At 62.7% G+C, this 47527-nt stretch carries 37 protein-coding genes and 1 pseudogene; 11 read left to right on the top strand and 27 right to left on the bottom strand.

Annotation, left to right across the window (positions count from 1 at the left end; all coding sequences use genetic code 11):
- The 7 genes and pseudogenes from MOV80_RS22235 to MOV80_RS22205 all read right to left on the bottom strand — a co-directional run.
- Positions 1–297, bottom strand: a pseudogene (locus MOV80_RS22235) (hypothetical protein); the annotation flags it as partial.
- Between the two features lie 97 nt (positions 298–394).
- On the bottom strand, positions 395–2968 hold the full coding sequence (locus MOV80_RS22230) for a TonB-dependent receptor (RefSeq protein WP_232060541.1): 2574 nt from the start codon (positions 2966–2968) through the stop codon (positions 395–397).
- A 547-nt stretch (positions 2969–3515) separates the two neighbouring features.
- Positions 3516–6107, bottom strand: coding sequence for a TonB-dependent receptor (locus MOV80_RS22225; RefSeq protein ID WP_052052256.1), 2592 nt, complete (start codon positions 6105–6107; stop codon positions 3516–3518).
- Between the two features lie 389 nt (positions 6108–6496).
- Positions 6497–8764: a glycoside hydrolase gene (locus MOV80_RS22220; RefSeq protein WP_249605500.1), complete on the bottom strand. Its 2268-nt coding sequence runs from the start codon at positions 8762–8764 to the stop codon at positions 6497–6499.
- 83 nt (positions 8765–8847) lie between these two features.
- Positions 8848–9624, bottom strand: coding sequence for a DUF2861 family protein (locus MOV80_RS22215; RefSeq protein ID WP_118267104.1), 777 nt, complete (start codon positions 9622–9624; stop codon positions 8848–8850).
- Positions 9624–10268 (bottom strand): response regulator transcription factor, encoded by a 645-nt coding sequence (locus MOV80_RS22210; protein WP_081576363.1) that lies wholly within the window; start codon positions 10266–10268, stop codon positions 9624–9626. Before MOV80_RS22210 ends, MOV80_RS22215 begins: the two co-directional genes overlap by 1 nt.
- Complete coding sequence (locus MOV80_RS22205; protein WP_249605499.1) at positions 10265–11647, bottom strand: DUF3404 domain-containing protein; 1383 nt, start codon at positions 11645–11647, stop codon at positions 10265–10267. The genes MOV80_RS22210 and MOV80_RS22205 overlap by 4 nt, the downstream gene beginning before the upstream one ends.
- A gap of 99 nt (positions 11648–11746) precedes the next feature.
- Between MOV80_RS22205 and MOV80_RS22200 the strand changes: the two genes are divergently transcribed.
- Positions 11747–13054 carry an MFS transporter gene (locus tag MOV80_RS22200; RefSeq protein ID WP_048416027.1) on the top strand — a complete coding sequence of 436 codons (1308 nt, stop codon included), beginning with the start codon at positions 11747–11749 and terminating at the stop codon, positions 13052–13054.
- Between the two features lie 120 nt (positions 13055–13174).
- Here MOV80_RS22200 and MOV80_RS22195 read toward each other — a convergent pair whose 3' ends face one another.
- From MOV80_RS22195 to MOV80_RS22160, 8 genes are all read right to left on the bottom strand, one after another.
- Positions 13175–13720 (bottom strand): hypothetical protein, encoded by a 546-nt coding sequence (locus MOV80_RS22195; protein ID WP_118267100.1) that lies wholly within the window; start codon positions 13718–13720, stop codon positions 13175–13177.
- Positions 13721–13722: 2 nt separating this feature from the next.
- The gene (locus tag MOV80_RS22190; RefSeq protein ID WP_118267098.1) at positions 13723–16206 is read right to left on the bottom strand and encodes a fimbria/pilus outer membrane usher protein; all 2484 of its coding nucleotides are present in this window, start codon (positions 16204–16206) and stop codon (positions 13723–13725) included.
- 35 nt (positions 16207–16241) lie between these two features.
- Positions 16242–16919: a DUF1120 domain-containing protein gene (locus tag MOV80_RS22185; protein WP_118267096.1), complete on the bottom strand. Its 678-nt coding sequence runs from the start codon at positions 16917–16919 to the stop codon at positions 16242–16244.
- Between the two features lie 16 nt (positions 16920–16935).
- Positions 16936–17664 carry a fimbria/pilus chaperone family protein gene (locus MOV80_RS22180; protein WP_249605498.1) on the bottom strand — a complete coding sequence of 243 codons (729 nt, stop codon included), beginning with the start codon at positions 17662–17664 and terminating at the stop codon, positions 16936–16938.
- 158 nt (positions 17665–17822) lie between these two features.
- On the bottom strand, positions 17823–18554 hold the full coding sequence (locus MOV80_RS22175; RefSeq protein ID WP_156188015.1) for a DUF1120 domain-containing protein: 732 nt from the start codon (positions 18552–18554) through the stop codon (positions 17823–17825).
- Positions 18555–18881: 327 nt separating this feature from the next.
- A complete protein-coding gene (locus tag MOV80_RS22170) occupies positions 18882–19613 on the bottom strand; it encodes a DUF1120 domain-containing protein (RefSeq protein ID WP_118267094.1) in 732 nt (243 codons plus the stop codon).
- A 524-nt stretch (positions 19614–20137) separates the two neighbouring features.
- Positions 20138–21532 (bottom strand): dihydrolipoyl dehydrogenase, encoded by a 1395-nt coding sequence (locus MOV80_RS22165; protein WP_249605497.1) that lies wholly within the window; start codon positions 21530–21532, stop codon positions 20138–20140.
- A 148-nt stretch (positions 21533–21680) separates the two neighbouring features.
- The gene (locus tag MOV80_RS22160) at positions 21681–22412 is read right to left on the bottom strand and encodes a glutathione peroxidase (protein WP_249605496.1); all 732 of its coding nucleotides are present in this window, start codon (positions 22410–22412) and stop codon (positions 21681–21683) included.
- A gap of 183 nt (positions 22413–22595) precedes the next feature.
- Here MOV80_RS22160 and trkA point away from each other — a divergent pair, with 183 nt between their 5' ends.
- The 7 genes from trkA to MOV80_RS22125 all read left to right on the top strand — a co-directional run bounded on the left by trkA (position 22596) and on the right by MOV80_RS22125 (position 31174).
- Positions 22596–23969, top strand: coding sequence for a Trk system potassium transporter TrkA (trkA, locus tag MOV80_RS22155; RefSeq protein WP_039755462.1), 1374 nt, complete (start codon positions 22596–22598; stop codon positions 23967–23969).
- A 2-nt stretch (positions 23970–23971) separates the two neighbouring features.
- Positions 23972–24364, top strand: a complete 393-nt coding sequence (locus MOV80_RS22150) for a VOC family protein (RefSeq protein ID WP_118267088.1) — start codon at positions 23972–23974, stop codon at positions 24362–24364.
- Between the two features lie 3 nt (positions 24365–24367).
- Positions 24368–25822 carry a potassium transporter TrkG gene (locus MOV80_RS22145; protein WP_249605495.1) on the top strand — a complete coding sequence of 485 codons (1455 nt, stop codon included), beginning with the start codon at positions 24368–24370 and terminating at the stop codon, positions 25820–25822.
- Between the two features lie 80 nt (positions 25823–25902).
- Positions 25903–27798 carry a lytic transglycosylase domain-containing protein gene (locus MOV80_RS22140; protein ID WP_249605494.1) on the top strand — a complete coding sequence of 632 codons (1896 nt, stop codon included), beginning with the start codon at positions 25903–25905 and terminating at the stop codon, positions 27796–27798.
- A gap of 71 nt (positions 27799–27869) precedes the next feature.
- Positions 27870–28817, top strand: a complete 948-nt coding sequence (locus MOV80_RS22135) for a complex I NDUFA9 subunit family protein (RefSeq protein ID WP_249605493.1) — start codon at positions 27870–27872, stop codon at positions 28815–28817.
- A gap of 13 nt (positions 28818–28830) precedes the next feature.
- Complete coding sequence (locus MOV80_RS22130) at positions 28831–30054, top strand: multifunctional CCA addition/repair protein (protein ID WP_118267082.1); 1224 nt, start codon at positions 28831–28833, stop codon at positions 30052–30054.
- A 1-nt stretch (position 30055) separates the two neighbouring features.
- Positions 30056–31174, top strand: coding sequence for a PrpF domain-containing protein (locus MOV80_RS22125; protein WP_249605492.1), 1119 nt, complete (start codon positions 30056–30058; stop codon positions 31172–31174).
- Positions 31175–31186: 12 nt separating this feature from the next.
- On the opposite strand, the gene MOV80_RS22120 is transcribed toward MOV80_RS22125, so the two are convergent.
- The 12 genes from MOV80_RS22120 to tssK form a co-directional block, all read right to left on the bottom strand.
- Positions 31187–31891: a rhomboid family intramembrane serine protease gene (locus MOV80_RS22120; RefSeq protein WP_249605491.1), complete on the bottom strand. Its 705-nt coding sequence runs from the start codon at positions 31889–31891 to the stop codon at positions 31187–31189.
- Positions 31892–32118: 227 nt separating this feature from the next.
- Positions 32119–32679, bottom strand: a complete 561-nt coding sequence (locus MOV80_RS22115; RefSeq protein WP_107732044.1) for a DUF2867 domain-containing protein — start codon at positions 32677–32679, stop codon at positions 32119–32121.
- Positions 32680–32715: 36 nt separating this feature from the next.
- Positions 32716–33516, bottom strand: coding sequence for an RNA methyltransferase (locus MOV80_RS22110; RefSeq protein WP_019102404.1), 801 nt, complete (start codon positions 33514–33516; stop codon positions 32716–32718).
- A gap of 5 nt (positions 33517–33521) precedes the next feature.
- Positions 33522–34847, bottom strand: coding sequence for an HDOD domain-containing protein (locus tag MOV80_RS22105; RefSeq protein ID WP_019102403.1), 1326 nt, complete (start codon positions 34845–34847; stop codon positions 33522–33524).
- Positions 34834–35577, bottom strand: coding sequence for a class I SAM-dependent methyltransferase (locus tag MOV80_RS22100; RefSeq protein WP_249605490.1), 744 nt, complete (start codon positions 35575–35577; stop codon positions 34834–34836). Before MOV80_RS22100 ends, MOV80_RS22105 begins: the two co-directional genes overlap by 14 nt.
- 19 nt (positions 35578–35596) lie before the next feature.
- Positions 35597–36526: a flagellar motor protein MotB gene (gene motB, locus MOV80_RS22095; RefSeq protein ID WP_043593929.1), complete on the bottom strand. Its 930-nt coding sequence runs from the start codon at positions 36524–36526 to the stop codon at positions 35597–35599.
- Positions 36527–36541: 15 nt separating this feature from the next.
- Positions 36542–37399, bottom strand: coding sequence for a flagellar motor stator protein MotA (gene motA, locus MOV80_RS22090; protein WP_039755446.1), 858 nt, complete (start codon positions 37397–37399; stop codon positions 36542–36544).
- Between the two features lie 188 nt (positions 37400–37587).
- Positions 37588–40209 carry a type VI secretion system ATPase TssH gene (gene tssH / locus MOV80_RS22085; RefSeq protein ID WP_191186554.1) on the bottom strand — a complete coding sequence of 874 codons (2622 nt, stop codon included), beginning with the start codon at positions 40207–40209 and terminating at the stop codon, positions 37588–37590.
- A gap of 163 nt (positions 40210–40372) precedes the next feature.
- The gene (locus tag MOV80_RS22080) at positions 40373–40858 is read right to left on the bottom strand and encodes an Hcp family type VI secretion system effector (RefSeq protein WP_039755445.1); all 486 of its coding nucleotides are present in this window, start codon (positions 40856–40858) and stop codon (positions 40373–40375) included.
- 126 nt (positions 40859–40984) lie between these two features.
- Positions 40985–42628 (bottom strand): OmpA family protein, encoded by a 1644-nt coding sequence (locus MOV80_RS22075; RefSeq protein WP_249605489.1) that lies wholly within the window; start codon positions 42626–42628, stop codon positions 40985–40987.
- Between the two features lie 11 nt (positions 42629–42639).
- The gene (locus tag MOV80_RS22070; protein ID WP_249605488.1) at positions 42640–43302 is read right to left on the bottom strand and encodes a DotU/TssL family secretion system protein; all 663 of its coding nucleotides are present in this window, start codon (positions 43300–43302) and stop codon (positions 42640–42642) included.
- Complete coding sequence (gene tssK, locus MOV80_RS22065) at positions 43299–44642, bottom strand: type VI secretion system baseplate subunit TssK (protein ID WP_051002688.1); 1344 nt, start codon at positions 44640–44642, stop codon at positions 43299–43301. Before tssK ends, MOV80_RS22070 begins: the two co-directional genes overlap by 4 nt.
- A gap of 518 nt (positions 44643–45160) precedes the next feature.
- Between tssK and tssB the strand changes: the two genes are divergently transcribed.
- From tssB to MOV80_RS22050, 3 genes are all read left to right on the top strand, one after another.
- Complete coding sequence (tssB, locus tag MOV80_RS22060; protein WP_019102394.1) at positions 45161–45667, top strand: type VI secretion system contractile sheath small subunit; 507 nt, start codon at positions 45161–45163, stop codon at positions 45665–45667.
- 15 nt (positions 45668–45682) lie between these two features.
- A complete protein-coding gene (gene tssC / locus MOV80_RS22055; RefSeq protein ID WP_118267067.1) occupies positions 45683–47215 on the top strand; it encodes a type VI secretion system contractile sheath large subunit in 1533 nt (510 codons plus the stop codon).
- Positions 47216–47275: 60 nt separating this feature from the next.
- Positions 47276–47527, top strand: a 252-nt coding sequence (locus MOV80_RS22050; RefSeq protein ID WP_249605487.1) for a hypothetical protein, incomplete at its 3' end; no start/stop codon positions are given.

Here is a 47527-nt window from a genome sequence, read left to right as displayed (position 1 = left end):
GGCCGTGGAGGTGACCGGCGGCGGATTGACCACCGGCGGCACATAGGCCTGCGGCTTGGGCGCGGCGGTGGGCTGCACCACTTTCTCGATCTTGGGCGGAGGGGGCGGCGGAGGCGGCGGCGGTTCGCTGATGACCGCCACTTCCACTTTTTGCTGGATCACTTTGACCACGCCCTGGGCCAGGCCCGACACCAGCGCGTAGATCAACAGTGCATGGAAGACGATCACGCCGACCAAGCCCGCGATGCGGCGCTTGGGCGGGGGACCGCCGATTCCTCTGGCTGTGATGCTCGTCATGTTTATATCCACTGTCTTCTGATTCGCCCGGCGGCGGCGCGCCGCCGAGCCCGAGAACAGGGCGGATCCGATCCGCCCCGTCCAGTGTCCCGCCGCCTTAGAGCTTGTAATTAGCCTTGAGGAAGAAGGAACGGCCCATCGGATCGGTAAAGCGCGGATCGTAGCTACGCGGCGTGGTATCGCTCTGGTTGGAGTACGGCGGCTCTTGATCGAACAGGTTCTTGATGCCGGCGGTCACCGTCAGCTGCTTGTTCCAGGCGTAGGACCCAGACAGATTCCAGGTGGAGTAAGGCCGCACAGTATTGTTCTGACCTTTCTTCGAGTTGCTGTCGGTGTAGCCGGAACGATAGTTCTGCGCCAGCACCCCGCTCCACGCGCCCAGCGACCAGTTCATCGACAAAGTGTGCTGCCAGCGGAAAGCCGGACCGTTCGCATCGATGTAAGATCCAAGGTTGCTGAAGTACGGGCCCTCTTTCTCTTTCTGGTAGGAGTACTTGGACAGATAGGTGCCATCCAGGGACGCATTGAAAGTGCCAATCGCGGTCCTGGGCAACAGCCAGTTCATCTTGATGTCCACCCCGGCCGCGCTCAAATTACCCAGGTTGGAATAGTCATCGACGATATAAGACAGATTGCCGTTGCTATCGCGAATGAAGCGATCCGAATATTTGGACGGATTAGCGAAGATAGTATCTTCCGGGATCACATTGATCTGATTCTTGATCATGGTCCACCAGAAGTCGGCACTGGCGGTAAAGCTCTTCACCGGCTCGATCACGATGCCAAAGGACAAGGAGGACGACTTTTCCGGCTCCAGGTTCTTGTTGCCGCCGTAACGGATATCCCGCTGAATACTCTGGCACGCTAAGGCGTTCGCGCCCGGCACCGGGGTTTTGCCATTAGGGCAAGCACCGTAATCCACATAGGCACGGCCTGTCAGCTGCAACTGGTTAGGCTTGTGCATATTGTACAGAGACGGTGCACGGAAACCGGTACTGGCGGAGGAGCGGAACATCAGCTGCGGCAGCGGCTGGTACTTCACCGCCACCTTGGGATTGAAAGAGCTGCCGGAGTCGCTGTAGTGGTCGTAACGCGCGGCCAACTGCGCGTCCAGGTTCTTCAGAACTGGAATATCCGCCTCGCCGTACAACGAATAGGAGTTGCGGCTGCCAGCGGCGTCTTCGGTCTTGTTCTGACCAGTGCTCAGCGCATCGCGGGTTACCGCTTTGTTGTAGATCGTGCTCAAAGACTCGCGGCGTACCTCCGCGCCAAAGGCGATGGCCATCATCCCGGCCGGTAGTTGCAGCACTTCGCGGCTAGCCTTGATGTCGGCCATGTCTATGGTGGACTTGGCTTCCTTGGTCTGGCCGGTTATGCCCACCGAACGCCAGGCCGCCAGATTATTGCCGGACAAGTCAAACGGATCCAAAGCCCCGCTGTCGACCGCGGACTGCATCTTGCTCTTGCTAACGTAGCCGGAGTTCAGATTTTCCTTGACCAGGTTTTCCGAACGGCCGATGCCGGCGCGATAATCCCAACCGGCGATCAGGCCTTCCATATTCAGCATCAGGCGCTGCGTGACCGAATTGGCTTCAGTCACGCGATTACCTAGCGGGACGGTACGCACATACAACTGGTCGCGCTTGCTCGGGTCCACCGCGTTGGCGCGGGTGATATCTCCCCCAGTCGGCAACGGCGCGTTTTGGGAGGTGGTGGTGGTTTCGGTGCGGGTGTATTGCAACGACAATTCGTGATTGTCGCCAATGCGTTTAGTGGCCTTGATCACACCGGAAATCTGCTCTACCTCCGGAATAATGCTGGGGTACAGCGAGTAATATTCCTGGCAGTTTTCGCCATTGAACGTGGAGAACGGTGGCCGGCAATTCGGTGCGGACGGAGTCATTAAGTCCCCGGTAACCCCATCAACATAATTGCCAGGCCAGGCATTGGGACTGGAACCGGTATCTTTATTGATCAGCGAAGCAAAGCCGCGCTGAGATGCCATCACTGGGTCTTTTTTCTGGTAATCGATGGCGCCGTAAATATTGAAACCGTCGTTACCCAAATCCCCGTAGCCATAGGAAACATTGATGTTTTTATCATCGCCGCCGCCGTGCTGCGGATTGGAAAAACTGCCTCCAATGCTGAAGCCCTTCAAGCTCTTCTTGGTGATGAAGTTCATCACGCCGCCGATGGCGTCGGTGCCGTAAATGGCGGAGGCGCCGTCCAGCAACACTTCCACTCGATCAATCACGGAAAGAGGGATGGCGTTCAGGTCGGCGGAAGTACCGTCAATCGCCTGATTGGCCATGCGACGACCGTCCAGCAACACAAGGGTGTATTGATTGCCCAGACCACGCAAGCTTGCAAACGCGGCACCGCCCGTAGAGGCGCCCACTGCAGCTGCCGCACCTTGCGACGACTGGTTGGCGGCGATGCTGTTGACCACCTGCTCCACCGTGGTCAGGCCTTGCTTGGCCAGGTCTTCGGTTTTGAGAATAGTGACGGGCAGCGCTTTTTCCTGCTTGATGCTGCGCTTGATGTTGGAACCGGTGACCTCTACCCGATCCAGCTGACCGGAGTTCGCCTCAGCGGCGAATGCGAACGGCGCATGACTCGCCATGCCGGCCATGGCCAGGGCAAGCACTAGCTGCTTCTTTTGACTTCTCAACTTGATTTCTCCTTAACTGCACACGGAAACCAGCAACGCTTCTGGCGAACGTTTGCTGGATACTGCAGGTCGTCGACAATCGAACGTCATGACCGTGTTTCGAGTGTGTTAAGGATTGTTGCTTCCCGTCAATATTTGTTGAGGGATGATCCGCGCTGTCCGGCGGCCCGCGCCAATGTGCCGTTTGACGGAGAAATGCGTAAAAATCATGTTAGCGCTTGAAAATCAATAGACTATGCCCCTGATTTTTGCCAGCAGCTTTTACAATCCCCAGCTAATTCCATGTCATTTTTTATAGCGAACACAACTTGCCATTGTTGCTTTTTTGCATTTTTACGACAAATTTGTACAAGAATTTAAGATTAGACTAATTTTGCAAAAACTTATGCATTCGTTTTTTTAATGGCAGGCATGCAAAAAATCATGAATCGCCAATATCGTGCGTTCCGATTTAGCCCTTTCCACACAAGAAAAATCATTCCAAAAACATAAAACCCCGCCGCGCCAAACGACGCGACGGGGCTTGGTCAATCCAACTTGCCGAGGCTTAAAGCTTGTAGCTGGCTTTCAGGAAGTAGGCGCGCCCCACTGGATCCGCCACCACCGGATCAAAACCGTACTGGAAGGTCTTGGTCTGATTGCTGAACGGCGGCTCCTGATCGAACAGGTTGCGAATGCCCGCGGTAATGGTCAGCCTCTTGTCCCAGACATAGCTGCCGGACAGGTTCCAGTTGGAATATGGGCGCACATTGTGGCCTTCATCGTTGGGGTTCAGATCGGTATAGCCCGACGAATAGTTCTGCACCAGCACCCCGCTCCACGGCCCTTGCGCCCAGTTGAACGCCAGGCTGTGCTTCCAGCGCAAGGTCGGTTGCAGAATATCCTTGTACCAACCGCCCAGCGAGCTCAAATAGGGCCCCTTCGGCTCCAACTGTTGCTGGTACTTGGAAGTGTAGGTGCCATCCAGGTTGACGCTGAAATTGCCCCAAGCATTCTTGGGCAAGCGGAAGGCTAGGCTGATGTCCACGCCGGCCGCGCTCAAGGTACCCAGGTTCTGGGTGGTGGTGATCACATGGTTGAGCGAGCCATCCGCGTTGCGCACGAACTTGTCGGCGTACTTGCCCGGATCGGCGAAAATCACGCCCGGATCCAGCGCGCCTATGGTGTCCTTCACCGTGGTCCACCAGAAGTCAGCACTGGCGGTGATTTCCTTGATCGGCTCGATCACGATGCCGAAGGTCAGCGAGCTGGCCTTCTCCGGCGACAAGTTGTTGTTGCCCCCCTGTAGCGCTTCAAACTGGGTGTTGCAATCGTCCACCTTGTTGCCGCCGTTGGCCGGCGTGCCGCCTGGGCAGCGCAAGGGGTCGTTGAACTTGTTGGCGGTGTAGGTCTTGCTATTGGGCGTGAACACGTCGTACAGCGTCGGCGCGCGGAAACCCTTGCTGGCCGAGGAGCGGAACAAGACCTGCGGGATAGGCTGGTACTTGACGGCGACCTTAGGGTTGAAGGAGCTGCCGAAGTCGGTATAGCGGTCGTAACGCGCCGCCAGCTGGGCGTCGAAATTCTTGAAGATGGGGATATCCGCTTCGACATAGGCCGCGGTCACCCCGCGGCTGCCGCTGGTGGATTTGGAATCGGCGATGCCGGAACCCAGCGCGTACTGGGCGATGTCCTGGATCTGGCTGTCCAGCTTCTCGCGCCGGGTTTCCACGCCGAAAGCCGTCGCCATCATGCCGGCCGGCAACTGCAACACTTCCTTGCTAACCTTGAAGTCCGCCATCACCGTCTGGTATTTGGCGACCCAGCCGTCGCCCTTCAGTTCAGTGCTCTGCCAGGCGCCTGGCGCAGAGTCGCCAAAGGGGTTGATGGTGCCGTCCTGGAAGGCGGCGGCGATCTTGTCGCCGTGCACATAGCCGGACTTGTAGTTGATGGTGGTCTTGTTCTCGGAGTAGGCCACCCCGCCGCGGTAATCCCAGCCCGCCAGCAAGCCTTCGGCATTGAAAGCCAGCCGCTGCGTGGTGGACAGGCTCTCAGTCACGCGCGGGCCCAGCGGCACGGAGCGCGAGTTGATCACCACGTCGCTACCGTCGGTGGGAGTGCCGTCCGGCAAATGTGTCGGATAATACTTGTCACCGGCCTTCAACGTGGCGATCTTGGCCAGCGGCGCCGGCGAGATATGCGTGGTGCTGACGTTGCGCGCGCCCATGTACTGCAGCGACAGGGTATGGTCCCCAATCTGCTTGGTACCCTTGACGAAGGCGGTCAGTTGTTCCACCTCCGGCGTCAGGTCCATGTAGAGGTTGGCGTTTTCGCCACAGGAGTTGGCATCTATCGGCTTGGCGTACGGCGGTTTGCAATTCGGCGCCGCCGGGTTGTAGGCGTTGCCCTTGTAAGTAAAGTTGGACGGAAAGACCCGGCCGCTCAGATTGTCCGCAGTCAGGTATTTGTTGGCGAAGGAGCGGTTCAGCGTGGTGATGGCGTCCAGCTTCTGATAGCTCAAGGAGCCGTAAACATTGTAGCCGTCCTTGCTCAAGTCGCCGATGCCTGCGGTGATGCTGGCGCTGCCGGTATTGCCGCCCTTGTGATCGGTGGACACCAGTTCGCCCGCCACCGTCACGCCTTGGTAACTCTTCTTGGTGATGAAGTTGATCACGCCGCCGATGGCGTCGGTGCCGTAGATGGCTGAGGCGCCGTCGCGCAGCACTTCGATGCGCTCAATCGCCGACAAGGGAATGGCGTTCAAATCCGTGGCGTAACCGCCAATCGCCTGGCTGGCGACACGACGGCCGTCCAGCAACACCAGCGTGTACTGCGACCCCAGACCGCGCAGGCTGGCGTAAGAGGCACCGCCCGACACCGTCTGCACCGACGAAGCGCCCACCATGCTGGATTGGTTGCTAGCCAGCGAATTCACCACTTGTTCCACCGTGGTGAAACCCTGCTTGCTCATTTCCTCGGTGCGCACCACTGTCACCGGCAGCGCCTTTTCTTGCTTGATGCTGCGTTTGATGTTGGAACCGGTGATTTCCACCCGATCCAGGGTGCCGCTGCTGGACTCCGCCGCCCAAACACTGCCGGCTTGGCCGCCCAGGCCTGCCAGGGCCAAGGCCAGTACCAACTTCTTCTTGCTAGTTCTCATGATTTCTCCAGTCATGTGTCTAACCTGCTTAGCGCGCTTCTCTAGACACGCTTTCAGCAGATCATCCAGCCACAGACTATTTGTCATATGGCCTGACACGATGCTTGAAGCATTTATTACAGACGGTCAATTCACATCATAATTCGTCACATACCATTTTCCCGACTGCGGCCTCGCGCTAGCCGGGGCCCGTCACGCCGGCGCCCGGCACAAAGGCCGCCGGTAAAGGCTTGCAGCCGGCTGCGGCGCGCCGGCCTCCCCTGTAGCGGCCGCCAACACTCGTTGCCTTTTTGCCAATGCGCTGCGCGGCGCGATATTTTCATGACATGTGTAAAAATCAGAAAGACGATTAAATCAATGCATTTAACTCATGTCTGTCGGACATCGGCTCATAAGGCCGGACTCGGTTCGCAGTCCTTTAAGGAAACCGTGCGCTCCGGCTGCCCGGCCAACTGCGCCCGCATCGTCTGACCGGCCAACTCGTGCCCATCAAGCAAGCGCGGCTCCGCGCTGAAATTGACTGTCAGCCGGCTGCCATCGGCGAAACGGGTCTGTTGAGATAAGCGATCCGGCGTCAACCAGGCAAAGCCGGTCATGGCCTGAGTCGCAAGTTGCCGGTGCAGGGGCCGAAACACCTGATCCGCGCAACGCATCAGCGGCAGCCGCCGTGTCAGGCTCTCCGCGCTCACATGCCAGAGCGGCGGCGTGTTGTACAACCATTGCGTCAGCAGATTGTCGGCATAGGCGTTGCTGAACTTCAGGTTGTCGTACAGCCAGTGATTAGTGGTGACAATGGAGTCGTGGAACACCGCCTGGTAGAGCGGCAGCCGGTAGCGCGGCTGGTAGTAAATGTTCAGATAGGGTTGCTTTAAGGGGACCGAGCGGAAAAACACCTCGGGCTGATCCGCCGGAAACCAGCGGCCCAGGAAGTACGGCGACTTGGGGTTTTTCTGCAAATCGGGATCGCCCCAGCCCAGCACCGGCACCTGCATGCCGTGCGCGAAGGCGATTCCTCGCGAGGTGGCCGCGTTGCCGTTCTCCGACCCCACCGGCACGCCGAAACGATCCCTCACCCAGGCCATGCTGCGTTCGTTGCCGGCCGCCACGTCGGCCTGGCTCATGCGCCGGCCCGGCGTGTAATCGTCAAACACCATACCGGTGGCGTAGGCGTCCAGAAACCAGCTGTTGAAACCCAAAGCCAGATGCAGCGCCTGGCTGCGCTGACGCAACACAGGCCGCACGCACTCCGGATTGGTGTAATAGCCGGACTGCTGGAAACCGCTCTTGCGCCGGCCGCTGGCCAAGGTGATGCCGCAGTTTCGATACGCGGTGGCGCCCTGCTGCGCCGTCAGCCAGTCTTCGCGCTTCCCTGGCGGCAAGGCGGTTTCGTAGGAGTCGTAGGACGCCATCAGGTAGCCGGCACGCACGCCCTCCGCCATCGCTTGCGGCTGCCACAAGCCCCCTTCCCAATTGTCCACCCCCAGCCATAGCCGCTCCAATCCGGCCGCGCTCAAAACCCGGAGCGTGCGGCGCGATAAGCCGCCGCCCCAATCGTCCGGCTCGGCCAAGGCCGCGCCGAACACTGCTCTCACCTCGCGCCGCAAGCGGCGGTAAGGCGCGGCCAGCTTGCTCCACTCCGGCGCGGCGCTCAGCCAACCGGCGCGCGCCTCCGCCGTGGCCGCCTGGTTGAAAGCCGTCAACAAGACCCGGCGCTGGTAGGCGTCCGGCCGGGCCGAAGCCGCCCGCAACGCCGCGGCGGCTTCCGCGTCGAAGCGCCCTCTCAAGCGCCGCGCCAGCTCGCTGTCGCCGCGCAACAGGCTCACCCAGCGCCCCCAGTCGAGCACATCGGCCGCACCCAGCAAATCGTTGCCCCATAGATAGACATGGCTGGCGCCCACCAGCTTGGCGGTTTCCGGCTGCGCGCGCATCTTGTCCGCCAGGCTTTCGAAACGCCCGGTCCCGATCAACCATTGCCGATAACGTTTGGCTCCGGCCAAGGGGTCGCCGTCTGCCAGATGCAGTAGCAGCGTCATCGGCTCCTGTCGGTTCAAGACGTTGAAATCATGACTCAGCGCCAGCCCCAGACCGGTGCCGTCCCGGCTGACCTTCAAACGATTGTTGAAGGGATTCAGCAGCAGCCAATGCAAGCTGCTTGCGCCGTAATCCATGCCCCACAGAGGCAGGCTCAGGTTTTCCGAGGTGTTCAGCCCATCGCCGGCGAAGCGCGGCAGGAAATCCAACCACAGCGGATCTCCGGCCGGCGCATAACTGCCCTCCGCCAAGGGCAGCAACAAGCCGCGCCCCATCGCCGCCGTCGGCTGCCGCAGCAGCTGCACGGTTTCCGCGGCGCCGGCCCCGGCTTGAACCGTCAACGTCAGATCCGGGCCGTCCAGGCGCGCGCTCAAGCGATAACGATCTCGCCCCCAGGACCAGGCGGCGCCGGCCGCGTCCGCGCTCAGGTTCGCCACTTTCCGCGCGGGGCCGCCCGTCGACACCTCCAGCGGCGGTTGTCCGGTCGGCGTCGCGGTCACCGCCAGGGTGGCCGGGTCCAGCGCCACCCGCCACTGGGCGTTTTCCAAGCGGATCTGCGCCCAGGCGCTTAAGGGCAGGCTCACCGCCGCCAGCGCAAAAACAAGGGAACGGGGGGATATCGACATCGCGGGCACTCTCCATATTCGAATCAAGATGAAGAGATTAGAAAGGCAAAGGCCGTCGCGATTGTCAGGCCAATGTCAGGATTTCAGCGCGGCCCAACCTGGCGGTGCGCCACCCTCAGCACCAATTGACCGCGCGCCTCGACGCGAACCAGGGCCACGCTCTGCCATAACTCGCCCCGGCCGGGCGGCCAGCGCAACGCCTCGCCCAGTTCGCGCCGTCGCCACCAGACAAAACCGTAATCGCTGCGCCGCAGCAGCGATTGCTCCAGCCAAGGCTGCGCGCAGGCCGCGCGCGGCGGCGGCAAACGCGATACCGCCAGCGGGCTGCGTGACAGCCAGTCCAGGTTGGCTACTTCCGGCAAGGCCAGCTCCGCCTGCCATTGCCGGCCGGCGGCGCTGAGCTGCAAGCGATAAGCGCCCGCCGCCAGCGGCCGGCTCAGGTCCGCGCTTTCCAGGCGGAAGCCCTGGCCGTCTTCCCGCTCCAGCAAGCCGCCGCGCAACAGGTCATGCCCCTGCGCGTCCAATAGCCTGGCGTCCTCCAGCGCGCCGCGGCCGCTCAACACCACCCGGTAGGCGCGCGCCAGCGGCATGTCGCGCTGCGCCAGTTCCAGCGTCAGCCGCGGCAACCAGGCCGGCAGCGTCAACGGCGCGTCCTTGCCGCAATGCTCGGCGCTCAGCGCCGCCAGCGCCTGCGTCCAGGCCTGCCGCTGCGCCTGGCTGCGCAAGGCCGGCCAGCTCTCGGACAACGCGCGCCAAGCGGCCGCGTCGTCCGCCCCCAGCAAGGCTCGGTTCAAGGCCGCCAAGGGGTCGGCGACGGCCGGCGCGGCCAGCGCCAGGCACAGGCACAAAGCGCGCCGCATCAGGCCTGCTCCAGGCGGTAGCCGACGCCGCGCACGGTTTCGATGACGAGGCCGGGCAGCTTCTGCCGCAGTTGCAGGATATGGGTGTCCACGGTGCGCGTGGACGGGAAATGTTGATAGCCCCAGACCTGGTTCAGCAGTTCGTCGCGGCTCATCACCCGCCCGGCCATGCGCGCCAGCAAGGCCAGCAATTCGAACTCGGTGCGCGTCAAGGCCACCTCCCGTCCCTGCCAGTTCGCCGACTGCCTGGCCGGCTGCAGGCTCAGGGCCCCCAGACTCAGGCTGCCGTCGCCCAGGGGCCGCAGCTGAGCGCGAATCCGCGCCAGCAACTCGGCGTGGGCGAAGGGTTTGCTCAGGTAATCGCGCGCGCCCGCCTCCAAGCCGGCCACCCGGTCGCCCACCTCCACCCGAGCCGTCAGCACGATGACCGGCAAGGCTTTGAGCGCCAGCCAGCCGGGCAGATGCCGCAGACTGTCGCCGTCCGGCAAGCTGCGGTCCAGGATGACCAGGTCGGCGCGCAGCCACTGCGCTGCCGCCTCTTCCGCCCGCCGCAGCCACAGGCAGCGATAGCCCGCGTCCTCTAGAAAGCGGCTCAGGCCCTCGCCCAGCGTCTCGTCGTCTTCAATCAGCAGCAAGGTGTTCATGCAAGATGATCCTGTCGCGGCGCCCGCTTGACGGGCAGTTGCAAGCTAAAACTCGTGGGCGGGCCGGACAGGCGCAGCCGCCCGCCCAGCCTCGCCAGCACCCGCAGGACAATGGCCAGGCCCAAGCCCATGCCTTCGCCGCCGCTGCCGCGCCGCGTCAGTCGGCGCAGCCGGTAATCCGACAGACGGCCGCCGTCGCACACCGTCAGCGTCAGTCTGCGGCCGTCCCAGTCCGCCAGCACCCGCCACGGCGGCCGGCCGTGCCGGCGCGCGTTGGCCAGCAGATTGTCCAGGCACAGACCCAGCCAATAGGCCGGCAACAGCAGCGTCGCGTCCTCGTTCAGGCAAAAAGCGGCCTGGTGCCGCTCCGCGACCGCGTCCAGCCACTCCGCCAACCGCACCGCTTGCCGCCCCTCGTCCAGCCGGTCGGCGGACAAGTAATGGCGGCTGGCTTCGGCCAACTGGCGCAGGCGGCTGACGCCGCCGGCCAAATGACCAAAATGATCTTGAGCGGAATCCGGCAGGCGGTCGAAGTCGCGGCGCAGCCCCTCCACCACGCCGGCCAGGCCGGCGATGGGAGTGCGCAACTCATGGGTCAGCATCTGCAAGGCGAAGCGCCGCTCCCGCTCCAGACGCCGCCGCTGCCAGGCCAGCCAGCCGCCGCCGGCCAACGCCAGCCCGGCCAGGCCCGCCAGCACCACCCGCCACGGCCAGGCCGGCGCCGGCGTAGGGTTCAAACACAGCCCGTCCATACGCTCCGCGCAAGCACTCGTCCCGGCCGCCGACACACTCACCCCGCCCGCTTCCGCCCGCTCCCGCCAGGCGGCGGCCGGGTAAAGCCGCCAATGGCCGTCGCGCAGCCGCCACAAGGCGCCGTCCTGCCACAGCCAGCGCGCGCCGGCCAGCAAGGCATCCAGATTGTCGTCGGACAAAGCGCCCAACAACCCCAGGTCGTCGGCGCGCTCGCGCACGTGCAGCCAGTCCGCCGCCTCCCCCAGCGGCCGGCCCTGCCGCCAATGCGCGGCGCTGCTGCCGCCCAACGGATGGACCGGATGCAGGCGCAGCCAATCCGCCGGCAAGCGCCCGTCCGCGCAGCGCCGGCCTTCGAAATCCCGCCACAGCGGCGGCACGGCGGACAGATCCCCCTCGCAGCCGCGCTCGTGCGCCGCCAGCTGCCGCAGGGCGCGCAGGCCGTAGCGAGACCAGGCCGGCTGCAACGACTCCGGCGCGATCAGGCCCTCGTCCAGCGACTGGATCCGCGTCAGCGCCAAAGACTGCGCCGGCCGCGACTCGGCCAGGGCGGCGTCCAGCCGCGACGACAGTTCGCCGGCCCAGGCCGCGTGGCAGATCAACAGGCAACAACACAGACGTAGCATCATGCGCCGCATTATACGGAAAACCCGCCGTCCCTCGGCTGACAGCCCGCCGCGAATCCGCTAGCATGCGTTTCCGGCTCATGACACCAGATCGGCATCCACGTGAAAGCAGGCTTTTCCTTCTTCGCCACCCGGCGCTTCTTCCCGCTGTTCGGCACCCAGTTTCTGGGCGCGTTCAACGACAACCTGCTGAAAACCGCCATCGTGGTGCTGATCAGCTTTCACGGCCTCAGCCTGGCCGGGCTGCCGCCGGAGCAACTGGTCAATCTGGCCGCCGGCGTGTTCATCCTGCCCTTCTTCCTGTTTTCCGCCACCGCCGGCAAATTGTCCGAGCGTTACGACAAGGCCGTCATCGCCCGCTGGATCAAGCTGGCCGAGATCGCCATCATGCTGCTGGCCGGCGCCGGCTTCTTCCTGCACTCCGCCGGCCTGCTGCTCTCCGCGCTGTTTCTGATGGGCGCCCACTCCGCCTTTTTCGGCCCGCTCAAATACTCGGTGCTGCCGCAATACCTGAAAGAGCATGAGCTGGTGGGCGGCAACGGCCTGATCGAAATGGGCACCTTTCTCGCCATCCTGGTCGGCCAGATCGGCGGCAGCATGCTGACCACCGGCGGCCCGCTGCTGATCACCGCCACCTTGCTGGCCACCGCCCTATTCGGCTACGGCGCCAGCCGCGCGATGCCGCCGGCCCGGCCCGGCGCGCCGGAGTTGAAGCTGTCCTTCAATTTCCTCAAGGATTCGGTAGTGCTGATGCGCGACGCCTGGCGCATCCGCGACGTGCGCTGCGCCATCCTCGGCATTTCCTGGTTCTGGCTGATGGGCGCGGTCTACACCACCCAGCTGCCCACCTTCACCCGCCTGCATCTGGGCGGGGACGCCGGCGTCTACACCCTGCTGCTGGCGCTGTTCTCCATCGGCATCGGCCTGGGTTCGGTGGTCTGCGCCAAATTGTCGCAAGGCAAGCTGCAACTGGGCATGGTGCTGGTGGGCAGCGTAGGCATGACACTGTTTGGCGGCGACCTGGCGCTGTCCGCGCTGCCGCACTACCGCGGCGAGCTGATCGGTCTGGCCGATTTCCTCGCCCGCGCCGGCAGCTGGCGCAATATGGTCGACGTGGCGTTGCTGGGCTTCTTCGGCGGCTTCTTCACCGTGCCGCTGTACACCTGGCTGCAAACCGCCAGCCCGGACGATTTCCGTTCCCAGGCCGTGGCCGCCAACAATATCGCCAACGGCTTCTACATGGTGGCCGCCGCCATCGGCAGCGCGCTGGCGCTGAAGTTTTACGACAGCATCGCCATCCTGCTGCTGGCCACCGCCGCGCTCAATATTCTGGCCACGCTGCATCTGCTCAGCGCCGCGCCGGTGATCTGGCGGCAACGGCTGGACTGGCTGCGGGCGTTGCGCGGCTAAGAACCTGTTTACGATCTGCTGCGCGTCGGTGATACGGCGTTGAAAACGTCTTCGAAATGCTCATGTACCGTTGAGTACGACAAGGCGGCGCAACGCAGCATCAGGGGTTTGTTAGCCGCTCTAAGCGTCGACAGCCTCCAGTTCGAACACCCCGTCCATCCGCCAGCGCTCCCGCTCCCAGGAGGGCACCGCGCCGGCCGGCAGCGCCGGCCGCACTTCCAGTTCCAGCTGCAATGCTCGGCCCGTTTCGCCGCCATCGGGATACACATACACCCGCTGGCCGGGACGCAGCGGGGCCGAGCGCAGACGTTCGCCACCCGCTTCCCCCTCTAGCCGGAAGTAGGCGGCGCGCCCATCCAACGTCGCCGAGCGCAACACCAGTCGCACCGAGCCCTGGGGACCGAAGCGGAACGAGGCCGCATCCGCCGCCGGGCCGTTGAAACGCAAGGCCAGCGCCTGGGGCTGATCGCAGACGGCTTGCAAGCTCAACACTCGCGCCTCCAGGCCGGCCCCCAACACGCCTCGACCGACATGTTCGCGCAAGGCGGCCAGCGGCACCACGCCATAATCCAGATGGGGCGAGCTCACGGTCAACGCGCACCGCCGCTCCTCGGCCGCGACGCCGGCGCTCAAGGCCGCCAGCACAAGCAAACTCCACTTGCTCATTCTCATCCCTCCGCTCCTCTGTCTTCGTCGCGGCGCTCCGGCGCCTCCGCTTTGAGCTGCGCGCTTGGCGGCCCCTGCACGCAGCTTGCCTTGACGGTTTGGTACAAGGCGGACGCCTCCTCGTCCGGCAACACATAGCTCAGCCGGCAGCGTTGCCCCGGCAGATGCTCGACATACAGTCCGTTCTGCGCCATCGCCTGATCCAGAAACACCTCGCCGCCGCTCCCTGTTATCGTGACAAAGCGCCCTTCCGCGTCAACCACGCTCAAACCCGCCGCCAATGACGTGCCGCCCTCGCCCACAATCTGGATCAACAGGCGCTGGGTTTTGAGCACCGAGAACGCCACCTGGCTGACCGAACCATGCCCGGCGCGCACTACCTTCAAGCCGTTCGCCACATCCGCGTTGCGCGGCAGGCTAGGCGTCTGCAGTTCCACCCGGGTATCGGCATAAGCGTTCAGGCTTGCCAATACCGCGAGCCCCTCGCCATCGCTCCACACCGGGCCGCTGGGCGTGCTGAACTTCACCCCGGACAAGCCCCCCACCGACACCACCCCGATGCTGTCGCGCAGCGGATAGGGCGAGAAAGTCAATCCGCGTTCATGCCACAGCGCGCCACCGCGCAGGCTGGCGTTGTAGGATTGCGCGCCGCTGCGCTGGCTCAAGCCCAGGCCCAGCTGGGCGTAACGCGGAATCCAGTGCAAGTTGCCGTTGAAGCCAGTGCTGTTCCTGTTGGCGTCCCGCTCCGCCGCCACGCTGTAATTCAGGTTGTCGCTGACGATTTCGCGGTAACTGGTCCCCAGGGTTTCGCTCTGACCATAGCGTTGCAGATAAGCGCTCAGGCTGGCGCGCTCCAGCGGCAGATCCACGTTCAAGTAAAACTGATTGCGATGCGCGCCCGCGCTCTGCCCCAAATCGCGGCCCATGTTCAAGGTCACATTGGCGCCGCCCAGACGCCGGCTCCAGCCGCCATTCAACCGCTGAGTGGCATCCGCGCCGTTGCGGGAGCGAGTGACGCCCAGGCTGAACGCGCCCAGCGCGTCATGGCGATAAGACAGAGACAGGCCGTACTGCGTCAACGCCGTCGGCGTCTCCTGCTGCCGAGCCGCGGAATCCGACAGCGTGCGGAAGTGGGCGCTCTGCCGGCTCACACTCAAAGCGCCGGATAAGCGCTCGCCCCAGGCCGCGCTCAAGGACGCGCTGTATTGCATGCCGCTCCGGTTCGCCGCATTGTCGCGGGAGGTCACCGCTCGCGCGCCGACCAAGACCTGAGGACTCAGCAGATAGGACAAGGCCCCGCCGGCGGAATGAAAGCGCTCGGACCACAGGCCGCCCAGGCTGAGATCCAACTCCCGGGCCAGCCGCCAGCTGCGGCTGCCGGAAAACAGCCACGGCGTGTCGCCATCCTGGCCTCCAAACTGGCGCACCCTGCCCGCCGCGATATTGAAACCCTCATCGTCGCCGGCCGGACTAGCGAAAAACGCCGCCGCCGGCACGGTGAAAGCGTGCTGACTGCCATCGCTTTCAGTAACGGTGACATGTAGATCGAAACCCGCCGAGAGGATGGGCACATCGTTCAATTCAAAAGCGCCGGGCGGCACCATCGTGCTGTACACCAACGCGCCGGATTGCCGCACTTCCACCCGGGCTTCGCTCTGGGCGATGCCCTTGACCAGCGGCAAGTTGCCTCGCGGCAACAGCGCTCCTTGCGGCAGCCACTGCGCGCCGGAGAAGTTCACGCCGGCGGACAGGGGGTTGTTCAGCGACAGCTCGCCCAATTGCAGGATGGACTTGCTGTCCAGCAGGGTCTTCTGCGCATAGCTGTACAGGTACTGGAAACGATTGCTCGCCTCGTTGCGCGCAAAGCTTTGCCGGCTGCGCACCATCCAGTCGTTCCAATTGAATCCCAGCTCCGTGAAGCCCTGCAGATACTGCAGGCTTCGCCCGCCGCTGCTGCTGCGCATGGCCAGCAACTCATAGTTGAACAGACCGGCGCCGCCGCCGCTGTCGTAGCCGTCCAGCTGTGCCTGCTCGCGCCGCAAGGCGCTGCTGGGCGCCAGGATGTCCACCCGTGCCAGCTCCGGCCGCAGCTTAACCACCGCCTGCGGATAAAAGTCCGTCAGCTCGCGGCAGCCTGCCTCCGCCGGCTGCCGGTCAGCCGTGGGCAACAAACCGGCGGCGGCCCAGAACCCGTCGTCGACGCACAGGCGACCATTCCCGTCTATCGTCAGCTCGGTGCTGCCGCGGCCGGCGCCATTGACGGATAAGGACACCCGATTCCTACCTGGCACAAAGCGCGCGCCCTGGCTGAAGTACTCCGCCACGCCGGGATCGATGCCGCTTGCCTTCAATACGCCCAAGTCGAACATCGTGCCGTCTTCGGGCACGCCTCGCGCCGCCGCTTCAACGGAAAACACCGGAACCAGCCCGACCAGCCACAGCAATAGCGGAATGGGCCGGAGCAACCATTCAATTGAACACTTCATCTAGCAGGACCAAAGAATTTGGATGAATAGGGAAATCAGGGATAGAAGACCGTGACCGTCGCGTGGCCATCCAGCTGAACGAGCTCGCGCGCGCTGAGCGCTTGCCGCCCCCTGAGCGCGGCGCCGACCCGCAGAGTGAGCACATGGGTGCTGGCAGGCTGCAACGCCTTGTGCGTTCCCAACGCGTAGCCGTAGCGCAGGTCCAACGGCGCGGCGTCGGCTTGCAGCCACCCTTCCTGCCTGACGTCGCTACGCATCAGCGCCGCCGTGCGCTCGTCTGCTCGGGCCTCAACCGGAGTCAACCACCAATAGCCCAGCGCTTGCTTGCGGCCATCCCGGCCCAGACCCAGAGTCTGTTCCGCCTCCGTCGGCAGCAAGGACGCCGACGCCCGGACCGCCCCCATGACGGCGATGTCCGCTCGGCTATCGCGTCGGTTGTCCCGTATGCTCAAACCCACCAGAGCCGGCTGATCGCACTGCACCCGCAAGCTGAGCTCACGCTCGCTCAGTAGCGTCGCGCCCTGATTCAGCGTGGACCAGGCGATGACGCCGTAGTCGACCACGCCGTTGTTGGAAAAACTGGGCGTGCAGCTGGGCGGCACCACTTCGGCCGTCAACTCGAACTGCGCGCTCGCCGCCAGGGCCGGCGCGCACGGCAGCCAGGCCAGCATGACAACACGCATCGCTGCGACAATCGCTTGGCTAATGTTCATGACCAAACTTCATCGTTCAGTTCAAGGACGCAGTGAATGAGTCCACCGCATAGCCGTAACTGGTTGCCGGCCATAACTTGACGTGAGTGGCATCCAACGGCAGCGTCTGACCTGCCGACGCCAGTTGCAGACGCTCGCCGGGCAAGATATAGGCCTTGGGTAGCTCCAACGCTTGCTTGCCTGGCTGCAACTCCACCTTGTGCGTGGACAGCCGCACTACATAAGGGCTGTCGTTCTTCACTTCCACCATGCCGTTCTCCGCCAGGCCCCATTGCAACTTGGTCCATGGTTCTCTTTCACGCGGCAGGCCCTTGGGACGAATCAGCACCGGCAAATTCTGATTGAAGGTCATCTGGATGCGATGCCCTTTCTCGGCGGTTACCGCGGGAATTCCCTCGAAAGAAGCTCGCATCAGCCGCTCAGTCTGCAGCGGACGCGACGATTTCAATAAAAAGCGGACCAATTGCTTTTCTCCACCCTCCACCCTGGAAATGGGCGGAGAAGCAAGCAGCAGGCCCTCCGGGTCTTCCGGCAGGTTTTCCAGGCGGACATACATCAGGCTGGCATGGACGTCGGTATTCTTGACGTTGATCACACCCTCTCCGTCGCCCTCTTCCACCACCACCAAGGAGGTTTCCGGCACCACGCCGGCGGACCAAGCCATCAAGGGCAGCAAGGCTAATAGCAGGGCACCCAGCGCCCTGCCGACGTTCTCGGCGGCCAACATATTCAAGGCCTTCTTCATCTGGAACTCTCTCTCGTCAAAAACCAATCGCAATCCAGCCATGCCGTGACGACAGGCGGGATCCAGCATGCCTGCATTAGAAAGCCGGCACGCTGCGCGCCGGCCCATGTTGATCAACGTTGGGGGCGGGCGACCGCCCCCTAAGTCGATTAATTAACTTACTGATAGTAAATAGTGAAAGTACCTACTCCATCCAGCGTAGTGTCGTCCTTCACGTTCAAACGCCCCTTGGTATTCAATGCGGCGCCCACAACCATCGGGAAAGTATGTACGGTTGCCACAGCGGGAGTATTCACGCCCTTGCCCTTGATGGCGAAAGCCCCTACCCCGGCCCCGGCGAAATGCGGGTTCAGAGGAGACGTGGTGGTTTCTCCCCAACTAATACCACTATTATCGGAGTACAACAGGCGGGGCTCGCTGACCTCTTCGGACAAACTATTGGTCGCTCTCAGATTGGCCCTATCAACCGTCATCCACCATACGCCGAGCTTGCCCGCAGCCGCATCATTCCCCAAGCCCATGGTCTGGGTGTTTGCAGTGGCCACGGCAAGGTTGGATTGAGAATGCTTGACCGGCTGTGGAATTTCACTGCCCAGCAAAGGCTTGCTCTCCGCGCGGGCATCGGTGATGCGAATTCCCAGCGCGGTATCTTCCTCACAAGTCACCGTCAAACTGACATCACGGTCTTCCAGCGTATGCGCGGCACTGGCGCTTAGATTGGATACCGGGATGTCTCCATAATCAATTACCGCGCCGCCGCTCAATGTCGGCGTACATGCCGGCGGAATCAACCTCCCGGTAATCAGCAAGTCTGCGCTGTTTGCTGCCGCCCATTGCGCTGTTCCAGCAAAAACAGCTGCCAACACCAAAATCATTTTTTGCTTATTCACGGATAACTCTCCAAATAAATTAGAACTCACAACCCAAGCCCCCCTTTGAAAGCCTTTGCCTCCAACAAAAAATCTAAGCGCTGGCAACTTTTACTTCCATTAGTGGGCAGATCAATATTGCATCGTTCGCACTGACCCACACAATAGGATTTATCCTAAGCCATACAGATATTTACCCTAAAATTTCTCAAAACCACTCCCTTCAAGCTGCTCAATCATTAATTACTGAATATTTTAATTATTTGCAAAATAAAAACCGGCGAACTCAATAGTCGCCGGCCACTCCACAACATCTCCCTGTCACTCACATCCAACTCCATCCTCGTTTCATTGGTAGTAAATTGTAAACACCCCTTTGCCATTCAGTCTGGTGTCGTCCTTCACAGTCAAGCTGCCCCGGGCATTGATCGCGCCTCCAACGACCGAAGGAAACTCATGCAAAACCGCCACGGCAGGACTGGTCGCCGCAATGCTCTTGATGGCAAAGGTCGTTGAATCGGCCCCACCATAATGCGGGTCAAGCGGGGAGGTTGTCGTCCTGCTCCAGCTCTTGCCATTATTGGTGGAGTACAACAACTTGGCCTCGCTCACTATTTCAGACTCGCTATTGCTTGCCTTCAAATTTTCCCTATCAACATGCATCCACCAAACACCCAGCTTGCCTGAAGCGGCATCCAGGCCAAGACCCATTGTCTGCCTGTCTGTTCTTGCAACCGCCAGATTCGAGTCGGAATGTTGGCTCGGCCTGGGAATTTCTCTATTCAACAAAGGCTTGGTATCAGCACGTGCATCAGTGATCCGAATGCCTAATGCGGTATCTTCCTGACAAGCTATGGTCAGGTTTACATTACGGTCCTCCAAAGTGTATGCCTCTTTAGGATGAAGGCTTGCAACTGGAATATCCCCATAATCAATTACGGCCCCACCACTCAACGTCGGAGTACACGCCATGGGAATCAATCTGCCGGCAATCAACAAGTCGACGCTATTGGCCGCCGCCAAAGATGGCACTCCGATGAAAGCACTACCTAGCAGCAAAATCAGACTTCTTTTCTTCATAAGTTCCCCTTTAAGAAAAAATCATCTCCAGCGAAATCATACGTCCTAGAACACAACTCACCGCAAAAGCAACTATAGCGACGACCATGCCCTCCATTGACACTGAGCGCGGCCATATTGCATTCCGAGCCATAAGCTGTGCCATAGGATTTATCCTAAGACAATTAAATATCTCCTAATCCAAACTCACGTCACCCCAACCATATTCTTTATGCCAACAACAAGGGCAAGGCATGCGGCGGCGCCCACATCGGAGAAAAGCATTTGAAATTCATGGAGAATTTTCTATCGTCGCGCAACGCAAGCAGATAGTCCCGCGCTTTTGAAAACGGAAATCCATAAAGCACAATGGAATCAGGCCTGGCCAAATGCGGAGAAGAATTTTTTCGTGAACCAACCGTCCGCACCTATGCCGCGGCTGGATAAAAAGGAGAGGAGGCTCCCTGCCTTTCGGACATGAAAAACGCCCGCGATGACCATGGTCATCAGCGGGCGGGGGCGGCCGGTTACGGTTAGGCGCGGCTTCAGTCTTGGGCCAGCTTGGCGGCGGCGTCGCGCAGCGCGGTGCGCAAGCCCTCTTCTATCACCGGGTGGTAGAACGGCATCTCCAGCATCTGGGCAACGGTCAAGCCTTGCTGATGACTCCAGGCCAGCAAGTGGGCCAGGTTCTCGGCGCGCGGGCCTATCATTTCAGCGCCCAGGAAGCGGCCGCTGATACGATCGGCGTAAACATGCAGCAGGCCTTGATTGACGCCCATCACCCGGCTGCGGCCCTGGTCCTCGAAGCTGACTTCGCCCACCGCGAACTCGCCCGCCGGCAAATCGGCGTAGCGGCTGCCCACCATCATCATCTGCGGGTCGGAAAACACCACGGCGATGCTGGAGCGGCGCAAGCCCGACCCCACCGCCGGATACAGCGCGGCGTTGTCGCCGGCGGTCTTGCCTTCGTCAGCGGCCTCATGCAGCAGCGGCAGGATGTTGTTGGCGTCGCCGGCGATGAAGACCGGCGAGTTCCCGCATTGCAACGTCCGCGGATCGAACTTGGGCACCCCGCCCGCATCCAGCTCCAGGCCGGCGTTTTCCAGCGCCAGACCGCGCACATTGGGCGCGCGGCCGGTGGCGGCCAATACGTAATCGAAACGCTCGCAAACCTCGTCGCCGTCCAGATTGACGTAGCGAATTTGCGCCTTGCCGTCGGCCAAGCCCATTTCCAGCACCTTGGCGTCCGGGTCCAGATAGAACTCCCGGCCCAGCGCCTGGCTGGCGTAGTCGCGCACCGCCGGATCGGACAGCGGGCCGACGCCGCCGCCGCGACCGAACACGCGCACCTTGACACCCAGGCGGGACAGCGCCTGGCCCAGTTCCAGGCCGATGACGCCGGGGCCGAACACCGCCACGCTTTCCGGCAGCGTGTCCCAGTCGAACACATCGTCGTTGATGATCAATTTGTCGCCAAACACCTGGAACGGCGGCGGGATCAGCGGCGAAGAACCGGTGGCGATCACCACGCGGCGCGCCTGCACCAGCGTGTGTTCGTCCACCTGCAAGGTGGTGTTGTCGATGAAGCGAGCGTAGCCGCGCAACCGGTCTTGCGGCGGAATGCCTTCCACGCCCTTGAGCACGAAGCCGACGAAACGGTCGCGCTCGCGCTTGACCCGGTCCATCACCTCGCGACCGTCGATGCGCACCTCGCCGTCCATGTGCACGCCGAAAGGCGCGCTGTGGCGCAGCGCGTGCGCGGCTTCGGCGGCGGCGATCAGCAACTTGGACGGCATGCAGCCGACGCGGGCGCAGGTGGTGCCGTAAGGGCCGCCTTCAATCACCACGGCGCTGGCGCCGCGCGCCTTGGCGGCGCGGTAGGCTGCGAGGCCGGCGGTGCCGGCGCCGATCACGGCGACATCGATGTTCAAGGTGTGCATCTCATTCCTTTCGGTATCGGGATACGGCACGGCACGCTGAGCATGCCGTCTCGTATCCCGGTAAAAAAAGGGCCGGACGGAGCATCCGGCCCGCAACAACTCCGGTGGCATCAGGGCCCGAGCCACCGGGGACGAACACGGTCAGGCCTTACTTGGAGAAGTACTTTTCCACTTCGTCGGCGGAGCCGATCAGCTCGCCGTTGATGAACACTTGCGGCGCGGTCATCTTGCCGGCCACGGCGCCCAGCACCTTGCCGCGCACCTTGTTGTCCAGCGGCACTTCGACGAAGTCGTAGCCGTTTTCGCTCAACACCGCCTTGGCGCGCGCGCAGTGCGGGCAGCCCGTCTTGGAGAACACCACCACTTGGTCCGGCTTCTTGGCGCCGGGGTTGATGTAGTCCAGCAGGGTGTCGGCGTCGGACACTTTGAACGGATCGCCCGGCTCTTGCGGCTCGATGAACATCTTGTCCACCACGCCGTCCTTCACCAGCATGGAGTAGCGCCAGCTGCGCTTGCCGAAGCCCAGGTCCTGCTTGTCCACCAGCATGCCCATGCCCTCGGTGAAATCGCCGTTGCCGTCCGGAATCATCACCAGGTTCTGAGCTTCCTGGTCCTTGGCCCATTCATTCATCACGAAGGTGTCGTTGACCGATACGCACAGGATGGCATCCACCCCGTTGGCGAAGAAGGCCGGCGCCAGCTCGTTGAAGCGCGGCAGGTGGGTAGAAGAACATGTGGGGGTGAACGCGCCCGGCAGCGAGAACACCGCTACGGTTTTGCCGTCGAACAGCTCGGCGGTGCTGACATCTTTCCACTCGTTGTTGTCACGAACACGGAAAGTGACATTCGGTACGCGTTGGCCTTCACGGTTTTGCAACATGGCGAGACTCCTTGTTTGGATTGACTGACAGGTTTAATAAATCGATGCGTGCATTCTGATAGCTGACGGCAAATTCGTCTAATTGATTGTGCCAAGGCTGCTGATTTGCTTTTTTAATCGACAAGCAAGCGGCCTCACTAACCGTTAAAATTGCATAAACAAACCAACAATCAGGCCAACGCGGTGAAGATTCTGATTCTCGGCGGCGGACAGGTCGGCGCCAATGTGGCGGAGAACCTGCTTTCGGAAAACAACGACATCACGGTGGTGGATCAAAATGCCGCGCGGCTCAAGCAGCTGCAGGACAGGCTGGACATCCGCACCGTGGCCGGCAACGCCGCTCACCCGCAGGTGCTGGCCGAGGCCGGCGCGGCGGACAGCGACATGGTGCTGGCGCTGACCCGCGACGACGAAACCAATCTGGTGGCCTGCAAGATGGCCGAGGCCTGTTTCAACATCCCCACCCGCATCGCCCGCATCCGCTCCAGCGACTACTTGGCGTCCGAGCACGGCGACCCGCTCGCCCATTTCGGCATCGAGTCCGCCATCTGTCCGGAACAGATCGTCACCGACCACATCTATCAGCTGTTCGCCTACCCCGGCGCGCTGCAAGTGCTGGACTTCGCCGACGGCAAGCTGCAGCTGGTGGTGTCGCGCGCCCACTCCGGCGGACGGCTGCTGGGCATGCCGCTGCGCAATATCCGCGAACACATGCCGGACGCGGATTGCCGCGTCTGCGCCGTCCACCGCCGGGACAAGCTTCTGGTGCCGGACGGCGACACCGTGCTGGAGGAAGGCGACGAGGTGTTCTTCGTCGCAGCGCGCGAACACGTGCAGGCGATGCTCAAGGAGCTGCGCTTCAGCGAGCGGCCCTTGCGACGCATCATGATCGCCGGCGGCGGCAACATCGGCTACCGGCTGGCCAAACTGCTGGAAAACGATTTCAGCGTCAAAGTGATAGAGGCGCGGCCGGAACGCGCTCAGTGGCTGGCGGAACGGCTGGAGCACGCGCTGGTGCTGCGCGGAGAAGCCACCGACGAAGAGCTGCTGGACGCCGAGAACGTGGACGAGATGGACGTGTTCTGCGCGCTGACCAACGACGACGAAGACAACATCATGTCCACGCTGCTGGCCAAGCGCATGGGCGCGCGACGGGTGGTGGCGCTGGTCAACCGCACTAGCTATGTGGACCTGCTGGAAGGCCATCGCATCGACATTGTGATTTCGCCCCACCTGTCCACCATAGGCTCCATCCTGGCCCATATCCGCCAGGGCGACGTGGAGGCGGTCCATCCGCTGCGCCGCGGCGCGTCGGAGGCGATGGAGGTCATCATCCACGGCGACGCGCAACAATCACGGCTGACCGGCCGCCGCATCGATCAGATCGACATGCCGCACGGCAGCCACATCGTGGCGGCCATCCGCGGCGAACAGGTGCTGATGGCGCATCACGATTTGACGGTGGAAAACGGCGACCATCTGATCATCTTCCTATCGCGCCGCCGGGTGATCCGCCAGGTGGAAAAACTCATTCAGGTCAAACTGGGCTTTCTGTGACCATGCATCTGACCGGCCTGCACCACGTGGCGATCATCGCCGCCGACTACGCCCGCTCGCGCGACTTCTACCACCGCATTCTCGGCCTGCCGATACTGGCCGAGCACTGGCGTGCCGAGCGCCAGTCCTGGAAGCTGGACCTGGCGATCCCGGGCGGCGGCCAGCTGGAGCTATTCAGCTTTCCGTCTCCGCCGCCGCGCCCCACGCGGCCCGAAGCCTGCGGCCTGCGCCACCTGGCCTTCGCCTGCGCCGACGTCGCCGCCTGTCGCCAAAACCTGCTGGCCGAAGGGGTGGCGGCGGAAGACATCCGCGTGGACGAATACACCGGCGCTCGCTTTTTCTTCTGCGCCGATCCGGACGGCTTGCCGCTCGAGTTCTATCAGCCGCGGGACTGAGACATGCGCAAGATACTCGCCATCCTCTATGTGCTGTCCAAGCTGATCATGCTGTTTTCCTGCACCTTCCTAGCGCCGGCGCTGGTCTCCATCCTGTACCGCGACGGCGCGCTGGACACCTTCGTCACCGCCGCCGTGGCCGGCCTGGCCATCGGCCTGACGCTGTGGTCCGCCACACGGCGTTACCAGCGAGAACTGAAGCCTCGCGACGGCTTCATTCTGGTGACAACGCTGTGGGTGGGCTTCGCCATCACCGCCTCTTTCCCCTTCATGCTGGCGCGGCCGGACATGCCGTTCAGCCATGCGTTCTTCGAAGCGATGTCCGGCCTCACCACCACTGGCTCCACGGTAATCAGCGGCCTGGACACCCTGCCGGCATCGCTCAACTTCTGGCGCCATTTCCTCAATTGGATGGGCGGCATGGGCATCATCGTGCTGGCGGTGGCGATACTGCCCATCCTCGGCATCGGCGGCATGCAGTTGTACAAGGCGGAAACGCCGGGGCCGATGAAAGACAGCAAGCTGGCGCCGCGCATCACCGAAACCGCCAAGAACCTGTGGCTGGTCTACAGCGGCTGGACGCTGGCGGTGGCGCTGGCGCTGAAAGCCGCCGGCCTGAGCTGGCTGGACGCGGTGTGCCACGCCTTCGCCGCGCTGTCGCTGGGAGGCTTTTCCACCCGCGACAGCAGCGTCGGCGCCTTCGATTCGCTGCCGGTGGAGCTGATACTGAGCTTCGGCATGATAGTCGGCGCGATGAACTTCGCCACCCACTTCCTGGCACTGCGCCAGCGCTCGCTGCGCGCCTACCTGCGCGATCCGGAAGCCAAGGCCATGCTGTGGCTGCTGCTGGGCAGCATCCTGGCGATGAGCGTCTACCTGTGGGCCCACCATGTCTACGACTTCCCCACCGCGCTGCGCCACGTCAGCTTCAACCTGATCTCCATCGCCACCGACAGCGGCTTCGCCAGCGTGGACTACGCGCGCTGGCCCATCTTCGTGCCTTTGTGGATGCTGTTCCTGTCCAGCATCACCGCCTGCTCCGGCTCCACCGGCGGCGGCATCAAGATGGTCCGCACCCTGATGCTGAGCAAGCAGAGCGTCAACGAGATGACGCGGCTACTACACCCGGCGGCGGTGCGGCCAGTGAAAATCGGCGGCAAAGTGGTGCCTCAAGGCGTCATGCTGTCGGTAATGGGCTTCATATTTGTCTACTGCATGTGCATAGTGATATTAAGCTTCGCGCTGATCGCCAGCGGCCTGGATTTTCTCAGCGCCTTCACCGCGGTGATCGCCTCGATCAACAACGCCGGGCCCGGGCTAGGCGTGGTCGGCCCGGCGTCGAACTATGCGTCGCTGTCCGACTTTCAAATATGGATTTGCAGCCTGGCCATGCTGTTGGGCCGGCTGGAAGTGTTTACCCTGCTGATCCTGTTCACGCCGGCCTTCTGGCGCAAATAGGACGCGAAGAATTTACCCGCCGCGCGCGGATCTGAACCAAAGCGGCGCTCAGCGCCGGATAATAAAGACGAACCCGGATCATGAACCCTATGACATTCACCGCCCCAAGCCGCATGCTCGCCCTCAGCCTGGCGCTGACGGCCGCCCTGCCCGCCTTTGCGGGCGCCGACGACGAACTGATCGCCGCCCGCGACGCCTTTCGCGGCAACAAGCTGGGGCAGCTGGCCAGCCTGGCGGGCGGCATGCCGTCCAACTACCCGCTGAAGGACTACCCGGCCTACTGGCTGGCGCTCAAAGCGCTGGACGGCGACGACGACGGCCCGGCCCAAAACTTTCTGGCCCGCGTGGACGAAGGCCTGATGCCCGAGCGCGTGCGCAACGAATGGGTGAAAAAGCTGGCGGCTCGCGAAAGCTGGAGCCGCTTCGCCGCGGAATGGAAAAAACTGCCGCCGGAAGGCCGTGATGAAGAATCCAGCTGTTACGGCCAGCTCAACGAACTCAATCAGGGCAAGGCGCCCACCGATCTGGACCGTTTCCTGGAAAGCCGGCCGCTGCCGGAGGGCTGCAACCGCCTGATCGCCGAGGCGGCGCGGCGCGGCGTCCTGAAACGGGACTGGCTGTGGCAACGCGCCCGCCTGCTGCTGGCCGGCAACTACCTGAGCCAGGCCCGCCAGCTGGCCTCCAATACCGGCCTGCCGCTGGACAATGCCGCGCTCAGCAAACCCGCCACTGCCGACCTGTCCACCCCCGGCGGTCAGGAAGCGGCCGTCTACGACATCGTAATCAAGGGCAAGGCCAATATCAGCAACGGCCTGGGCAAGCTGCTCGAACACGAAAAATCCTTAAGCAAGGAGCGCGCCGGCTTCGCCTGGGGCCAGCTGGCGCTGCTGTCGGCACGCAAACAGCAGGCGGCTCAGGCGCTGCAATGGTTCGACAAAGCCGACGCCGATCAGTTGACCTCCGAGCAATGGGAATGGTGGGCACGCTCGGCGCTGCGCCTGGAGCAATGGACCCAGTTGGAGAAAATCATCCGCGCCATGCCGGCCAACGTCGGCGCCAAGCCGTCTTGGCGCTACTGGCGCGGCCGCTCGCTGCAACAGCTAGGCCGGCAGAACGAAGCCACGCCGCTGTTCAGCCAGGCCAGCGTAGGCCACAACTACTACGCGCTGCTTTCGCTGGAAGAGCTAGGCAACAGCCTGTCCACCCCGGCCAGCAAGAGCGGCCCCAGCAAGGACGACATCAAGCAGATGAGCGAGGAACCGGCGGTCAAACGCGCGCTGGCGCTGCTGGAGCTGGCCGAACGCCACGTCAAGCCCGAGTTCCGCGCCGACGCGCAGCGCGAATGGCGCTGGGCGATGCGCAACCGCAGCGACATCGAACTGCTGGCCGCCGCCGAAGTGGGCCGCCGCGCCAGCTTCTACGACATGGCCATCTACAGCGCCGAGCGCACCAAGGATGAACACGATTATTCGCTGCGCTATCTGACGCCCTACCGCGATGTCACCCAGCGCTACGCCAAGCAGTTGGATATCGACGACGCCTGGGTCTACGGACTGATCCGCCAGGAAAGCCGCTTCATCACCATGGCGCGCTCCGGCGTCGGCGCATCCGGCCTGATGCAACTGATGCCGGCCACCGCCAAATGGGTGGCCAAAAAAATCGGCCTGGGCCAGTACGCGGTCAACGACATCGAAACCAATGTGCAACTGGGCACTTGGTATTTGCGCTATGTGCTGGACAGCCTGTCCAGCAACGAAGTGATGGCCACCGCCGCCTACAACGCCGGCCCCGGCCGCGCGCGCGCCTGGCAAGCGGACCGTACGCTGGACGGCACCATCTACGCGGAAACCATCCCCTTCACCGAGACCCGCGACTACGTGCAGAAGGTGATGGCCAACGCCGCTTACTACTCCAGCACCTTCGGCCACGCCAACATCTCCTTGAAGAACCGCATGGGCGTGGTGCCGGCGCGCTGAACCTCCGCTTGGTCCCCCCGGCGGCGGACCAAGCCCTCTCCCACAAGTACCATAAGAAAGGGACCTCACTCATGACTTATCAACGCATCTGCGTCATCGGCGGCAGCGGTTTCATCGGCAGCTACATCGCGGAACGCCTGACCGAACAAGGCTGCCAACTGACCATCGCCACCCGCCAGCGCGAACGCGCCAAGGCCTCGCTACTGGTGCTGCCCGGCGCGCAGCTGGTGGAGGCGGACATTCACCGCCCGGAAGCGCTGAAACAATTGATTTCCGGCCACGACGCGGTGATCAATATGGTGGGCATCCTGCACGGCAACGCCGCGCAGTTCGACAAAGCCCACGTTCAGTTGAGCGAAAAAGTCATCACGGCCTGCCAAAGCCTGGGCGTGCGGCGGCTGATCCATATCAGCGCGCTGGGCGCCGATGAACGCGGCCCCAGCCTGTATCAGCAAAGCAAGGGCCGCGCCGAGACCCGCGTGCGCGAGAGCGGCCTGGAGTGGACCATACTGCGGCCGTCGGTGGTGTTCGGCCATGGCGACAGCTTCCTCAATATGTTCGCCAGCCTGCTGCGCAAAGCGCCCTTTCTGCCGCTGGCCGGCGCGCATACGCGCTTCGCGCCGATCTGGGCCGGCGACGTGGCCCATGCGGTGGAGGCCAGCCTGTCGCACCGCGCCGCCATCGGCCAGAGCCTGGACTTGGCCGGCCCCGGCGTCTACACGCTGGCGGAACTGGTGAGCCTGGTGGGCCGCCACATCGGCAAGCCGCGGCCGGTGATCGCGCTGCCGCAAAGCCTGGCCATGCTGCAGGCCGCGTTAATGGAATGCCTGCCCGGACCTGCGCTGATCAGCCGCGACAATGTACGCTCGCTAAGCGTGGACAACATCAGTGATCAACCCTTCCCCTCCGCGTTGCTGGGCTTCCGCCCCACCGCGCTGGAAGCCTTGGCGCCGGGCTTGCTGGGCAGCGATGAATTCAATCTGACAATGTCCGCCTACCGCCGCCAGATTGCGCGCTGAACGGAAAGAATCAATGCAATGCTATATCGTCGGCGGCGCCGTGCGCGACCGCCTGCTGAAACTACCGGTGAAAGACCGTGACTGGGTGGTGGTGGGCGCCAGTCCGCAAGAAATGCTGGCGCTGGGCTATAAACCGGTGGGCAAGGACTTCCCGGTGTTTCTGCACCCGGACACCCACGAAGAATACGCATTGGCCCGCACCGAACGCAAAACCGGCAAGGGCTACCACGGCTTCGCCGTCTACGCGGCGCCGGACGTGACGCTGGAACAGGACTTGGCGCGGCGCGACCTGACCATCAACGCCATCGCCGAGGCTCCGGACGGCAGCCTGATCGACCCCTACCACGGCCGGCGCGACCTCGAAGCCGGCGTTTTGCGCCACGTCAGCCCCGCCTTCGCCGAAGACCCGGTGCGTATTTTACGGCTGGCGCGTTTCGCCGCCCGTTTCGGCTTCACCGTGGCCGACGACACCATGGCGCTGATGCGGCAAATGGTGGCGGACGGCGAAGCCGACGCCCTGGTGGCGGAGCGGGTATGGCAGGAATTAGCCAAGGGTTTGATGGAGGAGCGGCCATCGCGCATGTTCCTGGCCCTGCGCGCCTGCGGCGCCCTTGCCCGCGTGCTGCCGGAAGTGGACGCGCTCTTTGGCGTGCCGCAACGCGCCGACCATCATCCGGAGATAGACACCGGCGACCACGTGATGCGGGTGCTCGACTGCGCCGCCGAGCAAGGCCTGCCGCTGACGGCGCGCTTCGCAGCGCTGACCCACGATCTGGGCAAGGCGCTGACGCCGGCGGAGGTGCTGCCGCGCCACATCGGTCATGAGACCGCCGGCGAAGCGCCGCTGCTGGCCTTATGCCAGCGCTTGCGCGTGCCGGCGGACTGCCGCGACCTAGCGCGCATCACGCTATTGAGCCATACCAAAGTACACTGTGCTTTCGAATTAAAGCCAAGCACAATACTACGATTGTTCAAGCAAACCGACGCCTTGCGGCGGCCGGAGCGCTTCTTGCTGATGCTGGACGCTTGCCGCGCGGACGCGCGCGGACGCCTGGGCTTCCACGACCGGCCCTATCCGCAGGCGGACTACCTGTCCGCGCTGCTGGACGCGGCGCTGGCGGTGGATGCCGGCGGCATCGCCCGTCAGTGGGAAGACAAGCGCACCCTTCCGGAAGCGATAGACCGCGCCCGGACCCGCGCCATCGCCGTCCGCAAGGAGCAACTGGAGACGCACTGACATGGCCTCGATCTATCGCCTGCCGTCCACGCTGATGCGCGGCGGCACCAGCAAGGGTCTGTTCATCCGCGCCGACGTGCTGCCCGAGGATACCTCAACCTGGGAACGCATGTTGTTGCGCGCCATTGGCAGCCCGGACCCGCACGGCAAGCAGATAGACGGCCTGGGCACCGGCCGGGCCAGCACCAGCAAGGTGATGATCCTCAGCCCGTCGCGGCGCGAAGACTGCGACGTCGATTGCCTGTTCGGCCATGTGTCGATAGAACACGCCTTGATAGACTGGTCCGGCAACTGCGGCAACCTCAGCGCCGCGGTGCCGCTGTTCGCGGTGATGGAAAAACTGGTGGAGCCGCGCGACGGGGTCGCCTCCATCGGCATCTGGCAGGCCAATGTCGGCAAGCGCATCATCGCGGAACTGGAAATCATGCACGGCCAGCCCGTCTGGCAGGGCGACTACCATATCGACGGCGTCGCCTTTCCCGGCGCGCCGATCCGGCTGCGTTTCCTGGACCCTGCCGGCGGCAGTTCCGGCGAACTCTACCCCACCGGCAAGCTGGTGGACGAACTGGCGCTGCCGGACGGCAGCCGAGTGGAAGCCACCCTGGTGGATGCCGGAAACCCCACAGTATTCGTTCGGGCCCGGGATTTCGGCCTCAAGGGCGACGAGGAAATGGCTGCCCTGCAGGAAACCGCACGCCACCGGCTGGAATGGGCGCGGGAAATCGCCGCCGTGGTCATGGGCTTGGCCCCCGACATCTTCGCCGCCCGGCGCGAACGGCCGGGCTCGCCGCGAATCAGCCTGCTGTCGGAAAGCCGGGACGAGGATTGTCAGATCAACGCCCGCATCCTGACCTCCGGCCGCTCGCTGCACCACGCCTTCACCGGCACCGGCGCCATCGCGCTGGCTTGCGCCTGCGCCACCGAGGGCACGCTGCCGCAGCAATTGGCCGGCGCGCCGGTGCGCGGCATGCCGCTGACCTTCAGCCACGCCAGCGGCAAACAAACCGTGGAAGCGGTTCTGGGCCACTCGGTCGAATACGGCTGGACCATCAGCGAAGTGGTGATGACCCGCACCGCCAGGCCGCTGATGCGCGGCGAAGTTTACATTCCGATGGACTAGCGGCGTGCAGCGTCAAGGCTGCGCGGGCGCCGTAGCCTGCTGTTGACGCAGTTGCGCCGCCAGTTCGCTCAAATCTTCGGAACCCAACGCTAGGCTCGCCTGATGCGCGCCAAGCGCCGCCGCCCCCGCCAGCGCGATGAACATCAACAACCGTTGCAGCGGACGCCGCTTCAATCGGTCCAACCAGCCCAGCACGCCCAGCGGCAAACCGGCCAGAAGGCCCCCGATATGGCAGGCCTGATCCACACCGGACACCATGAAGCCCATGCCCAGATTCAGCAGCACCACTTGCGCCAAGGCCTTGCCCTGCGAACCGCCCATGTCGGCGTCGCTGAGGCCGGCCACGCACAAGGCGCCGGCCAGGCCCATCAGGGCGCCGGACGCGCCCACGCTGGCCACCAGGCGGATACTGCTCTGCATCAGCAGGTTGGTCACCGGATGCGTGCCGTACCACCAAGCGCTGACCAGGCCCGCCGCCAGGCCGGCGGAAAGATAAATGGCCAGGAAACCAACACCGCCAAAGCGCTTTTGCGCCAAGGGGCCAATCAGCAGCAACATATACATATTGAGCAACAAATGCATGGCCCCGCCATGCACGAACATGCTGCTCAACAGCCGCCAGCTATCGCCGCTCAAGGTGAACGGCGCCAGATTGGCGCCCCAACTCACCAAGTGCTCGGGGTCGGGTTCGGTCCAAGAGACGCCAGAAGCGCCCATCCAGATGTATACAATCAAATTGGCGAGCACTAGGCCGATAGTGGCCCATTGTTGTCGAGCAAGAGAGGAAAGCCCGCCAAAGCGGGATGCGGAAGAGTCAAGCGCGGCTTCATTCATATGGTCTGATTTCCTGTCTTTCAATTTGCCGTTTAAATATCACCGGCGCATGATAAAACAGATCAGCTCAAATAAAAACCAATTGCTACTCAACAAGCATTAACAATGGTTCAAGCCATTGCCGCGCCGCGCCGTAACTCCCGCTCCACCTGCCGCAACATGCGCCGGCGAATCAGGCCGCTGACCGGCCGGATCAAATACCAGTAAGGCGCGAAACGCAAACGGGTGGCCACGTCGGGACAATGCACGCGGGTCTGAGTCGATAGGCGAACGCCTTCGGCGACGATTTCGCAATGAAAGCTCAACAACAGCCGGGCTACGCCCGGCTCGTTCAAAGCGATGAAATCCTCAAGACCACCGATCTCGCGCAAACCGAAATCCGCGCGCCAGAACGCGCCCGCCAGGCCCAGGACCATCTCGCTCTCGCCGTCGCGCGCCAGCGGCGTGAAGCTGTGCATGCCAAACGGCGGACGGTTTTCGGGCAAGGCGCCGCTTAAACGGCCGGGCAGCTCGCGCAAGGCCATAAAGCGCCGCGCCCAGCGGTCGTCCGCCGGCGCGATGCGCTGCACCGCGTCCAATACCGAGCCCGACGCCGCCGGCAAGACCCGGGAGTGGGTCTCGACATACTGATAACTCGGCAGAATGCGTTCTGCCAACGCAAAGCGCTCCATCCGTCCTTCTCCGTTTCTGGCGGCGGGCGGCGAGTCTCAACCGGCCGCCGTCTCCAGCTGTCGCACCCGCTCGAACAAACACACCGTCGCCGCCATCGCCACATTCAGCGATTCGGCATGGCCCGGCATCGGAATCCGCACCCGCGCATCGGCCAGCGCCAGCGCCTCGGCGCTGACGCCGGCGCCCTCGTTGCCAAACACGAAAGCCACCGGACCGCGCAAATCCTGCGCGTACAACGAGGTGGAGCCCTCCAGATGAGTGACTAGCTTGCGGCCGTCGTAGCGCGCCAGCTCGGCGCACAGATCGGCCTGCTCATGGATGTTGAGCGCGAAGTGCGCGCCCATGCCGGCGCGCAGCACCTTGGGCGAATACACGTCGACACAGCCCTTGGATAGCATCACATCGTATACCCCCGCCGCCGCCGCGCAGCGCAAGATGGTGCCCAGATTGCCCGGATCCTGTATATCCTCCAGCATCACCCGGGATGCGTCCGCCAGGCTGGGGCGCGGCTGCGGCCGTGGGCACAAGGCCAGCAACTCCCCGGCACTGGCCAGTGCCGTGGCCTTGGCGAGCACGGTTTCCGGCACCGTGATCACAACAGTCGGCGCGCTCAGACGCCGCAACAAGACTTGCACCTCCGGATGCGCTGCCGCCGCCTCGTTGAGATACACCCTCTCGGGCACGATGCCTGCGTCCAGGCAGGACTCGGTCAGATGAATGCCCTCCAGCAAGATCGTTTGTTGCTTGCGGCGTTCGCGCGGGCTCTGCGCCAGGCGCGCCAACTGCTTGATTTCGTCGTTATGGGCGGAGGTGATGGTTTTGCTGATGTACGACATGTGTCCTATTGCGGCAGCAGGGTCAGGCGCGCCACTAAATCCTTGAATCGGTGATAACTGTCCTCGTCGATCGCCTGGCCGCTATGGCCGTTGTCGACATAGAACACGCCGGACAGCGTGTGCCCGACAAACAGGGTGATCAGGGCGAATTCATTGTCCCCGACATGCTCGAAAAACAGATCCTCGTAGCGCCGCTCCAACTGCTGGCGCACCGAGGCCGGCGCGTGAAAACTTTGCGGCTTGCTGGTCAACACCGCGAAGAAGGAACCTGGCTCCAGCCCCAAGGGCAGCTTGCGCAACGGATGGCTATCGCCCAAGCCCAGCTGATAACGCAACTTCAACGTATGCGCGTCCTGATCGTAACGGTAATACAGCACCCGCTCGAACTTAAGGTCGTTGGCCAGGTGGCGGATGGATTCGCGTATCGCCTTCTCCATCTGCTCGGCGTCGCTCAAAGCGGCGGTTTTCTGCAAACTCGGGCGCTTATACTCGCCCTCCAGCATCAACAGGCTGCGCACCGGGTACATATAGCCCACCGCCCTGGGGTGGCGCGCCACCGACAAAGCCGCGTGCACCACCGCCTGATGCGCCAGATACGGCGCGCAGCCTATCAGCTTGGCCGCGGCCTCCACGCCCACCTGCCAGGTACTGCGCCAAGTGCCCTGCTCCAAAGAGTTGGCCGTGGCCATCGCCAGGCGCAGCAACTGGCGACGCTTGGTCGGGCTGCCCGGCCCCAGCAAGGCGTTCAGGCCGGTTGGCAAAGGCATCAGCTTGATGAATTGCTCCAGCACCTGAGCGTAATCGCAATCGAAGGCGTTGGACATTTCCTGCAGCAGCGGGCGGTCCGGCAACTGATTGCGCTGCATCATGAACAAGCAGGCGGGCAGATTGTACAGCAAGGCGGCCACGAAACAGTCCTCCACCTTGTGATCGCCCTGCAAAGAGAGCCACTCCTTGATCAGCAAGGCCGCCACCCGGGAGCGGCCCAACCAGTCCTCCACCGCCTCCAGCACCTCCGCGTCCAGCTTGTCCGGCACCGCCTCCAGCGCGGCGACGCGGCCAAAGCGGTTGGTGACCGCCTCCAACCCCATCAGCAGCAAGGTCTGCTCTACCGAGGGGATGCTCTCATTGCGCTGCAAGGCGCGCGAACCGCCCACCACCCGGACCAGGTCCAGCAGCAGGAAGGGATCGGACAAACAGAGGTTGGCGAGGTCGGTGAAATTGATCAGATCGCTGTGGCGAGCGCAAATATCCTTCAGCTCGCCCAGCGTATTGGGCAGAATCGGCCAACGCCGTTCGGCGATGGACTTGATCCAGTTAGCAAGCTCCATGTGGGTGGCGCCAGATCAGTAGTTCGGTTTGCAAAGCGCCTCCCAGCGGGATGCGTTCATCGGGTTCGACATCGGGAACGGCGAAAGTATTGCTGACCAGCAGGCTGCCGGGCCGCCCCTCAGCCACAAACTTGCGCCAGACGCGCGCCATCGGCTCCGGGGATAGAAACACATAGACCGCATCGTACTCTCCCCACGACTCCCTCCAAAAACTGCGGCAGGAGAGCTCCAACCGCCGCGGCCGCCGGGCCAGCCACCAGCGCGCTCGGGCCAACAGCCAACTGCCCCAAGCGCTTTCCAACGCCCTCACTCTGAGATCCGGCCGCAGCCGGCACAGCCAGACCGCCAGCCTGCCGTCGCCGCAGCCGGCTTCCAGCAAGGCGGCCCGCCCTGGCAGGAGCTCGGCCAAGCGCTCCGCCGCCTGGGCCGAGGAGCGATACAAGGGCACGCGCTCCAGCACGGCGTTGCGGCCCAGCGCGAAAGTCAGCGCCAACCCCAGCAAATACACCCAGGATGGCAAGGCCGCCTGATGCATCAAGGCCAGCGCGGGCACAAACAAGCCGTGCAGCAAGCGCTGCCAGCCGGGCAAACGCATGAAAATGGCCAAGGCCGCCGCGCACAGGCCTTGCAGGATCGCCCAACCCAGGGGCTGGGCGGCGGGCGCGACGAAAAACATCGCCGCCAACGCAGCCAGCAGTTGCAGGCCAAGATGACGCAAGCGGCTCAACAAGGCAACGCTCGCATCGGGATTATTTGGCCGGCGTTTCCGCCGGCGCGGCGGCTGGCTCGGCCCCGCTTTCCGCGGGCCCGCCGATCACTTCCTGGTTCATCTGCGGCTTGTAGCCGTCGTTGAGGATATTGCTCTCCGCTTCCTTGTTCAGCACCACGATGGCGATGCGCCGGTTTTCCGGGCTGAACACATTGGTCTTGACCAGCGGGTTGGCCGAAGACAGGCCCACCACGCGCAACACTTTGTTGTCCTGCAGGCCGCCGGCCACCAGTTCGCGCCGCGCCGCGTTGGCCCGGTCCGCGGACAGCTCCCAGTTGCTGTAACCGCCCTGGCCGCTGCCAAAGGGCTTGGCGTCGGTATGGCCGGAGATGCTGATCTTGTTCGGCATCATGTTCAACTCTTTAGCCAGTTGCTGCAGCAACACGCGAGTATGCGGCAGCATGCGCGAGCTGCCGGAGTCGAACATCGAGCGGTTCTGCTCATCGACGATCTGGATCTTCAACCCGTCCGGTGTGATCTCCAGCTTGAGTTGATTCTTGTACTCCTTGAGCAGTTCGCTGTGATCCACCGTGCTCTGGATCTTGTTCTGCAACTGCTCCATCGCCACTTTTTCCTGCTGCTTGCGCATGATCTCGTCCTGCGGCGAGCCCGACTTGTTGACCTGGCCGGTCTGCTTGGTCAAATCGTTGCCGCCGCCCTTGATCACGGAGGTGGCGTCGCCGGCGCCTGCGCCGCCGGACAGCGCCACTTTCAGCGGCGTCTTGAAGTATTCGGCGATGCCGTTCAGCGTGCCCTGCGAGGCAGAACCCAGCAGCCACATCAGCAGGAAGAAGGCCATCATCGCGGTCACGAAGTCGGCGTAGGCAATCTTCCAGGCCCCGCCATGGTGGCCGTGGCCGCCCTTCTTGATGCGTTTGACGATAATGGGCCGTTGCGATTCGTCAGCCATGATCGCTCCCCCCGCTTATTTCTTCGCCTGTTTCACGTGATCTTCCAGTTCCTTGAAGGACGGACGATCATGCGAAGCCAAGACTTTGCGGCCAAACTCCACCGCCACTTGCGGCGCATAGCCGTTGAGGCTGGCCAGAATGGTGACCTTGATGGTCTGGTACACCCGGGTGCCGTCACCCAGCTTGTGCTCCAGAATGGTGGCCAGCGGGCCGACAAAGCCGTAAGCCAGCAAGATACCGAGGAAGGTGCCCACCAGCGCGTGGGCGATCAGCATCCCCAGTTCGGACGGCGGCGCGCCCACAGACTCCATAGTGTGCACCACCCCCATGACCGCCGCCACGATACCAAAGGCCGGCAGGCCGTCGGCCAGGCCTTTAACCGCGTTGACGGGCACTTCGCCTTCGTGATGGTGGGTTTCGATCTCCACATCCATCAGGTTCTCGATTTCGAAGGCGTTGAGGTTGCCGCCCACCATCAGGCGCAGGTAATCGCAGATGAACTCCACGACATGGTGGTCGTGCAGAACAGTGGTGTATTTGGAAAAGACAGGACTAGCTTCCGGATTCTCGACGTCGGCCTCGATGGACATCAGGCCTTCCTTGCGCACCTTGGTCAGAATCTCGAACAGCAGCGAGAACAGTTCCATGTAGAAGGCCTTGCCATAAGGCGTGCCCTTGAACACGGTGGGGAAGGCCTTCATCGTCGCCTTCAGCGGCGCGCCGCCGTTGGCCACCACGAAAGCGCCGAGCGCGGCGCCCGCGATCATCACCACCTCCAGCGGCTGCATCAACGCGGCGAGATGGCCCCCCGCAGCGACGAATCCCCCCAGCACGGAGCCAAGAATTATGAGGTACCCGATTCCGACGAACATGCGTCAAGTCCTGTCTTTGTGATTTTTCGGATCGCTGCGATTTCCATTACAGCACGACTTTTATTCTATTCATAATAGAAAAAGCGGATTGAATTGTATCAACCCGCTTTCCCAGCTGCAAAAAACATGGAAGGTGATATTCACTAGCGCTGAAAAATGACGAAACCAAGTACCGGCCGGCCTCCGAATCAATGCAGCAAGGTCATTTCCAACTGGTCGTCCTGTCCCGCCGTCAGCACAATCCGCAGCGGCATACACCCCTTCGCCAAGCGCCACTGCAAACACTGCGAGGCCATCTCCGGCAGCAGCTGCCGCCGGATCAGATGATCCAGGCCGCGCGCGCCATGGTCTCGTCGGCCGCAAGCAACGGCCATTGCCTGCGCGCAGTCCGTGCCGGCCTCCAGTTCAATGCCTTGAGAGGCCTTAAGATGCGTGGCCAGCGCCGCCAGTTTCAACTGGGCGATCTCCGCCAGAGCCGGCTCGGACAACAAGCCATACGGCACCACTTGCATCCGCGCCAACAGCGGAGCCTGGAAGTGGGCCAGCAACAAAGGGCGAAGCGCGTCTCGCCACGTCCCTCGCTCCGGTTCCCCCTCCTGTTCCAACAACAGCTCGCTGCCAAGATTCGACGTCATCAGAAACAGGGTATTGCGAAAATCGATTTCGCGGCCCTCCCCATCCCGCATGAAACCCCGGTCAAACGCCTGATAGAACAAATTCAGCACATCGCGGTGCGCTTTTTCCACCTCGTCCAGCAGAATCACGCTATATGGCCGCCGCCTCACCGCCTCGGTCAGCACCCCGCCCTGGCCATAGCCGACATAACCCGGCGGCGAACCTTTCAACTGCGAAACCGTATGTGCCTCCTGGTACTCGGATAAATTAATGGTCAGCAAGGCCTGCTCGCCGCCGAACAATAGATCGGCCAAGGCCAGGCCAGTTTCGGTCTTGCCTACGCCTGAGGGCCCGGTCAGCAAGAACACCCCCAGCGGACCTCGCCCCGGCGCCAATCCGGACTTGGCCGCCAGCAAAGACTGGGCAATCTCCTCTACCGCGGCCTCCTGGCCACGCACCCGTTCCCTCAAGGCCTGCGCCAAGCCCAATAGATTGACTGCGTCATCAGCCAGCAGTTTACCCACTGGCACCCCGGTCCAATCGGCAATCACCTCCGCCACCAAGGCGGCGTCCACGTCGGCGGCCGCCAAGCGACGCTCCCCTTGCAAAGCAGCCAACTCTGCCCGTGCCTGGACCAGCCGCGCCGTACCGTCTCGCCGCCCAGCCAACTCTCGGCACAACCGGCGCAGCGACTCCGCGCCCTCCCGCTCCTGCTGGTAACGCTGTCGCAAGGCCTCATCCTCAAGCCGAGCCGCCGCCAGTTCTGAATCGATCACCCGCAAGCGCGTCTCAAGCTGCGCGCTACCGGCGCCAAACCCCGCATCATCCCGCAGGGCCTCCCTCTCGCTATTCAGCGCCAACAACCGCGCCTGCACGGCCTGCAATTCCGCCGCGCCGCCTTCCAGGCTCATCCGCGCCCGCGCCGCCGCAGTGTCGATCAAATCCACCGCCTTGTCCGGCAGCTGACGCCCGGCCAGATAACGCCGCGACAAACTCACCGCCGCCGTGATCGCCTCATCGCGGATCGCCACTTCGTGGTGCTCCGCATAGCGCGGCTTCAAGCCGCGCAGCATCAGACAGGCTGCGGCATCGTCCGGCTCTTCCACCTTCACCATCTGAAAACGACGTTCCAGCGCCGCGTCCCGCTCAAAATACTGTTTGTATTCGGACCAGGTGGTGGCGGCTATCGTCCGCAGTTCGCCGCGCGCCAGCGCCGGCTTCAACAGGTTGGCCGCATCGCTGCCGCCGGCAGCGTTGCCCGCGCCCACCAATACATGCGCCTCGTCAATGAACAACAAGATCGGCTCCGGCGCCGCGCGCGCCGCCTCGATCACCTGCTTCAGCCGCTGCTCGAACTCGCCTTTAACCCCGGCTCCCGCCTGCAACAAGCCCACATCCAGCGCGAGCAAGCGTACCCCGCGCAAGGCTTCCGGCACCTCGCCGGCGGCAATGCGCAGAGCCAACCCCTCGGCTAAAGCCGTCTTGCCTACCCCCGGCTCGCCCACCAAAATCGGATTGTTCTTGCGCCGGCGCAGCAGAATATCCACCATCTGGCGTACTTCCTTGTCCCGCCCCAGCACCGGGTCGATCAAGCCCTCACGGGCCTTAGCGGTTAAATCGGCGGCAAACCGGCTCAAGGCCTCCGGCAATTGACCCTTCGTCGCGGACGCCTCCGAGCGGCTCTCCGACGGGACAAGCGCCTCCTCTTCCAGCCCAATCTCCTCGGACTCCGCCGAAACCCGCTCCAACCAGGTCCAGCGCGCGCGCACTTGCGCCGCGGACAAACTGAATAATGGCCAGGCCTGCCTACAAGACAAACGCTCCGGCGACGCCAGCAAGGCAAGATACAGATGGGCCGAACGCATCCGCTGGCCGCCGGAATCAAGCGACGCGATCAGCCAGGCCGACTCCAGCAAGGACTGTACTCCACGCGACAAGCCAGGCTTACCGCGCATGTCCCGCGGCAACCGCTCCAGCGCGGCCAACAAGCCTTGCCAGATTTCATCCACATCTATCTCGTAATGCCGCAGCAAAGCGGCTAAATCGCCATCGCCCCGCTCCAGCAGTTTCACCAGCCAGTGCTCAACCGTGATTTCGGCATGAGAGCGGGCCAGGCAAAGCCCGGCCGCCTCCTCCAGTGTTCGGGCGCAGTGTTCGTTCAGCCGTCGCAACAAATGAACAGACTCGAGTATCATTTCCGCCTTTTCCCAAACCAAACGCATGCCGGCCAAAACGGCCGGCATGGTTAAACGTACTGAAACCTCCGCCGGCAACCGCAATGCGCCGCGACCAAACATCTCGCGGGTCGCACCTCCGGCCCCCTCCGTCTAAACGCCGTGGTTGCCCGGCAAAGCGGGACTAACGGTTTTCAACCCAGCTGTCGGAGTGGATGATGTTGCCGTCCTTGTAGGCCCAGGTGATTTTCTCGTAGCGCATTTCCACCTCCTCCAGATGGTTGTAACGCTCGCGGCCCGGATCCTTGATGTTGTACATTTTGGGCGCCACCGACACGACCTTGACGTTGTCCAACTTGATGTTGAAGTACTCCTGCTCGCTGCCGGCGTCGTCGATCTGATACCACTTGAACTCCACCTCCTTCAGCGTCTGGCCACTGGTCACCGCCTTGTACAGATAAGGCGATGAAGCGTCGAACTCCTTAACCAGAGTCAGGGCCTCATGGACACGAGTGCCAGTCAACTTGCCGGTATTGCCGTCTGTGGGAATGCGCACCGCGTGGTCGAACTCCACCACCTCCACGCTGTTCTCCCTGCCCTGCACCGTCACCGAGCCCTTGATGTCCGCGCCGCCGTCGTCTTTCAACCACATGTACGCTGGTATCGCCATATCAAACCCTCCTAGGATTAACTTAATAATTTAAGTTTATACAAGACCGCTCGCCCGCCTCGCCCAAGCGAAACGCCGCGGAGCAGCGCGCCGCACCCTGCGGCCGCCTCGTAACCGGGCCGCCCGTCACTTGACGGGCAGCGTCGGCAACAAGGTAATCTCCACTCGCCGGTTGCGCGCCCGGCCTTCGACATCGTCATTGCTCGCCAGCGGCCGGGTTGCGCCATAGCCCTGGATGGCGAAACGGGTCAACGGCAGCCCGGTCGCATGCGCCAACCAGTCTCGCACCGCTGCGGCGCGCTCCAGCGACAAACGCTGATTGGCTTCCGACTGGCCCACGCTGTCGGTATGGCCCGCCACCAACACGTTTCGCTCTGGATAAAGCGCCAGTGCCGCCAATGCCGGCTTCAAAGCCATCTCCGCGCCGACGCGCAACACAGCCTTGCCGCTATCGAACAAGGACAGGCTATCCAACAGCACAGAGGCCGGAACCGCCGCCGGCGGACGATAATCGGCAATCAACCGGACAATGCGCTCCCGCCACGGTTGCGCACGGTAAAATCCGAACCCCAAGCGCAAGGGCACGCCAAGGTCGACATGGCTCTGCAACTCCCTCGCGTCACTCTCCAACACCGACAAAGCCTCACGGCGCTCAACATCCCTCTCCACCGGCAGCGAGCGATAGTGAGCGACATTGGCCGACAAGCGCTCCAGCAACACTCGGTTGGACCAGGCCGACGCGGCAAACGCAGCCAATGCCGTCAGGCAGGCCAAAAGCCAAAGACTCAACGCCAACCGCCAAGCCGCAGGCAGGCGTCCACCCGGCTCCAAACCGAACAACCAGCTTCGGGGCACCCCTTCCCGCTCGCTCTTGCCTATGCTCAGCGAGCGCACCGTCAAACCACTCAAGGCCTGCCGGCAACGGCCCCATGGCGATAAAGCCGCATCCCTCCCCTGCGTCGGCAGCAAGGCGATTCCCTGCAAGCCAACCGCCGGAGCCGGCGTAGCCCCCTGCAACAAAGCAGGCAATACCTGAGTGCCTAGCCAGCCTCCCACCGCACCGGCGCGCAAGCGCAAATCGAAATGCGCTCGCGCATCCTCGTCGCCCAAAACCGGCGGTTGCAGCTCCGTCCGGCTACGCCAATCGTCCAACCACTCGCGCCACTGCCGCAAACTGGCGCTCGAAGAGCCTTGCAACACCACGCCCAAAGTCCCGCCGATACCGGAGCAACGCGCCGGCGCGGGGAATCCCACCAATAAATAAACCGGCAACCGACAAGCCAGACGGCGCTCCACATCGGCAATCGCCTGTCGCCACGCCTGCAAACGTCCCAACCAGGCTGCCTCGCCGCACTCGGCCGCCGCCTCCAAACGCAAGGCCAAGGCATCGGGCGGCGAACCCCGCCGCCAAGCCACCAGTTCCGCCACCGCGCGCTCCAGCAAGGCAGGGGTCGGCACCATCGCCCGCAGCATGCCATCCTCCGCCGCAACATAGGCTCCGCGCGGGCTTTCCAGTTCCACCACCGTGGCACGCCCATCTCGCCATCCCTGCGGCAAATCCAGCAAACCCGGCAGCAGCAGTTCTCGCGCCGCGCCGTCGCGGCGCCAGCGCCACATCCGCCAGCCGGCCCAACCCAACCAGAGCGCCGCAGCCGCCAAGCCCACCCCCAAGCGAACCATTGCGCCCCACGGCGCCATTTGCGCCAACCACCACGCTAGCATCGCCAACGACAATGCCCACAAGCAGAAAAAATGCGTGTGAATACGCATCGCCCGCTCCTTTACGACAGCGCCAAGGCGGCATCGGCAACACCCAGCCACCAGCTCAACGCGGCATATCCAAGCAGCGTCGCGGCCAGGCCAGCCCCAGCCGCGGCCAACGGCAAAGCCATGCGCCGGAAACGCCAGGACACCCCGCCGCGCAACATGGCCACCGCGCCATCAAACTCGCCGGCCGTCAACGGCGGCGGCGCCGGCACCAGCGCGCTCAGTTGTCCCAACAATGCTTGACTAGCCGCATCGTCCTCGCCTCCGCGAAACCCCATGGCCAAAACCATTGCGTAGCACCAGCTCAGCGCCGGCTCCGCCGCGGGCTGAGCCAAATGCGCGCGCATCTGTCCCAGCAACACCTCGCCGGCCTGATAGCTGTTGAAAAAACGCACCTGTAAGGGCTCCCGCGCCCACTCCGCCCGTTTCGCGCCCTCAAGGCGGCGCAACGCCGCCTCGTCCAGCAATGCGCACTGCGCGTAACTGGCCCGCTCAATCAAGACCTCTCTGGCGCCTGCCTGGCGCAAACCCTCGCGCGTTGCGCGCACCAGGCCGGCCGCATGCTCGCGCCAATCCTCCACATGTTCCGGCGCGTCCTTGTCGGCCAACATCGACACCGTCAGCGCGGTATCCCGGAAACTGCGAGCCAAAGTCTCTGGCGGAAATAGCTTGCTCATGATTTCAACACCACAAAGAGTTCAAGCACCACGCCCGGCAAAGACGCGGGCACATAACAGGAACACGCCTGCGCCGCCAACATGCGCTGAAAAGCCGGATGACCGGCATCCAAGGCGAAGTACAAGTTTTCCATCCGTACCGGCAAAGCGGCCGGCAAGCGCGTCGGCACGCTCAAGGGCACGCCTCCGGACGCGGTGCTGACTACGGTTTCCACATCCTCCGGCGCACCGATCTTGCACACCGCCGGAAAACGCTCCAGCAACTGCGCAGGCGGCATGTCCGCCCTCACCGACAGATAAAAACCGCCTTGTTCTCCCAGCCTGGCGTCCGCCAGTTGGCCATGCCACATCGACGACTCCCCCCTCGCCAAAGACACCAGCACCACTTGGGAGGGAATCACCGTGTCCAGACAGCCCCGGATCCAGTCTTCCAACAACAGGAACCCAGGCCTGGCGTCTTCATGCCGGTAAGCGGGAATATCCGCCAGATCTTGCTGTAGCGAGAATGTGGACAACATGCCGCACAACTGCGCCAATGCGCGATACAACGCTTCCGGGTGGCTGGCAGGCGTCTGCCGCAGATGCGCCAATACCGGCCAAGCGCTGTTCACGCAATGCAAAAACCAGAACAAGCCGGCATCCGACACGGAAAAATCCACCAACCCGTGTCCACGCTCGCGCCGGCGCTCAGACAGCTGGCGGCTGCGCGCCAGCAGCATTTCCTCTATTCGTTCAAGCAAGTCCATCAAACCCGGCGCCGTGTCCAAACGCAACGCCGGTGGCCAGAACGAGGGATCCCGCACCCATTGCCCCTGGCCGTTTCGGCTCAAGCGCAGCAAAGGACAGCAGACATAATCCGCCCGCTCCTCAAACTCCAGCAGCAAACGAAAATTGCCGCGCTCCACCGCCAGCTCCGCCGGCGGGCCCTCGTACAAATCCTCCACCTCCAGGTATTCGCAACGCTGCCGCCTGGGCCGCGCCGGCGTCTCGCCGTCGCGCTCGCAATTGCCGCCCCCCGCTTCCCACAAGGGCAAGCCCAGGAATACCAGCACGCTCTGCGCCTCGGCCGGCGCGGCAAAATCCCGCGCCGACGGCAACCGATCGGCCTCGGCGCAGTCGGCCACGGCGCCATCCGGCAGGATCAGGCGCAGCCTTTGCAGCTTCAGCTTGCCCAGACTCAAAGCGGCCTCATCCCACTCCAGCTCCCAGCACCCCCAAAAATAAGGCTGAGCCAAACGCCCAAACGAGGCCGCCAAGTGGGAAAACCACAATGACTGCTGTTGAAAATGCTGGGGGGACAATAAAGCGCCCTCCATCCACATCGGACGAAAAAATCTCATGCGAATAACCTCTGAGGCAAGCTCTTTAAAACACGACTACCACTGACAGCGCAAACCAGCACATAGGATTATTCCTAAAAAACTCGCCAATTAATTCAAACCAACAAAAATCAAACCGAAAAAATCAAAGAAAAATACTTAAAAACTAATTCTGAAATTTAATTTCAAGCTAACAACAAAAAACAAAATGCCAAATAAATAAATTTTAAGTAAACATAGAAAATCTACGTCATTCTAGACACCAAACCACAACACCTGTCAAATCAAAACCGTATTGCGCCAATCCATACAACCTGGTTAACATTGAAAAACAAACGCAAAAACAAGACAAATAAACAAAAACATAAGCACAGATGTAAAAAATAAAATCACGACAACCAAAAAAACAAAAGAAAACCATGAAAAGTTTCAAGAACGTCACCAGAAAACCACGACAACATGATGAACGGGGACACTCCGTCCATTTACCCATCTGGAGAAATGGACATGCATAAACCTTGATCGCAGGAGAAAACACCATGGCTGAAAGTTTTCAAAACGAAGTGCCCGCCGCGCGGGTCAACATCAAGCTGGACTTGCATACCGGCGGGGCCCAGAAAAAAGTAGAACTCCCGCTGAAACTGCTGGTGGCTGGAGACTACAGCCATGGCCAGGAACAGCGGCCGCTGGCGGAACGGGAAAAGGTGTCGATCGACAAAAACAACTTCGACGCGGTGCTGGCCGAGCTCAACCCCAAAGCCAAGCTGGTGGTGGAAAACACGCTGGCGGGTGACGGTTCAGAAATGGCGGTGGATCTGGACTTCAAAGCCCTGAGGGATTTTCACCCAGAACAGGTGGCGGCGCGTATTCCGGAGCTTCGCGCGCTGCTGGCGATGCGCAATCTGCTTCGCGACCTCAAAGCCAATCTGCTGGACAACGCCTCCTTCCGCCGCGAGCTGGAAAAAATTCTGCGCGACGACTCGCTGTCCGCCAACCTGCGCAGCGAACTGGAACGCATCATCCCGCTCGGCCAAGCCGCCCACTAAACCAGGAGCCCACTCATGTCGACCAAGAAGCAACAGCAGCCCGAGGACACCATCGTGCTGGAATCCCCGGTCAGCGTTTACGAATCGCTCTGCGCCAAGATCAACCTGGCGCCCGTGACCAGCACCCAACCCATCGAGGCGTATCAGACCGCAGAAGTGATGTCAGACGCGCCGCTGGACGAACGCATCGCAGTGGCAGTGAACGTATTCCTGAAAATGATCCAGGAGGCCTCGCAAAAAGTGGACCGCCTGGACAAAAGCCTGCTGGACTTTCACATCGCCCGGATCGACGCGCAAATCAGCCGTCAGCTGGACGCGGTGATGCACAATCCTGTCTTCCAGCAAATCGAATCCGCCTGGCGCGGGTTGCGCTTTCTGGTGGATCGCACCGACTTCCGCAAGAACGTCAAGATCGAGGTGCTGGACGTCAGCAAGGAAGACCTGCGCAATGACTTTGACGACGCGCCGGAAGTGATACAGAGCGGCCTGTACCAGCACACTTACATTCAGGAATACGACACCCCCGGCGGCGAACCCATAGGCGCCATCATTTCCAACTACGAGTTCGACCGCGGCCCGCAGGACATCGCGCTGCTGCGCGACATCTCCAAGGTGGCCGCAGCCGCTCACATGCCCTTCATCGGCGCAGTGGGGCCGGCCTTCTTCGGCAAGGAAAGCATGGACGAAGTCGCCGCCATTCAGGACGTGGCCAACTACTTCGACCGCGCGGAATACATCAAATGGCGAAGCTTCCGCAACAGCGACGACGCCCGCTACATTGGCCTGGCCCTACCGCGCTTCCTGGCCCGCCTCCCCTACGGGCCCGACACCGTGCCGGTACGCAGCTTCAACTACGCCGAAAACGTCAAGGGCCCGGACCACCAGCGCTACCTATGGACCAACGCCGGTTTCGCCTTTGCCGCCAATATGGTGCGCAGCTTCATCGGCAACGGCTGGTGCGTGCAAGTGCGCGGCCCGCAAGCCGGCGGCCTGGTGGAAGATCTGCCCATCCATCTGTACGACTTGGGCATAGGCAATCAGGTGAAAATCCCCACCGAAGTGCTGATCCCGGAAACCCGTGAATTCGAATTCGCCAACCTGGGCTTCATTCCGCTGTCCTTCTACAAAAACCGCGACTACGCCTGCTTCTTCTCCGCCAACTCGGCGCAAAAGCCGGCCCTGTACGACACTAAGCAAGCCAGCGCCAACAGCCGCATCAACGCGCGGCTGCCGTACATCTTCCTGCTGTCTCGGCTGGCTCACTACCTGAAGCTGATCCAGCGCGAGAACATCGGCGCTACCAAGGACCGCCGGCTGCTGGAGTTGGAGCTCAACACCTGGATCAAGCTGCTGGTCACCGAAATGACCGACCCCAGCGACGAGCTACAAGCCTCGCACCCGCTGCGCGACGCCCAGGTCATCGTCGAAGACATCGACGACAACCCCGGTTTCTTCAAGGTCAAGCTGTTCATCGTGCCGCACTTCCAGGTGGAAGGCCTGGACATCAACCTGTCGCTAGTCTCGCAAATGCCCAAGGCAAAAAACTAAGCGCCCGTTCCCTCGGGCCGTCTCCACGGCCCGAGGGCAGGCCCAATCGGGAGAGCCGCCATGCCGCCGCAACAGCACTACCACCTGAAGATCGCCGAACTGCCGGCCGAACTGCTGTCGGTCGAATCCTTCACCCTACGCGAATCCCTGGGCCGGCCCTTCGCCGCCGACATCCGCGTCACTTCCGCTCGCCAAGACATCGACCTCGTCTCCCTGCTGGACCGCTACGCGCTGTTCTCCATCCACGGCCCCCACCCGGACGCCACCCTGTTTCCAGAGACTCCACCACAGCTATTGCGCCGCTGGCGCGGT

The sequence above is a fragment of the Chromobacterium sp. IRSSSOUMB001 genome (assembly GCF_023507765.1).
GTDB classification, from domain to species: Bacteria; Pseudomonadota; Gammaproteobacteria; order Burkholderiales; family Chromobacteriaceae; genus Chromobacterium; species Chromobacterium haemolyticum.
Note: the sequence above shows the minus strand (reverse complement) of the source record. Positions and strands in the feature narration are given on the sequence as shown.

Excerpts from the sequence above, each read along its gene's own strand:
- MOV80_RS22225 (WP_052052256.1), bottom strand. The coding sequence starts at position 6,107 with ATGAGAACTAGCAAGAAGAAGTTGGTACTGGCCTTGGCCCTGGCAGGC.
- MOV80_RS22220 (WP_249605500.1), bottom strand. The coding sequence starts at position 8,764 with ATGTCGATATCCCCCCGTTCCCTTGTTTTTGCGCTGGCGGCGGTGAGC.
- MOV80_RS22215 (WP_118267104.1), bottom strand. The coding sequence starts at position 9,624 with ATGCGGCGCGCTTTGTGCCTGTGCCTGGCGCTGGCCGCGCCGGCCGTC.
- MOV80_RS22210 (WP_081576363.1), bottom strand. The coding sequence starts at position 10,268 with ATGAACACCTTGCTGCTGATTGAAGACGACGAGACGCTGGGCGAGGGC.
- MOV80_RS22205 (WP_249605499.1), bottom strand. The coding sequence starts at position 11,647 with ATGATGCTACGTCTGTGTTGTTGCCTGTTGATCTGCCACGCGGCCTGG.
- MOV80_RS22195 (WP_118267100.1), bottom strand. The coding sequence starts at position 13,720 with ATGAGCAAGTGGAGTTTGCTTGTGCTGGCGGCCTTGAGCGCCGGCGTC.
- MOV80_RS22190 (WP_118267098.1), bottom strand. The coding sequence starts at position 16,206 with ATGAAGTGTTCAATTGAATGGTTGCTCCGGCCCATTCCGCTATTGCTG.
- MOV80_RS22185 (WP_118267096.1), bottom strand. The coding sequence starts at position 16,919 with ATGAACATTAGCCAAGCGATTGTCGCAGCGATGCGTGTTGTCATGCTG.
- MOV80_RS22180 (WP_249605498.1), bottom strand. The coding sequence starts at position 17,664 with ATGAAGAAGGCCTTGAATATGTTGGCCGCCGAGAACGTCGGCAGGGCG.
- MOV80_RS22170 (WP_118267094.1), bottom strand. The coding sequence starts at position 19,613 with ATGAAGAAAAGAAGTCTGATTTTGCTGCTAGGTAGTGCTTTCATCGGA.
- MOV80_RS22165 (WP_249605497.1), bottom strand. The coding sequence starts at position 21,532 with ATGCACACCTTGAACATCGATGTCGCCGTGATCGGCGCCGGCACCGCC.
- MOV80_RS22160 (WP_249605496.1), bottom strand. The coding sequence starts at position 22,412 with ATGTTGCAAAACCGTGAAGGCCAACGCGTACCGAATGTCACTTTCCGT.
- MOV80_RS22150 (WP_118267088.1), top strand. The coding sequence starts at position 23,972 with ATGCATCTGACCGGCCTGCACCACGTGGCGATCATCGCCGCCGACTAC.
- MOV80_RS22145 (WP_249605495.1), top strand. The coding sequence starts at position 24,368 with ATGCGCAAGATACTCGCCATCCTCTATGTGCTGTCCAAGCTGATCATG.
- MOV80_RS22140 (WP_249605494.1), top strand. The coding sequence starts at position 25,903 with ATGAACCCTATGACATTCACCGCCCCAAGCCGCATGCTCGCCCTCAGC.
- MOV80_RS22135 (WP_249605493.1), top strand. The coding sequence starts at position 27,870 with ATGACTTATCAACGCATCTGCGTCATCGGCGGCAGCGGTTTCATCGGC.
- MOV80_RS22130 (WP_118267082.1), top strand. The coding sequence starts at position 28,831 with ATGCAATGCTATATCGTCGGCGGCGCCGTGCGCGACCGCCTGCTGAAA.
- MOV80_RS22125 (WP_249605492.1), top strand. The coding sequence starts at position 30,056 with ATGGCCTCGATCTATCGCCTGCCGTCCACGCTGATGCGCGGCGGCACC.
- MOV80_RS22120 (WP_249605491.1), bottom strand. The coding sequence starts at position 31,891 with ATGGGCGCTTCTGGCGTCTCTTGGACCGAACCCGACCCCGAGCACTTG.
- MOV80_RS22115 (WP_107732044.1), bottom strand. The coding sequence starts at position 32,679 with ATGGAGCGCTTTGCGTTGGCAGAACGCATTCTGCCGAGTTATCAGTAT.
- MOV80_RS22110 (WP_019102404.1), bottom strand. The coding sequence starts at position 33,516 with ATGTCGTACATCAGCAAAACCATCACCTCCGCCCATAACGACGAAATC.
- MOV80_RS22105 (WP_019102403.1), bottom strand. The coding sequence starts at position 34,847 with ATGGAGCTTGCTAACTGGATCAAGTCCATCGCCGAACGGCGTTGGCCG.
- motB (WP_043593929.1), bottom strand. The coding sequence starts at position 36,526 with ATGGCTGACGAATCGCAACGGCCCATTATCGTCAAACGCATCAAGAAG.
- motA (WP_039755446.1), bottom strand. The coding sequence starts at position 37,399 with ATGTTCGTCGGAATCGGGTACCTCATAATTCTTGGCTCCGTGCTGGGG.
- tssH (WP_191186554.1), bottom strand. The coding sequence starts at position 40,209 with ATGATACTCGAGTCTGTTCATTTGTTGCGACGGCTGAACGAACACTGC.
- MOV80_RS22080 (WP_039755445.1), bottom strand. The coding sequence starts at position 40,858 with ATGGCGATACCAGCGTACATGTGGTTGAAAGACGACGGCGGCGCGGAC.
- MOV80_RS22075 (WP_249605489.1), bottom strand. The coding sequence starts at position 42,628 with ATGCGTATTCACACGCATTTTTTCTGCTTGTGGGCATTGTCGTTGGCG.
- MOV80_RS22070 (WP_249605488.1), bottom strand. The coding sequence starts at position 43,302 with ATGAGCAAGCTATTTCCGCCAGAGACTTTGGCTCGCAGTTTCCGGGAT.
- tssK (WP_051002688.1), bottom strand. The coding sequence starts at position 44,642 with ATGAGATTTTTTCGTCCGATGTGGATGGAGGGCGCTTTATTGTCCCCC.
- tssB (WP_019102394.1), top strand. The coding sequence starts at position 45,161 with ATGGCTGAAAGTTTTCAAAACGAAGTGCCCGCCGCGCGGGTCAACATC.
- tssC (WP_118267067.1), top strand. The coding sequence starts at position 45,683 with ATGTCGACCAAGAAGCAACAGCAGCCCGAGGACACCATCGTGCTGGAA.